Source organism: Paenibacillus sp. VTT E-133291, from assembly GCF_002264395.1.
Taxonomy (GTDB): Bacteria; Bacillota; Bacilli; order Paenibacillales; family Paenibacillaceae; genus Paenibacillus_AQ; species Paenibacillus_AQ nitricinens.
Genome location: NZ_NFVA01000062.1, coordinates 1 through 42,517, shown reverse-complemented (window position 1 = coordinate 42,517; position 42,517 = coordinate 1). Strand labels below are relative to the sequence as shown.

General features: G+C 45.0%; 39 protein-coding genes and 1 riboswitch. Of the genes, 29 read left to right on the top strand and 10 right to left on the bottom strand.

What is annotated here, in order from left to right; all coding sequences use genetic code 11:
* Positions 1-295: 295 nt before the first annotated feature.
* From CA598_RS21750 to CA598_RS21730, 5 genes are all read left to right on the top strand, one after another.
* Complete coding sequence (locus tag CA598_RS21750) at positions 296-1,231, top strand: ABC transporter permease (RefSeq protein WP_256989940.1); 936 nt, start codon at positions 296-298, stop codon at positions 1,229-1,231.
* A gap of 64 nt (positions 1,232-1,295) precedes the next feature.
* Entirely contained in the window at positions 1,296-2,201 is a 906-nt protein-coding gene (locus CA598_RS21745) for a carbohydrate ABC transporter permease (protein WP_094872458.1), read from the top strand.
* Positions 2,202-2,346: 145 nt separating this feature from the next.
* Entirely contained in the window at positions 2,347-4,104 is a 1,758-nt protein-coding gene (locus CA598_RS21740) for an ABC transporter substrate-binding protein (protein ID WP_094872456.1), read from the top strand.
* Positions 4,105-4,219: 115 nt separating this feature from the next.
* Complete coding sequence (locus tag CA598_RS21735) at positions 4,220-6,592, top strand: glycoside hydrolase family 95 protein (protein WP_256990586.1); 2,373 nt, start codon at positions 4,220-4,222, stop codon at positions 6,590-6,592.
* A gap of 140 nt (positions 6,593-6,732) precedes the next feature.
* Entirely contained in the window at positions 6,733-7,872 is a 1,140-nt protein-coding gene (locus CA598_RS21730) for a transglutaminase domain-containing protein (protein WP_094877869.1), read from the top strand.
* A 409-nt stretch (positions 7,873-8,281) separates the two neighbouring features.
* On the opposite strand, the gene CA598_RS21725 is transcribed toward CA598_RS21730, so the two are convergent.
* Together CA598_RS21725 and CA598_RS21720 are read right to left on the bottom strand one after the other, a co-directional pair.
* Positions 8,282-9,760 (bottom strand): amino acid permease, encoded by a 1,479-nt coding sequence (locus tag CA598_RS21725; protein ID WP_094877868.1) that lies wholly within the window; start codon positions 9,758-9,760, stop codon positions 8,282-8,284.
* A gap of 180 nt (positions 9,761-9,940) precedes the next feature.
* Positions 9,941-10,146, bottom strand: a riboswitch (Lysine riboswitch).
* A 103-nt stretch (positions 10,147-10,249) separates the two neighbouring features.
* Complete coding sequence (locus CA598_RS21720) at positions 10,250-11,386, bottom strand: virulence factor (protein WP_094877867.1); 1,137 nt, start codon at positions 11,384-11,386, stop codon at positions 10,250-10,252.
* Positions 11,387-11,629: 243 nt separating this feature from the next.
* On the opposite strand from CA598_RS21720, the gene CA598_RS21715 reads away from it, so the two are divergent.
* The 3 genes from CA598_RS21715 (at position 11,630) to CA598_RS21705 (ending at position 15,000) form a co-directional block, all read left to right on the top strand.
* Positions 11,630-12,595: an MBL fold metallo-hydrolase gene (locus tag CA598_RS21715; RefSeq protein ID WP_094877866.1), complete on the top strand. Its 966-nt coding sequence runs from the start codon at positions 11,630-11,632 to the stop codon at positions 12,593-12,595.
* Between the two features lie 156 nt (positions 12,596-12,751).
* Entirely contained in the window at positions 12,752-14,377 is a 1,626-nt protein-coding gene (locus CA598_RS21710; RefSeq protein WP_094872450.1) for an ABC-F family ATP-binding cassette domain-containing protein, read from the top strand.
* Between the two features lie 146 nt (positions 14,378-14,523).
* On the top strand, positions 14,524-15,000 hold the full coding sequence (locus tag CA598_RS21705; RefSeq protein ID WP_256990585.1) for a histidine phosphatase family protein: 477 nt from the start codon (positions 14,524-14,526) through the stop codon (positions 14,998-15,000).
* Between the two features lie 82 nt (positions 15,001-15,082).
* On the opposite strand, the gene CA598_RS21700 is transcribed toward CA598_RS21705, so the two are convergent.
* Positions 15,083-15,268 (bottom strand): hypothetical protein, encoded by a 186-nt coding sequence (locus tag CA598_RS21700; RefSeq protein ID WP_094872449.1) that lies wholly within the window; start codon positions 15,266-15,268, stop codon positions 15,083-15,085.
* A gap of 124 nt (positions 15,269-15,392) precedes the next feature.
* Here CA598_RS21700 and CA598_RS21695 point away from each other — a divergent pair, with 124 nt between their 5' ends.
* Both CA598_RS21695 and CA598_RS21690 read left to right on the top strand, forming a co-directional pair.
* Complete coding sequence (locus CA598_RS21695; protein WP_042191865.1) at positions 15,393-16,262, top strand: cation diffusion facilitator family transporter; 870 nt, start codon at positions 15,393-15,395, stop codon at positions 16,260-16,262.
* A 200-nt stretch (positions 16,263-16,462) separates the two neighbouring features.
* Positions 16,463-17,539 carry a C40 family peptidase gene (locus CA598_RS21690; RefSeq protein WP_094877865.1) on the top strand — a complete coding sequence of 359 codons (1,077 nt, stop codon included), beginning with the start codon at positions 16,463-16,465 and terminating at the stop codon, positions 17,537-17,539.
* Positions 17,540-17,775: 236 nt separating this feature from the next.
* Here the strand turns inward: CA598_RS21690 and CA598_RS21685 are convergent, their stop codons facing one another.
* Both CA598_RS21685 and CA598_RS21680 read right to left on the bottom strand, forming a co-directional pair.
* Positions 17,776-18,150: a hypothetical protein gene (locus CA598_RS21685; RefSeq protein ID WP_094877864.1), complete on the bottom strand. Its 375-nt coding sequence runs from the start codon at positions 18,148-18,150 to the stop codon at positions 17,776-17,778.
* Between the two features lie 126 nt (positions 18,151-18,276).
* Positions 18,277-18,444: a DUF1328 family protein gene (locus CA598_RS21680; RefSeq protein WP_042131050.1), complete on the bottom strand. Its 168-nt coding sequence runs from the start codon at positions 18,442-18,444 to the stop codon at positions 18,277-18,279.
* Between the two features lie 188 nt (positions 18,445-18,632).
* Here CA598_RS21680 and CA598_RS21675 point away from each other — a divergent pair, with 188 nt between their 5' ends.
* The 9 genes from CA598_RS21675 to CA598_RS21635 all read left to right on the top strand — a co-directional run bounded on the left by CA598_RS21675 (position 18,633) and on the right by CA598_RS21635 (position 29,119).
* Entirely contained in the window at positions 18,633-19,139 is a 507-nt protein-coding gene (locus CA598_RS21675; RefSeq protein ID WP_094872444.1) for a DUF948 domain-containing protein, read from the top strand.
* Positions 19,140-19,199: 60 nt separating this feature from the next.
* Entirely contained in the window at positions 19,200-19,724 is a 525-nt protein-coding gene (locus tag CA598_RS21670; protein WP_094872443.1) for a hypothetical protein, read from the top strand.
* Positions 19,725-19,959: 235 nt separating this feature from the next.
* The gene (locus CA598_RS21665) at positions 19,960-21,132 is read left to right on the top strand and encodes a SpoIIE family protein phosphatase (RefSeq protein WP_094877863.1); all 1,173 of its coding nucleotides are present in this window, start codon (positions 19,960-19,962) and stop codon (positions 21,130-21,132) included.
* Positions 21,129-24,797: a response regulator gene (locus CA598_RS21660; RefSeq protein WP_094877862.1), complete on the top strand. Its 3,669-nt coding sequence runs from the start codon at positions 21,129-21,131 to the stop codon at positions 24,795-24,797. The genes CA598_RS21665 and CA598_RS21660 overlap by 4 nt, the downstream gene beginning before the upstream one ends.
* A gap of 87 nt (positions 24,798-24,884) precedes the next feature.
* Positions 24,885-25,751, top strand: a complete 867-nt coding sequence (locus tag CA598_RS21655) for a CheR family methyltransferase (protein ID WP_094877861.1) — start codon at positions 24,885-24,887, stop codon at positions 25,749-25,751.
* Positions 25,752-25,772: 21 nt separating this feature from the next.
* Positions 25,773-27,443: a response regulator gene (locus CA598_RS21650; RefSeq protein ID WP_094877860.1), complete on the top strand. Its 1,671-nt coding sequence runs from the start codon at positions 25,773-25,775 to the stop codon at positions 27,441-27,443.
* Between the two features lie 99 nt (positions 27,444-27,542).
* Complete coding sequence (locus tag CA598_RS21645) at positions 27,543-27,881, top strand: STAS domain-containing protein (RefSeq protein ID WP_042131044.1); 339 nt, start codon at positions 27,543-27,545, stop codon at positions 27,879-27,881.
* An 18-nt stretch (positions 27,882-27,899) separates the two neighbouring features.
* Positions 27,900-28,352 (top strand): anti-sigma B factor RsbW, encoded by a 453-nt coding sequence (rsbW, locus tag CA598_RS21640; RefSeq protein WP_094877859.1) that lies wholly within the window; start codon positions 27,900-27,902, stop codon positions 28,350-28,352.
* On the top strand, positions 28,349-29,119 hold the full coding sequence (locus CA598_RS21635; protein WP_042131042.1) for a sigma-70 family RNA polymerase sigma factor: 771 nt from the start codon (positions 28,349-28,351) through the stop codon (positions 29,117-29,119). The genes rsbW and CA598_RS21635 overlap by 4 nt, the downstream gene beginning before the upstream one ends.
* A gap of 207 nt (positions 29,120-29,326) precedes the next feature.
* On the opposite strand, the gene CA598_RS21630 is transcribed toward CA598_RS21635, so the two are convergent.
* The gene (locus tag CA598_RS21630) at positions 29,327-29,659 is read right to left on the bottom strand and encodes a DUF5665 domain-containing protein (protein ID WP_042191847.1); all 333 of its coding nucleotides are present in this window, start codon (positions 29,657-29,659) and stop codon (positions 29,327-29,329) included.
* Positions 29,660-29,807: 148 nt separating this feature from the next.
* Complete coding sequence (locus tag CA598_RS21625) at positions 29,808-30,317, bottom strand: YtxH domain-containing protein (RefSeq protein ID WP_076285477.1); 510 nt, start codon at positions 30,315-30,317, stop codon at positions 29,808-29,810.
* A gap of 440 nt (positions 30,318-30,757) precedes the next feature.
* Between CA598_RS21625 and CA598_RS21620 the strand changes: the two genes are divergently transcribed.
* Positions 30,758-31,762 carry an asparaginase gene (locus CA598_RS21620; RefSeq protein WP_094877858.1) on the top strand — a complete coding sequence of 335 codons (1,005 nt, stop codon included), beginning with the start codon at positions 30,758-30,760 and terminating at the stop codon, positions 31,760-31,762.
* 76 nt (positions 31,763-31,838) lie between these two features.
* Here the strand turns inward: CA598_RS21620 and CA598_RS21615 are convergent, their stop codons facing one another.
* The gene (locus CA598_RS21615; protein WP_042131036.1) at positions 31,839-32,063 is read right to left on the bottom strand and encodes a DUF1128 domain-containing protein; all 225 of its coding nucleotides are present in this window, start codon (positions 32,061-32,063) and stop codon (positions 31,839-31,841) included.
* A gap of 144 nt (positions 32,064-32,207) precedes the next feature.
* Here CA598_RS21615 and yyaC point away from each other — a divergent pair, with 144 nt between their 5' ends.
* From yyaC to CA598_RS21585, 6 genes are all read left to right on the top strand, one after another.
* A complete protein-coding gene (gene yyaC / locus CA598_RS21610) occupies positions 32,208-32,735 on the top strand; it encodes a spore protease YyaC (RefSeq protein ID WP_256990584.1) in 528 nt (175 codons plus the stop codon).
* 90 nt (positions 32,736-32,825) lie between these two features.
* Entirely contained in the window at positions 32,826-33,632 is an 807-nt protein-coding gene (locus tag CA598_RS21605; protein ID WP_094872433.1) for an alpha/beta fold hydrolase, read from the top strand.
* Between the two features lie 229 nt (positions 33,633-33,861).
* The gene (locus tag CA598_RS21600) at positions 33,862-34,533 is read left to right on the top strand and encodes a DUF6483 family protein (protein ID WP_094872432.1); all 672 of its coding nucleotides are present in this window, start codon (positions 33,862-33,864) and stop codon (positions 34,531-34,533) included.
* Positions 34,533-35,339: a PhzF family phenazine biosynthesis protein gene (locus CA598_RS21595; RefSeq protein WP_094877857.1), complete on the top strand. Its 807-nt coding sequence runs from the start codon at positions 34,533-34,535 to the stop codon at positions 35,337-35,339. The genes CA598_RS21600 and CA598_RS21595 overlap by 1 nt, the downstream gene beginning before the upstream one ends.
* An 85-nt stretch (positions 35,340-35,424) precedes the next feature.
* Positions 35,425-36,615, top strand: a complete 1,191-nt coding sequence (locus CA598_RS21590; protein WP_094877856.1) for a class I SAM-dependent methyltransferase — start codon at positions 35,425-35,427, stop codon at positions 36,613-36,615.
* A 346-nt stretch (positions 36,616-36,961) separates the two neighbouring features.
* Complete coding sequence (locus CA598_RS21585; RefSeq protein ID WP_256990583.1) at positions 36,962-39,313, top strand: O-antigen ligase family protein; 2,352 nt, start codon at positions 36,962-36,964, stop codon at positions 39,311-39,313.
* Here CA598_RS21585 and CA598_RS21580 read toward each other — a convergent pair.
* Together CA598_RS21580 and CA598_RS21575 are read right to left on the bottom strand one after the other, a co-directional pair.
* On the bottom strand, positions 39,302-39,955 hold the full coding sequence (locus CA598_RS21580) for an SdpI family protein (protein WP_094877855.1): 654 nt from the start codon (positions 39,953-39,955) through the stop codon (positions 39,302-39,304). The genes CA598_RS21585 and CA598_RS21580 overlap by 12 nt on opposite strands.
* A gap of 2 nt (positions 39,956-39,957) precedes the next feature.
* Positions 39,958-40,296 carry an autorepressor SdpR family transcription factor gene (locus CA598_RS21575; protein WP_094877854.1) on the bottom strand — a complete coding sequence of 113 codons (339 nt, stop codon included), beginning with the start codon at positions 40,294-40,296 and terminating at the stop codon, positions 39,958-39,960.
* Positions 40,297-40,672: 376 nt separating this feature from the next.
* On the opposite strand from CA598_RS21575, the gene uptA reads away from it, so the two are divergent.
* The 3 genes from uptA to CA598_RS21560 are packed head-to-tail and all read left to right on the top strand — an operon-like array spanning position 40,673 to position 42,485.
* Complete coding sequence (gene uptA, locus CA598_RS21570; protein ID WP_094872424.1) at positions 40,673-41,287, top strand: undecaprenyl phosphate transporter UptA; 615 nt, start codon at positions 40,673-40,675, stop codon at positions 41,285-41,287.
* Positions 41,284-41,850, top strand: a complete 567-nt coding sequence (locus CA598_RS21565; RefSeq protein WP_094877853.1) for a thioredoxin family protein — start codon at positions 41,284-41,286, stop codon at positions 41,848-41,850. The genes uptA and CA598_RS21565 overlap by 4 nt, the downstream gene beginning before the upstream one ends.
* Before the next feature lie 5 nt (positions 41,851-41,855).
* Complete coding sequence (locus tag CA598_RS21560; RefSeq protein WP_094877852.1) at positions 41,856-42,485, top strand: MBL fold metallo-hydrolase; 630 nt, start codon at positions 41,856-41,858, stop codon at positions 42,483-42,485.
* Positions 42,486-42,517: the final 32 nt, after the last annotated feature.

The following is a 42,517-nucleotide window of genomic DNA, read 5'->3' as shown; positions in this document are numbered from 1 at the left end:
TCTGAGGATAACAGCGATCGGAAGTCCAAATATTCCGCGTAGCGACTTACATCCAGGTGAGTGTTTCCAGAAGTCCAATCCAAAGAATAATGCAGACGCCAGCAGCATTAGCCCCCCTGTGTCGATGAGCCGAAATGAGAATTCACCCCGGACAAAAATCTCTAATTTTCACCTGATTTTAAGTCGAATTTATAGGGTACTGCAATCGCTTACAAAGTTTTAGAATTATGACATAGAGAGGAGGGGCTTTATGAAAGCGGACACAGTAACTGCTCAAATCCCGCCGGACACCCGAATGCGCAACAAAAAGCCTGCTTCAGGAGGACGGTTTTGGAGAAGCTTTAAGAATCAAAAGTATTTGTGGATGATGTCGATACCTTTTGTCATCTGGGCATTCGTTTTCAGTTATCTCCCCTTATGGGGCTGGACGATGGCTTTTCAAAAGTACAAGCCCGCACGTGGCTTTTTTGAACAAGAATGGGTAGGTTTTGAACACTTTAAGACACTGTTCAGTGACTCGCAATTCCTTCTGGCGCTGCGTAATACGCTGGCGATGAGTGGAATGGGTCTCATCGCAGGCTTTATCTTTCCGATAACGTTTGCAATATTGCTAAACGAAGTTCGCCTCGGATTTTTTAAACGATTTGCTCAGACGGTCTCGTATTTGCCCCACTTTGTATCTTGGGTGGTTGCAGCGGGGATTGTAACTAAAATGTTATCTAGTGAAAATGGTCTTGTAAACGATCTCTTGTTAACAATTGGATTTATAGACTCACCTATTCAGTTCATGGCTCAGGGCCATCTCTTCTGGGGAATCGTTACTTTATCAGATGTGTGGAAAGAAACCGGGTGGAATGCGATTATCTACCTTGCAGCTATCTCGGGTATCGGACCTGAACTGTACGAAGCGGCCCGGGTAGACGGAGCCAGCAGGCTTCGCCAAGTATGGCATATTACCCTTCCAGGTATCCGGCCGACTATTACAGTGCTACTCATTATGTCGATTGGTAATTTGCTGAATATCGGCTTTGAGAAGCAATTCTTGCTTGGAAACAACCTCGTTACCGATTATTCTCAGGTGCTGGATCTGTACTCTCTGAAATACGGACTAGGCATGGCGAGATATTCCTACGGTACCGCGATCAATATATTCAACTCAGTGATCAGTGTAATCCTGCTGTTTACGATTAATGGAATCTTCAAGCGTACAACTAAAGAGAGCCTTCTGTAACACAGAAGACCTTCTACCAATCGTGGCTGCAATATTGCCCTTTTCATGAAAGGAGAGCGTTACAGTGGGGAACACAGCTATTACCGGAAAGTCGTGGTCAGACCGGATCTTTGACTTCATAGTGTACTTCGTAGTACTGTTCGTGGTTGTAATCACGATCTATCCGTTTCTGAATGTGCTTGCGATCTCGCTGAATGATTCAGTGGATAGTGTGCGCGGCGGTATCACCATTTATCCCCGGGAATTTACCTGGGACAATTACTTGAAAATCTTCAGTTTCGCAGGGCTGATGACCGGGTTCAAAATATCCGCTTTGCGGACAGTCATCGGTACTTTGTTCGGACTGATCAGTGCCTCGATGCTAGCATTTACGATCAGTCGTCCTGACTTTGCAGGCCGCAAGTTCGTCTCCACATTCTTGGCGATGACCATGTATATCTCTGGAGGGATGATTCCAATATACATGCTGATCAAGGATCTGCACATGATGAACAGCTTTGCAGTCTACGTATTGCCTGGATTAGTTAGTGCTTTTAATGTCTTCGTTATCCGCTCCTTTATTGACGGTCTGCCGTATGCACTGCAGGAATCGGCGAAACTGGATGGAGCGAATGATTTTACCATTTACTGGCGTGTCATCCTGCCGCTGATGAAGCCGGCTCTAGCAACAATCGCGCTGTTCCTGGCGGTAGGTCAATGGAATGCATGGTTTGATACGTATTTGTATAATGGTTCAAGCCCTCAACTGACGACATTGCAATATGAACTGATGAAGGTTCTGCAGAGTACAACCAGTGGTAATGGTGGCGATTACCGCTCCAACATTGCTTCTCTAGCTTCGAATCAGGTCTCGCCAGAGTCTATCAAGATGGCGATTACGATTGTCGTAACCGTACCAATTTTGTTGGTGTATCCGTTCATTCAGAAGTACTTTGTTCAAGGTATGACACTTGGCGCTGTGAAGAGCTAATCACAGCTACAGGGGAGCTTAGTCTCCCCTGCACTTTAATTGTGTTTTGTATCCGTTTTCTTTTTCTGTGGGAAGTTTTGGGATAAGTATTAACAGGATTTATCTGTGATACGATAGATAAACAATTTTAAGGAGGGTTTATGTAATGGGGAATAATAGAAAAATAAAAGCTAAAGCAACTGCACTTACACTCACTTCTATTATGATGCTCGGCATGCTCGCAGGTTGTGGTGGAAATAACGGCAATAACGCAGCTGGAGATGCAGCTAAAAATGCAACAAATAAGGGTAATGCGGCTAATTCGGCCAATGCGGTTGAGGATACTTCTCCGCTCACGATGACTTTCTTCAGTGCTGACCCTAACCCGAACTGGACAGGCATGCAAGACGAAGTTGGTAAAGTGATTACAGAAAAAACAGGAGTTACCTTGAATGCTGAATACGCGGTTGGTGACCCTGCTCAAAAAGTAGCGTTGATCGCAGCGAGCGGTGATTATCCGGATCTGATCAGTGCCAAGACCGACGTAAGCAAGCTGGTGGATGCAGGCGCAATGCTTGATCTGACAGATCTGATTGAAAAATATGCTCCGAACATCAAAAAAGTATTAGGCGAAGAAGGCATGAAACGCTCACGCTACAGTGATGATGACCACGCGATTTATGCTATTCCTACGTATGCAGGTGTGGATAACAAATACTTTGATGCTGGTGGCGGATTTGAACTACAGCATCGTGCTGTTAAAGAAGCGGGATATCCTGTAATTAAAACGGTCCAAGATTATGAGAACGTAATCAAGGCTTACCTGGAAAAACATCCCACCGATGAAAATGGTAACAAAAACATCGGTCTGACCCTAAATGCAGATGATTGGTACATGTACATTACAGTAACTAACCCAGCATTCACTACTACAGGCTCTCCTGATGATGGTGAATATGCAATCGATATCGACACACAAGAGGTAACTTATCACTTCCGTCGTCCTGCTGAGAAAGAATATTTCCGCTGGCTCAACCATATGAATGATATCGGATTGCTTGACCCGGAAAGCTTCGTTCAAAAGTATGATCAGTACAAAGCTAAAATCGCTACCGGCCGTGTTATTGGTTTGATTGACCAAGACTGGGGTTATGGCGATGGAGAAAGAGCATTGAAAGCTGAAGGTAAGCTAGATCAAGGATACGGGCACTATCCAGTAACCCTGTCTGAAGAGTACAAAGAAACTTCCTTCTGGCCTACAGGCTTTATGGGTGGTAACGGTATTGGGATCAGTGTAGATGCTAAAGATCCAGTACGTGCCATTAAATTCTTGGACTACTTAGCTTCCGATGAAGGTCAAGTATTGGTTAACTGGGGTATTGAAGGTAAGCATTATAACGTAGTTGACGGCAAACGTGTCATTCCTGAAGATGTGAACAACCGCAAATATAATGACACTACCAATTTCCAAAAAGAAACAGGACTTGGCAATGTCGGATCAAACTATGCTCTGCTTAGCGCTCACTATGGTGACGGCGTATTGGACCCAACTGGAAATTACTATACAACTCGTTTCCCTGAGCAAGTAACTGTAGGCTACAATGCAGTTGAAAAAGAAACACTTGCTGCTTATAAAGCAACAACTTGGAAAGACCTCTTCCCAAATGAAGATGAATTCAAAGTTAAACCTTGGGGCGCGGCATGGAACATCACGATTCCTGGGGATAGTGAAATTGTCGTTCTCGACAACAAGCTGAAGGATATCAGTTGGAAACGGATTCCTGAAGCCATCTTGTCCAAACCAGCTGATTTCGACAAAGTTTGGGATGCTTATATGGCTGAACTGGATAAAGCTGACGTGACGAAAGCTGAAGATTTACGTGAAGAGCTGGTTAAACAACGCGTGAAACTTTGGAATGAGTAATTACTGAATCGCGGCTAATAAAATAAAAGCATGAAGATGGCGGGAAGTCCGAACGAAAGTCCGGGCTTCCCGCCGATTTCTTTTCATCTGTAATTACAGGATAGGAGGAATATACGTGGGAGAAGGTAAGAACACTGGGCGGCATGATCTCTGGTATAAGCAGCCGGCGGCTGTATGGGAAGAGGCAATGCCAGTCGGTAACGGCCGTCTGGGCGGCATGGTCTTTGGCGGAACGGAAGAAGAACTGATTCAACTAAATGAAGACACCTTATGGTCGGGCTTTCCACGGGATACAGCTAATTATGAGGCGCTGCGTCATTTGGCTCCGGCCAAACATTTAGTGGCAGAGGGGGAATACAAGAAAGCGGAAGCACTGGTAGATTCCAAGATGTTAGGCAGACGGACTGAATCCTATCAACCGCTCGGAGACTTGCGAATGAAGTTCAATCTTGGTAGTCCTATAGAGGATTATCAGAGAGAGCTTGATTTGAATCAAGCGCTTGCTACGGTATCCTATACTGCTGGGGATGTAAGGATTGTGCGCGAAGTTTTGGCCAGCAGACCAGATGAACTTATAGTCATTCATATCCATGCAGAGGGGAGAAAGGGTGTGGGCATTCTACCGGATTTCTCGGTGGCTCTGACTTCGCCGCATCCTTCTCGAACAGAGATTACTCCTGACGGTATGCTGATAATGACCGGTCGTGCCCCGTCGCATGTTGCTGATAATTATGTAGGAGATCATCCGCGTGCTGTATTATACGAAGAGGGTCTCGGCATAAGTTTTGCCGCTGCAATGGAGATCCGTACAGATGGCGGTAATTGTAGAGCTGAGAACGGTATATTGTCGGTTTCAGGTGCGCGCTCCATTACGATCCGTCTAGCTGCAGCAACCGATTTTGCCGGGTATGACCGGATGCCAGGAAGCGGCGGTAAGCTACCTTCGGAGTTGTGCCTAGAGCAATTGGCTTTATCTTCTACTGGATATGCGAAACTGAAGCAGCGCCATCTAGAGGATCATCAGTCCTTGTTCCGCCGCGTGGAGTTGACGCTTGCATCTTCGTCCTCCCGGATAGAGCTTCCCACGGATAAGCGACTAAAACGGTACCAGGAGGGGCAGGCAGATTCTGCGCTAGAAGCGCTGCTGTTCCAGTATGGCCGGTACCTGATGATTGCTGGCTCACGGCCGGGTACACAAGCTCTGAATCTGCAAGGGATCTGGAATCCCTATCTCCAGCCGCCATGGAACAGTAATTATACGACCAATATAAACACTGAAATGAATTATTGGCCAGCCGAGTTATGCGGGTTGGGTGAATGCGATGAACCTTTAATCGATTTTATTACTGAACTTAGTGTGGCTGGCAGTCGTACAGCAAATATTCATTATGGCGCACGTGGCTGGACGGTGCATCATAATACAGATTTGTGGCGTATGACATCTCCGTCAGACGGCAAGGCGATGTGGGCATTTTGGCCAATGGGAGGCGTTTGGCTCTCTCGCCATTTATGGGAACGTTACGCTTTCCGTCCAGACGAGGAATATTTGCGCAACACAGCTTTTCCTTTGTTAAAGGGAGCCGCATTATTTTGTCTGGATTGGCTGGTAGAGCTGCCTGATGGAAGATGGACAACGGGTCTGTCTACGTCACCGGAGAATGTATTCTTGACTGCTGATGGCAAGCCATGCAGTGTTTCAGCTGGCTCAGCTATGGATTTATCGCTGATCGATGAGCTGTTCAAGCATTGCATTCGGGCTGCTGAGATTTTGAATACCGATGCCCAGCTGAGGCAGGAGCTGAGTCAGAAACAGGAACGACTCGCTCATCCTGGGATTGCACCGGACGGACGTATTCGTGAATGGAGTGAGGATTTTGCTGAACAAGAGCCTGGGCACCGCCATGTCTCTCATTTGTATGATTTATATCCCGGAAATGTAATTAGTCCTTCCTCCACACCAGAGCTAGCGGAGGCAGCAGCGTTAACGCTTAAGAAGCGCTTGGAAGGCGGGGGTGGACACACGGGCTGGAGTGCAGCCTGGCTGCTTAATCTATATGCACGTTTGAAGGATGGAGGGAGTGCGTATAGCTGTTTACGTCGTATTTTGCAAGATTCAAGTCTGCCGAATTTATTCGGTAATCACCCTCCATTTCAGATTGACGGTAACTTCGGAACTACGGCCGGAATTGCTGAAATGCTCTTGCAGAGTCATCAGGAAGGGCTTGAATTATTACCGGCTCTTCCAGAAGAATGGTCTGAAGGTAGTGTGAAAGGCTTAGTAGCACGTGGCGGCTTTATCACAAATATAGAATGGCGTGAAGGACGCTTAATGAAGGCGGAGCTGACCTCGACTCATGGTCAAATCTGCAGAATTTATAGTCACCAGCCTTTGCTCATTCAAAGTTCTGATGGTTCACGAATAGGTCTAGAGATGGAATTTGAAACCGTAATAGGAGAGACCTATATCATTACACCACAAAGCGAATAAAACACATCGTTCTAGCATATAGGCTGTTCTCAGAGTAGAATTATTCTACAGGGAGCAGTCTTTTTTTGCCTAAACGCTCATTATCTATTAAATGGTAGGGTTCGTTATAAGACTATAGGAGCCGGAGGAACGGAATATATATGTGGAAAAAACGCTTTACATTAGTAAAGATCATTCTGGGAGGAGTGATTATATTCGCTGCTATTCCACCGATGATTTATTGGGGCTGGGGTCATGCTTATGCGGCTTCGAGTTCACCCACCCTTCGTTCTGTAAATGAAGTAGCGCAGAAGCTAACGGGTGCAATGAACAACCGAAGGGAGACCATTACTTTTACTTATGAGAGCAAAGGTTCAAATTTGAAAACGAAAATACAAGCGGCCCTGGATCAAGCGATGGCTAGTGATCCTTATTTGTATTACATTATAGACAGCTACGGATATACTTATCGAGGAAGCGCAAGCTCTGTAAAAGTTACGGTGGAAGTGAAATATTTGGAGACGCTGGAGCAGACGGCTTTTGTGAACAAAGAAGTGAAGGCTGCGCTGAAGAAGATCATAACGCCGGGCATGAACAATCATCAGAAGGTGAAGGCGATCCATGATTGGGTTGTGCTTCATCTGAAATATGATACTTCGTATCGTAAATATACGGCTTATGAAGGATTGAAGAGTGGCAGCGCCGTTTGCCAAGGGTATTCGCTGTTGACCTATAAGCTGTTAAAGGAAGCTGGATTCACGAATAAAATCGTGGAGGGTACAGCAAAGCAGCCGGGAGGACGTAGTCAGTTGCATGCCTGGAATCTAGTGTTATTAGATGGACGGTGGTATCATCTCGACACGACTTGGGATGACCCGACACCGGATAAGGCTGGCGTTATTAGTACGGCGTACTACATGAGGACAGATGCACAGATGCGTCAGGATCATAGCTGGACGAAATCCTATCCGGCCGCGTCGGTAGGTTATCATAAGACCTTGTCTGCACTTGTGGAGCGTGGAGGACAGAGTGCAGCTGTGTATAAAAAGCTTCAGAAGGATCTCAATTATGAGCTATATGCCGAGGAGCTAATTGTACGTTCGGTAGGAGATCTGACTCGGCTAGCGAATAAGGCAATGGCCTCCGGTGAGGTGTCTATATTATTCCGCTATCATGGGAGTGGAGCACAGCTTAAGAATGACCTGCAGGAGCTATATAAGCTTGGACTAGAGGATGTATCTTACTCCAGTTCTGCTTTTGACAATACGGGCGACCTCAAAGTGTTTGTGACTTGGGAATAGAAGGATATAAGAAAGGGACATCCCATAAGCCTGAATGGCTGCGGGAGATCCCTTTTTGTTTTTTTTACGGGTTCTTATTCGCGAATCTCTTTGTGTATTACTTCAATGATGCCTATAATCTGAAGCGCTGATTAACAATTAGGGAAAATCTCCCTGAAATTCACCTGATTTGTTGGTAAATATAGAACTCAACCCAATTATTAGGGAGAAATCCCCTAATTCCATTCAATTTAAGAGCTTTCTATCTATCTTTAGGGCGATTTTCCCTAATTACTTTCACATAGCTTAGCTGCAGTGAACGCCAAAAATGAAGGAGCTAAGCGTTGAGAGACTGCTAGGCTCCTTCATTTGCATTCTAACAATGTTTTACTACTCAGATTGCTCAAAACAGCCACTTTTTCAAGTCATTTTATTCTGGGTGAGTACTAAGATCGCATTTATCCAAAGGAATAATACTGCTCTTTCGGAACCAGCGATAGCCGACCCAGATTAAGAGAAACAGCGGTAAGCTGATATAAGAAACGGCGATACCATACCAGTCGATCGTTCCACCTGTGAAGGCGCCCATATTCTGACCGAGTATAGCTACAATACAAAGTGCTAAGGCAAAAATAGGTCCGAATGGGAACCATCTGGCCCGGTAAGGTAGTTCATCTAGGGAATGGCCTTGTGCTATAAAGGCACGTCTGAAGCGGTAGTGGCAGACTGCAATGCCTAGCCAGTTAATAAATCCGCACATCCCAGAGGCGTTCAGTAGCCAGTTATATACGGCACCATCACCAAAGAATGAAGCAAGAAAGGCGAGCATTCCGACAGCCGTAGTTACTAGCAAAGCGCCAACAGGGACACCACGGCGATTAAGCTTGCCCAGTGCGCGTGGAGCCATTCCATCCTTAGCCATTGCATACAGGACACGGGTGGAAGCATACATTCCAGAGTTCCCTGCCGACAGTACAGAGCTGAGAATGACGGCATTCATTACGGATGCAGCAATGGCAAGCCCGGCTTTATTGAACACGATCGTAAACGGACTGACTCCGATGTCATCGATGCCACCACGCAGCAGATCTGGATTCGTATAAGGAATCAACATTCCGATTACAAATATAGCAAGGATATAAAAGATTAATATACGCCAGAATACTTGGCGGATCGCAATGGGGACGTTGCGGCGTGGATTCTCGCTCTCACCCGCAGCAACGCCGATTAGCTCGGTACCCTGGAAGGAGAATCCGGCTGCCATAAATACCCCGACGAAGGCAAAGAAGCCACCGTTGAAGGAACTGCCCCCCATTTGGAAGTTACTGAAGCCTACAGCTTTTCCACCCATAATGCCGAATATCATGAGCACCCCGACAATAAGGAAGGCGATAACGGTAATGATTTTGATAATAGCAAACCAATATTCTGATTCCCCATAGCCACGAGCAGATAGGAAATTCAGACCGAACATCAGTAGAAGGAACACCAGACTCCAGAGGAAGGAAGGACTGTCCGGGAACCAATATTTGATGATGAGGGTAGCCGCTGATAGCTCTGCTGCAATCGTAACCGCCCAGTTATACCAGAAGTTCCAACCGATGGCGAAACCAAAGCCGGGGCTGACGAAACGAGTGCCGTAGGTACTGAAGGACCCGGAGTCCGGTAAATAGGTGGCGAGCTCTCCAAGACTAGTCATGAGAAAATAAACCATTACCCCCACAGCGGTATAAGCCAGAAGGGCTCCACCAGGTCCTGCTGAAGCGATCGCGCCGCCACTGGCTAGAAACAGACCCGTCCCAATAGATCCGCCTAGTGCGATCATGGTCAAATGTCTTGCTTTGAACGATTTTTTAAGCGCAGGCTGATTTATGTTGCCTTGCGCTGGGTTGTGCTGATTGCCCTGCATGAATATGACACTCCTTATGATCTAATCTTACTGTTCATGAACGGGGAGCGCTGAGCTGCTTACTCCCGCAAGGCGGGAGGTATACTTCGATGATGTACGAAACATACAAATTCTGTAAACGCAAAGAAGCCGCAAACTATGTCTGCGGCTTCCATCTATACAGCTCCGCATCATACTCCCTGTGAAGATAGCGCAACACACTGCAGTCTGCTACTTACGCAGGCTGTACAATGTGACAGTTCCGTGCCTTTCGGCAACGGCCCCAGCCTGCACCGCTGTAAGAGCTACAGCGCAAGCTTCGGCGGATATTCCTTTCGGCGTGATTCATAGACGGCTCTAACGTCTCCACACGCGTACTCTTTATATCCGCGACCTCTACCTCATCTTAGTATGACGAGGCTATCTTTACTTCATTCATTTATAAACAACAGGAATTAGTATAAAGCAAGTTTACTTCTCAAAGCAATGACAAAATCAGGTACTTCCGTGTTAATTACGACGGCGTTCTGACATCTGCTGCCATACGGTGCCTGCTGCTGCTTCACCTGAGGCGATACGCTCCAAAGCCATCTTGGCCTGAAGGCCAACCTCGAACTCTGGATCATCTGCTGCAAGTGTGAGCGCATCTTGAGCTTCGGATGTGCCAACTTCATAAAGAAAACGAGCTGCGCGCCAGCGGACAAGCTTGCTCTTATCTGTTAGTGCCGCCGTCATCACTGGCGTGGCGGCAGGATCGCCGATGTCGGATAGCGTATCGCCAGCCGTACGTCTTACGGCTGGGGCGCTGTCAGCCATCGCCTCATAGAGCAGCTCCATCGCCTCAGGTGTGCGAAGGTCGCCTAGATACACGACAGCAAGCCTGCGAATATGCAGCTTGGGATCGTGTAGCGCTGCCTTAAGCTCCGGCAGGAGCTCCGCCGTCGGCGTAAGATCCTCGAGCGCGGCGTAGCGCACGCGCCAATCCTCATGCTTCAGGTCTCGCAGCAGCTCATCCTGCGTGCGAGTTCGTCTCTGCTCGACGAACTCACCTTCGGCTCCGTGCGCAATAGCTTGCTGCACGAGGGAGTCGAGGCGTTCCTGCGGATACGCTGCCTCGATTTCTTGCTCGACCTCGCGCGCAATGTCCGCGGGCTCGCCATAACGCACGCCGTAATCGGTGAGCTTGCGCTCTTTGATCATTACGGCGCTAGCCACATCCATAACCGCTTTAGTAAAGCGGTTAGCTAAGGATATGCGCTCTTCATTCGCGCCTGTTTTTACGCGGATTTGCATCGGAATTCCGCGGAACAATTGGACGAAGACTTGCGCTTCCCCAAAATGCGCACCGGCATTCTCGTCAGCCAGACTCCAATCTCCAGTTAATCCTTCGTTGCTCCCGAAGCGGCTTTGAACTTCCCTTAGAATGGCCGCCCAATCGGCGTTGCCTTTGCGCTCAAGTGCTGCAAAGTCAGCGGCATGATAAATGCTAGTAACGCCCGGTATCGTTAACATTTCACGTGCCCAAGCAGGTGCGGAACGCTCACTTTCTGGCGTATAGGTCTTGCGAATTCCGGGTTCTAAACTTTCGTCCAAATGTAGCTTCATCGTATTTGGACTTGGAGTCGGTTCAATAAAAGTAATCTTCATACGTAGCTCCCCCTTGAACGGTATATGCACCGCCATACTTTATACACATATTATCTCATTTCTGGCGTGAAACCAAAAGAACTCTTCTATTATTTCGCTAAAGTCTGCCATTGTGAGGAATAAAAGGGCGAACCTTTATCATGCTATTTGTATATTTTGCAAAATACGCTGCTGTTCAATATAGTTGTAGTATATTCGCAAAAGCTAGGATTGCCCGGTAAACTTCTGAAGAAGAGGTGTTGTATGCCTAAAACTCGTTACCATAACGTCGATAATGTAAGTACCGATAAATCATTAAAGGAATTTCGCCAGTGGCGTGAGGAGCGTCGTCGCAAGAAGAAGGACTATTCTTATGTTGTACCGAATACGCCGCCCAAAGTATCTTATCTGTCTGAGAATCGATTGGAGAATACCATTACGTGGATTGGGCATTCAACATTTTTCCTTCAATATGAAGGGATGAATATCATTACAGATCCCATCTGGGCGAGAAGGCTAGGCTTTGAAAAAAGACTGGGACAACCGGGGATTCCACTTAGCGAAGTGCCACCGATTGACCTGATTCTGATTTCGCACTCTCATTATGACCATTTGCATATCGCCTCTATCCGTAAATTATATCGGGCAGGGACAACGCTTGTAGTTCCTGTTGGTCTGAAGCGTAAAATGCTTCGCAAAGGGTTCCACAACTGTGTGGAAATGGAATGGTGGCAGGAGATTAAGCTAGGTAAGATCAAGCTTAGTTTTGTTCCTACTCAGCACTGGACGCGGAGAACGCCATGGGATACGAATACTTCTCATTGGGGTGGGTACATCTTGGAGCCCGCTGACTCCGGAAATCAGAAGTCTTCTCCAAATCTTTATTTCGCTGGGGACAGCGGTTATTTCCCAGGCTTTAAGGAGATCGGAAACCGTTATAAGATCGATATCGCGCTTATGCCGATTGGGGCCTATGAACCGGAATGGTTCATGACCTCTCAGCATGTAAATCCTGAGGAAGCCATACAAGCTTTCCTAGATGTAGGGGCGGAGACCATGATTCCGATGCATTACGGTACCTTCAGACTTGCTGATGATACCGCCCGGGAAGCGCTGGATCGCATGGAGAACGCCCGAGTTAAACACGCGATTTCGGAGGAAAGAATTCGTATACTCGGTTATGGAGAAACACTGGTCGTACAAAAGGAGAATCGCACATCTGGGGAATAATTGAAAAAATTCCTCCTTAAAAGTTGTCGCTGTAAAACAGCTGGAATAAGTTTCGCAGGAGAGAGATCAGCTTAAATGCCTATTTCACGGGATTTTTGCACTGATTTTATGCTATAATGAGCCGAAACCCTAAAGTGAAAAGGATGGTAATGCGTAATGATTAGCACAAGCGGCGTAACACTCCGCTACGGAAAACGCGCTCTCTTCGAAGATGTAAACATAAAATTCACCCCTGGTAACTGCTATGGTTTGATTGGTGCCAATGGTGCTGGTAAATCAACCTTTCTGAAAATTCTGTCTGGGGAGATTGAAGCGAACACGGGTGATGTTCATATAACACCAGGTGAACGCCTTGCAGTTCTGAAGCAGAATCATTTCGAGTACGATGAATTCCCGGTACTTGAAACAGTAATTATGGGTCACACTCGTCTTTATGAAATCATGAAAGAAAAGGACGCGCTTTATGCGAAGTCAGATTTCACGGAAGCAGATGGCCTACGTGCCGGTGAGCTTGAAGGCGAATTTGCAGAACTTAATGGCTGGGATGCAGAGCCGGATGCGGCAGCTATGCTGATCGGTCTTGGTATTATGCGTGAACTGCATGATAAGAAAATGGCCGAACTGAGCGGCAATGAGAAGGTACGGGTACTCTTGGCACAAGCCTTGTTTGGCCGTCCAAATAACCTCCTGCTCGATGAGCCTACCAACCACTTGGATCTAGAATCGATTGGCTGGTTAGAGAACTTTCTCATGGATTATGAAGGTACTGTTATCGTCGTATCCCATGACCGTCACTTCTTGAACAAAGTATGTACGCATATTGCGGATATTGATTTTGGCAAAATCCAGATGTACGTTGGTAACTACGACTTCTGGTATGAGTCCAGTCAGCTTGCTCAAGCTTTGCAGCGTGATTCGAACAAGAAGAAGGAAGACAAGATCAAGGAACTGCAAGCCTTTATTCAGCGTTTCTCGGCCAATGCTTCCAAGTCTAAGCAGGCGACTTCTCGTAAGAAACAACTCGAGAAAATTACGTTGGATGACATTCGTCCATCTAACCGTAAATATCCGTTCCTCAACTTCAAACCTGAACGTGAAGCAGGTAAGCAGCTTCTGACAATCAGTGGATTGACCAAATCGGTTGAAGGTGAGAAGGTTCTTGATGAAATCAGCTTTGTAGTTAACAAAGGTGATAAGATTGCTTTCGTGGGTCCTTACTCCCAGCCTAAATCACTGCTGTTTGATGTGATCATGGGTGAGCAGGAAGCGGATGCAGGTGAATATGCATGGGGAGTCACTACAACTCAAGCTTATTTCCCGAAAGACAACTCCAGCTATTTCGATGGCGTGGACATGAATCTCGTAGAATGGCTGCGTCAGTATTCTAAAGATCAAGATGAGACGTTCCTACGTGGATTCCTTGGACGGATGCTGTTCGCCGGAGAAGAAGCACTGAAGAAAGCAAGCGTATTGTCCGGGGGCGAGAAGGTTCGCTGTATGCTGGCGAAGATGATGCTGAACGGTGCGAACGTGCTTGTATTCGATGAACCTACCAATCACTTGGATTTGGAATCCATTACGGCACTGAATAACGGACTGATCGATTTCGACGGGACTATTCTTTTCACTTCCCATGACCATCAGTTCATCCAAACGATTGCTAACCGTATCATTGAGATCACACCTACAGGTGTAATTGATCGCACGATGACATACGATGAGTATTTAGAGAATCCAGAAATTAAGGAAATGCGCCAACGCATGTATCCTGTAGAAGTATAATATTTACTTTCCGCCGTTATGCGGAAGGAACCCGTTAAGCAGCTACTCTAATCCTAATAGGATTGGAGTAGCTGTCTTTATAATTTCTATTTTGAAAAGATAACGGCAGGTGATGCTTGTGGACAGAACTATTTTTATTATGAGGCATGGGGAGACCGAATTTAACCTCCGAATGGAAGGTGATTTCAAGTCCACTTGGGAGAGCGCTGCAAAGCACACAAATTTTGTGTGATATCTTAGGTTATGATTTCAATAAAGTAGAAACGGATTCTAGGTTAAGTGAGGTTTCCGTTGGTTCTTGGTCAGGGTTAACGCTTAAGGAAATTGAGCAGGGCTGGCCGAATAGTCTTGAAGATACGACTATGTATGATTGGTATTTTCGTTCACCAGATGGAGAGAGCTATGAAGCGGTTCAGGAGCGTGTCACAGACTGGCTTGATAGCTTGTCCTCCACTCCGCGGGTCATTGCGGTTACACATGGATTAACAAGTAGAATTCTACGGGGAGTATACGCGGGGCTTGCAAGACAGGACGCCTTATCACTTGAGGTTTCCCAAAGCGCATGTTTTCAGTTGGCTAATTATACAATAAAGAGAATCAGTTATGAATTTGATGAGTTCTAGCCCATCCATTAAGGCAGACGAACGCATAAAAGGCTGCGTTGTCCCTGAGGGATACGCAGCCTTTTATGTTTATAAAATAGTGCTAGGATCCGCCGGTACGACGGCGTTGGTTGCTAGGCTTTTTGTTATTCTGACTTTTTAGGGGTTTAGCGGATCCGGCCTGGAAAGTTGATCCAGGTTTAGAGGAAGATTGTTGTTTCTTCTGCTCCAGCTTTTGCCGGATAGCTTCAGCTAAATTGATTTTTCCTTTTTCATTGTTTTCGCTCATTATGATAACCTCCTTTGAAGCAAGTCCTTCACTTTATTCTAATTGTTTTTAAATGCTGCTACAAGGGCAAGAATAATTGAAAGAATTCTTTTCTAACAAAACAGAAAACGAGGAGACAGCCCAAATGGTTGATATTTACGAAGATATACGTAAAGGCGAGCGTGGCGCTTGGGTTAGTATAGCCGCTTACCTCATTTTATCGACATTCAAGCTGGTTAGCGGTTATCTATTCGCCTCTAGTGCATTGGTCGCGGACGGTGTCAATAATTTAACTGACATCGTAGCATCTGCAGCCGTGTTGGTTGGTCTAAAGATTTCGCGGAAGCCGCCTGACTCTGACCATGCTTATGGACATTTTCGGGCAGAGACAGTAGCTGCATTGTTGGCTTCATTTATTATGGCGGTAGTAGGTATTCAAGTGATTGTGGAGGCGGTGCGGTCCTTTTTCGATCGTGCAAAGGAAACCCCGCAGCTATGGTCTGCTGGTGTGGCCCTAGTGTGTGCAGTAGCAATGATGGGAGTATACATATACAACAAAAGGCTGGCTAAGCAGATAAATAGTAGTGCACTCATGGCAGCGGCGAAAGATAATTTTTCGGATGCTATGGTTAGTATAGGTGCTGCTGTTGGGATTGTAGGTGCGCAGTTCGGACTGCCGTGGATTGATTCTGCGGCGGCAGTAGTTGTCGGACTAATTATCTCTAAGACGGCATGGGATATTTTTCGTGACTCGACCTACCGGCTTACGGATGGCTTTGATGAAGATAGATTGATGGATCTACGTAGTACGATTGCTCGAACACCGGGAGTAGAAGGGATTAAAGATGTGAAGGCACGGGTGCACGGGAACCATGTACACGTGGATGTTGTAGTGGAGGTAGACGCGAATATTACAGTGGTGGAAGGTCATAGGATTAGTGATTCCATTGAAGAGAGAATGAGCAAGCTACACAATATTATGAATGTACAGGTGCATGTGGAACCTAAAGATTAAATTGAAAAATTCTATTTTAAGGAAAAAACAAACATATTCAAGGAGGATTCAAGACTTTAGTCCTGTGTTTTACCATAAAGTGGCATGATTATATGTGCAATTTGGAGCATGTTCCAAATCCCGGGCAAGCCTATAATGAGGGCATAAAGGAATGTAGTACACACCTTTGTTGAAATCTCATCATGGTATTGGGGGAACGTATGATTAAATCACATAAGCAATTAACAGCATCCTTATTGGTTTCAGCTGCAATTGTTGCAGGTTTAGGAGTATCTGCTCCTGGAAATGCAGCAGCAGCCTCAAGTCCATCAAATTCAGTTATGGCAGCAGCAGCCGGTCAAACAGCGGTCATCGAGGCAAGTGTTCGCCTTCGCAGTACACCTTCTACAAGTGGAGAAGTAGTGAAGTATTTGCAAAAGGGAGATCAAGTGCAGATTGTGGCACAACCGAATAGCTATTGGTATCAGGTGAAAGCAGCGGATGGATCCGTAGGCTATACAAGTGCAGATGATAAGTATATCAGCGTAAATTCATCATCAGTAGGTACACCAACAACACCATCAGCACAAACGGGAACCATAAAGTACGGAGTGAATCTTCGAACTACACCTTCTACAAGCGGAAAAGTACTGAGACTTCTGAAGAAGGGGGAACAAGTACAGCTTCTGGCACAGCCGAACAGCTCCTGGTATCAAATTCAAACCTCTGATGGTAGCATTGGATATATAAGTTCAAGTGATCAATATACTTCGTTCGCTAATAATGGGGGGACTGGGACGGTAACGCCGACACCAACGCCGCCAGCACCAGTACCACCTATTTCTACACCTGGGGCTTCTGCCCAAATCGAGAGTGTAATCTCAGCAGGTATGGGCTATCTTGGGACACCTTATGAGTTTGGTTCCAGCAGATATGATACAAGTACCTTCGATTGTTCTGATTTTATCCGGCAAATTTTCATGGATGGTGTGAATCTGAAACTGCCTGCTGATTCCCGTCAACAGGGAGATTGGGTGAAATCGAATAGTACGGTAGTTACGTCTACTTCCGGTTTGAAACGCGGCGATCTAATGTTCTTTATGGATTATAAAGGGAACTCCGCTTCAGCGTATGAAGGGGTCGACAAATCTAAGGCAAGAATATCGCATGTTGCTATGTATCTAGGAGATGGACAAGTTCTCCATACGTATTCCGTAGCTTCAGGCGGGGTGAAAGTAGATAAATTAAGCGCTTCTTGGACGAATCGTTTCCTCTTCGGGGGATCGGTCATCCGATAATTATATAGGTATACAGAAGCGGCAGCATCGCATGTTTGTGACGGGTGAACAAAGGCGGCGTAAGCGCAAAAGCTACCCCCTCAGTAGAATGATCTACTGAGGGGGTAGCTTTTTGTATATATAAGAGTTTATATGTTCCGTTCTATAAATTATCCTTATATTTCTCGCTTAAACACTTGCCGTCCTTATAGGGACGCCGAAGGCATTTATGCTTGTTATCATCTTTTTTGTACTAATTACATAATTACATTGGCAGCAACAGGAACCTTTACCCACGCTTTTCCTAGCCAAGTGTAGATTTCTCTCCATTCATTGCCCCAAGTATCCGTGATCACTTCACCTGTGGTATCAAGCGTTTGAGCGCTAAGCCAGCCTGCGGGAATCATACTGCCAACTGAAAAGTGGAAAGCTGTTTTTTCGGTTAGAACAATTTGTGGTGTGGCTGGAGTAATATCCGATGGGGTAATGATCGTTTCAAAAGATGTTGTGTAAGTGCTTCGATCTGCGGTCGTAGAATCTGTAGTTGTCCCTGTTACCTCTGCGGCTGATGCTGTAGCTGCTATTGAAGCCATAAGTCCCAAGGCAACTGTTATGCTGGCGAATTTTTTCATGTTAAGTTCCTCCTCATTATGATCTAATTTCAAAACTTTTTCTTATTTTCTCAAGTGACATCTGTGTGGGAATGACCTATACTTTCTGCATGATGAATAAGATATATGGATAGTTATGGGAGGAGGCTACATCGATCTACCTCTGCGTCCCGTGAAGAGGGAAACAACAAACAGAACCAAGAATACGAAGAATAGTATCTTTGCAAGACCAGCAGCGGCTGCTACAAGATTGAAGAAACCAAAGATACCAGCGATTACAGCTACAACTAGCAGAATTGCGGACCATTTTAACATTACATATCACCTATCCTTTTTTTGATTTGTAGTCATTGTATAAACGGGGACTTTGATTCTGAAACAAAGGGGAGCAGGGAGTTTTGACAACGCTCGACAGATTGTTTCGGCATATGGTAGTAGGGGTAACTATGCAGTATACAAGGCTGATTAGCCACTATTTATGAGATTTGGAAGGGGTTATGAATATGATCATTGAACTTAGTGTAGCTCTCGTTGCCATCGCATTCGCAATACTTGTTTTCTTTCTAATTAAGACTTTGCAGTCAGCGAAGCAATCTCTTGACAAAGTAAGCCAGACCTTGGTGGAAGTGCAGAAGACGATGGATGAACTGACTTATGAAGTGAAGACTACAGTCAGACATGCAAATGAAATTACCGCTGATGTACAGAATAAAATTCAGAAGATTGATCCTGTCATAGATTCTGTGAAGAATTTGGGAGAAGTTATGAATGAGTTGACCTTAACCGTTAAGCAAGTTTCAGTAACTGTGATTGAAAGATATCGTAAATCACATGAATTGAGGGAGAAGCGTAAGGGGGTATCCTTAAAAGAAGCTCCGCTGACTCCAGCTGAGGAACGTACGGTAAACTCTTATGATGCTGTTAATAACGAGAAAGCACCGGGGAAAATAGCTACTGTGTTAAAAAGTGTGGATGTAGCTGCAACTCTTTGGAAAAAATTCCGTCATTAAAGTTAAGGCAGCAAGTCCTCTGTAAATGGCGGCTGCAGATAAGAAAGGTGGGATAACAACATGAACATTATCATTCTTTTGTTTAGTCTACTTTCCCCATACTTTGATGCGTCTCCACAGTTGACGCCTATCTCAACTTTTAGTGATCAGCCTAAGACAGTTCTCACATTTGAATATTCCTCAGAAACGAGCCCTTCTATAAACCGTTTTGATTCACTGCAAGGTGTTGCTTTATATGCTACGAAGGAAGAATTGCTTCTGGCCAAGGGTGATCCGCTTGCGGTAACAAATGATCCATTGCAAGGGACAGAGGAGTACCAATATGCAGATGTGACAGTGGGTGTTGGTGAGGGGTTTGTGCTGTATGTGCATGTCTCACCATCTCAAGCACAGCAGTTTGGTCTACAGGTAAATGGGGTGGGAATTGATCCCATGAAGGATAATGTGCAATCTACCTTGGGTAAACCGTATTTTATAGCCGAAGATGGAGATGTGTATATGAGAGGAAATAATGCGCTCAAAATATATCGAAATTTAGCAGGTGAATTTGAAGGTATTGATTTATTTGATAGTATTTCTTCTTAATATGTTTCACTTTTGATCATTTTGGTTAATAAATAGGGGCTGTCTTTACCATAGAGTAACCTCCCGAACCACTACATGTAGTGGCTCGGGAGGTTACTTTGCTGAAGGCGTAAATGAACCTATTACTATATTTACATATATTAAAAATAGAAATAACACATTTAAATAGCGTATGATATAGGTAATGAGTCGCAGAATTTTTCGTTCGTAATACTATTCGTGTGAGGTGAAGATGATGAGAATCTTAATCGTAGATGACAATCCGACTAATGTTATCATTATCCGTGAAATCCTGAAAAAAGAAGATTACCGAAATTTCGTAACCGCATCCTCAGCAAAAGAGATGCTTACGCGGTTGGGTATCGGTTCTGTGAGTGAAGATGGACGTCCTCGGATGTCCGATATCGATCTGATTTTACTGGATATGATGATGCCGGAAATGGATGGAATCGAGGCATGTCGTGTTGTGCAGCAATACGAACACCTGAAGGATATTCCAATAATAATGGTTACAGCTGTTGGAGATTCCAAGAAGCTGGCAGAAGCACTGGATGCAGGTGCAGTAGATTATGTTACAAAACCCATTAACAAAGTGGAGCTGATGGCCCGAATTAGGCTCGCGCTGCGGTTGAAGCGAGAGAAAGATTGGCATAAGGAACGAGATCAGCGGATTCAAGAAGAATTGAGACTGGCCGCACTTGTTCAGAATGCTGTGTTGAGCTCGCCTCTTCAGGAAGAAAATTTTGAGGTCAATGCCATCTATCAGCCATCCTCTGAGCTTGCCGGTGATTTATACGCGTGGTACCCCCTTGGTGATGGCCGATATGGCGTGATCCTGCTGGACATTATGGGACACGGAATATCGTCCTCTCTTTTTTGTATGTTTCTTGCTTCTGTATTAAAGGACACGGTAACTACGTATGTAGAGCCGGAAAAGGTAATTCAGGAGCTCAATCGAAGGTTTAATCAGCTCTATATTGAGAAAAAGTTGATCCAATACTACTTTACGACCATTTATCTTGTGATAGATACCCGTATGAAACGTATTGACTACGTTAACGCCGGGCATCCACCAGCGCTGTTTTTTGAAGGCGAGGCTAAGACTCCAATCATGCTGGAGAGTAACTGTCACCCAGTAGGTCTGTTTGAACGGATCGATATTCAGCCACAGAGCTTAACCTATGAAGATGAAGGGCATTTAGTTCTTTATACAGATGGTCTATTGGAACTGGTTGAGGGTGAACAAGAAGAGCAGCTTAAATTTATGATTCAACATTTAAATGTTGAACATAAGTGGAACGAAGAAGCTATTCGGGCTGCATTTTTCAATGTAGAGGTTCCTAAAGAGCGTGATGATGATAAATGTATTGTGTGGATCTCACTGAAGAAGGGAACAGATAGAGAATGAAGATAAAGGCTAAACTCTTAATTGGCTTCAGTGCCATGTTAGCGATTATGCTTGCACTTACGATGATAGGATACGACCGCTTAAATTATATGAATGACCAACTGGAAGGTTATCAGGATAGATATATGAAGGGGCGGTCTTCTTCGGGGATGCGTGGAGAAGTCAATGATATGGCGCGAATATTGACCACGACCATGCTAAGTGCAGATGCATCATCGGTAGAATCTCAAAAGAATGAGATTGATAAAAAGATTACTAAAGCGAATGAGTACTACGAGAAAATAAAAGCGTCGATGACCAGCGCTGAAGAGATGCAAATGGTTAGTCAAATAGATGATGCGTACACCTCTTATATAAATTATCAGGAAAAGGTATTGAAACTGCTATCGGCTGGTTATTTTCAAAATGCCAGCACATATTCCAACACAGAGGGACAAGCGATTCAGAATGCCGTGTTAAACGCTCTGAACAGTCTCTCTGATTATAATGCTTTTATTATGAACGAAGAGAGTACGAAGGCCAACGAAGCTTATAAAAGTTCGACTCAGATGGTAGTTCTTATGATGATTCTGGGCTTACTTCTCGGACTTGGAGTAGTTCTATGGATCATCCCAAGCATCACACGGGGGCTTAATGTCGTTTCAATGATGATTACCAGCTTTGGCAACGGTAGAGTGAGAGCCATACGGCGTATAAAGGTTACTACTAAAGATGAAATTGGTGAGGTTGCTCTCGTCTTTAAGAAGATGGCTTTAGATCTTGAACAGAAGCAGCAAATGGAACAGGCCTATGCGCAAGCGCAGAATGACCAATCCTGGCTGAATGCGAATGTTGCTCAGGTGACGGAACTATTGCGAGGTGTTAGCTCCTTGGATCAGGTCTCACAGACCTTCATCAATGAGTTTACCCCTGTGCTGGGAGCACAGTTCGGAGCTGTTTATTTAAAAGATGCCAATCGTCCTGATTTTTTACGAAGCAGTGGATATTATGCAGTAGATAATGATAAGAAACCTAAGGACGGGTTTATGATTGGAGAAGGGCTAGTAGGACAAAGTGCGCTCGATATGCATCCAATCAGACTGGAGAAGGCTCCTGAAGACTATTCATCCGTTAAGTCCGGATTCGTGGATGCGCAACCTGGATATATTTCTATTCATCCGCTTATTTTTGAAGATGAACTGCTGGGCGTAGTAGAATTTGCTTCATTCCAACCTTTTAGCAGTTTGAAAAATGATTTGCTGCAGCAACTTGCGAATAATTTAAGTATTATTTTTAATAATATTAGCCGTCGTTTGATCGTGGAGAAGTTGTTGCGTGATTCACAAGCTCTTACGGAAGAGCTGCAGTGCCAGTCGGAGGAATTACAGACTCAGCAAGAGGAATTGCGTCGCTCCAATGAGAATTTGGAGGAGCAGACGGATGCACTTAAACGGTCGGAAGAACTGCTTCAGCGTCAGCAGGAAGAACTGGAGCATTATAATACGGAACTTATTGCTAAGACTCGTGCTTTAGAGGAACAAGTGCAGGAGGTCGAGGAGAAGAAGGATGAAATTGAGCATGCTAAGATTCAGTTAGAGAAACAAGCGATGCAATTATCTGTGACAAGTAAATATAAATCGGAATTTATGGCGAACATGTCCCATGAATTGCGGACACCGCTCAACAGTCTTTTGATCTTGTCTCAACTGCTTACAGAGAATAAGGATGGTAATTTAACAGAGAAGCAGGTTGAATTTGCACATACGATTTACATGTCAGGAGCAGACCTGCTTAAGATGATTGATGAAATTCTGGATCTTTCCAAGGTTGATGCAGGAAAAATGGAACTGAATCATGAAGAAATTAAACTGACTGAGCTGAAGAGCTTTGTGAAGCAGAATTTCGCTCCGCAGGCACTCAAAAAAGGACTCTCCTTACGGATTACCTTTAACGAGCCGTTGCCAGATAGCTTAATTGCCGATAGTCATCGCTTGAAGCAGATCTTAAGAAATTTACTCTCGAATGCCTTTAAATTTACAACCGAAGGTTTCATTGAATTTTCAGTTAGCCCAGCAGATAACAATCTATTGCCACTAAACTTGCCAAGTGATAAAGAGTATATTGCTATCGCTGTGAAGGACAGTGGAATTGGTATTCCGGCTGACAAAACAGATATTGTATTTGAAGCCTTTCAACAAGTAGACGGAACAACCAGTCGTAAATATGGAGGCACAGGTCTGGGATTGTCGATCAGCCGTGAATTGGTTCGTATAATGGGGGGAGCTATTGCATTGGAATCCCGTGAGGGACAAGGCAGTACCTTTACTTTGTATTTGCCAGTGAAGGCGAATTACATTAAACAGCCTGCAGCAACAGAAGCTGCTGTAACCAAAGAAGATTCAACGTTTAATGAATATATTGGAGATATGCTTCCAACCCTTAAACCAACGCCAGTCCATGAACCTATTCCACAATTGATGATCGATGATGACCGTGATCATTTGACTGCAAATGATAAGGTTCTGCTTATTATTGAAGACGATGAGAGCTTTGCGAAAATATTACTGGATATGGCTCATGGCCGCAATTTCAAAGGGCTTGTAGCCCTTCAAGGCGATACTGGACTGCAGATGGCGAAGACTTATCTACCTGATGCAATTATTCTAGACATTCAGCTGCCTGTAATGGACGGTTGGACCATCCTTAGAGAGTTAAAAAGCGCATCTCAGACCCGCCACATTCCTGTCCATGTCATCTCTGTAAATGATGAAGTGAAGCAGGGGCTTATGATGGGGGCTATGGCTTATTTAAGAAAACCATCTTCTAGAGAAGCTCTAGAGCGGGCGTTCTCGCAAATCGAGAACTACACCTCCAGTACGTTGAAATACTTGCTGATTGTTGAGGATGATGAGATTCAGCGTCGTTCTATCATGGAATTGATCGGTCACGACGATGTGGCTATAACCGCAGTTTCAACTGGCGGGGAGGCACTGAGTGAGCTACGGAAGCAGAGATATGATTGTATGGTTCTGGATCTGATGCTTGAGGATATGACAGGTTTCGATCTGCTGGATCAAATTCGTGATGATGAGGAATTAAATGATCTACCTATTATTATTTATACGGGTAAGGATTTGGATAGCAAAGAAGAGACACAGCTACGCAAATATGCGGAATCAATTATTATCAAGGATGTACGTTCTCCAGAACGGTTATTAGATGAGACTACGCTGTTCTTGCACCGGGTAGAAGCCAATCTTCCGGAAGATAAACGTAAGATACTGCAGAAGCTTCATAATAAAGAAGAATTGTTCGAAGGAAAGAAAATACTGCTCGTTGATGATGATATTCGCAATGTGTTTGCGCTCTCCAGCGTACTCGAAGAGTATCATATGGAAGTGAAGTTTGCGGAGAATGGACGCGAGGCGCTGGAAATGCTGGTAGAACAAGAAGATTTCGATCTTGTACTAATGGATATGATGATGCCGGAGATGGACGGATATGAGGCTATGCGCCGGATTCGCGAGATGCCGCAGTATAAGAAACTGCCTATTATTGCGCTTACTGCCAAAGCTATGAAAGAGGATCGTGCCAAATGTATTGAAGCGGGGGCTTCTGACTATATGAAGAAGCCAATCGCAACAGGTCAACTTCTATCTTTAATGCGAGTATGGCTGTATTCGTAACCTCAATATTGGGGTAATACTTTAAAAGAACTAACAAAAAGCCATTCTTCAAAAGTACGGCGTGTTGATAAGGGAGTCGGGATAACAATGAAAGCAATAGAACACGGATATGAAGAGCAACCCGTTCTGGCGGGAAGTGACGAACTGGAGCAAATTGAGATTGAGCTGCTTCTTGATGGGGTACACCGTTTATATGGCTATGATTTCCGGAATTATGCGTTGCCTTCATTAAGACGACGCATCTGGCATCATGTCCATGCGGAGAATGTACTCACCATATCCGCGCTGCAAGAGAAGGTTCTGCATGATCGGGCTTGTTTTGAACGATTTGTCTACAGTCTCTCTATTCCTGTGACTGAAATGTTCAGGGATCCGGGATTATTTCTAACTTTTCGCCAGAAGGTAGTTCCATTGTTAAGAACCTATCCCTATATTCGTATCTGGCATGCTGGATGTTCCACTGGGGAGGAAGTTTATTCCATGGCCATCCTGCTTCATGAAGAAGGGCTTTATGATAAGGCTCGAATTTATGCCACAGATATGAATGAGCGTTCTTTACAGCAGGCTAAGGAAGGCGTTTATGATATTAGCAGAATGAAGCAATATACTAAGAATTATTTGGAGGCAGGAGGTACTCGGGCATTCTCCGAATACTATACTGCAAAGTATAACTCGGTTATTCTACAGCCTTATTTACGCAAAAATATCATTTTTGCTGAGCATAATTTAGCTACTGACACTTCATTTAATGAATTTAATGTTATTTTCTGCCGAAATGTAATGATCTATTTCAATGATGAGCTTCGTGATCATGTTCACGGGTTGTTTCATGAAAGTCTAAGTCGCTTTGGAATCCTTGTTCTGGGCTCTAAGGAGTCCATTCACTTTACGAAATATAGCGATTGCTATGAATCTTTAGACAGAGTGGAGAAAATATACCGTAACATAAAATAACGCATGTGGGAGGGTGGTCCTATGGGGTTTCAAGAACCAATTCATATACTACTAGTAGACGACCGTCCTGAAAATTTGCTGGCGCTGGAGGCAGTGCTTGAGAGCCAGCATTACGAGCTAATTAAAGCTACCTCCGGTGAAGAAGCGTTGCGCTGTTTGTTAAGGTATGATTTTGCTGTCATTGTACTAGATGTACAGATGCCGGGTATGGATGGAATTGAAACTGCAAAATTGATCAAGGCCAGAGAGAAAACGAAGGAAATTCCGATTATTTTTATCTCTGCCAATAGCAAAGAAGCGGAGCATTTATTCGCTGGCTATTCGGCAGGGGCTATTGATTATATGGTCAAACCTTTCATTCCACAAATTTTGAACTCTAAGATACAAGGCTTTGTCGAAATGTACATCACGAGCAAGAAGCATCAGACTCAAACCATGCTGCTGCAGCAAAAGACGAAAGAACTGGAAATCATTAATAGTGAGCTTATCAAGGCAAAAGAAGAGGCGGAGATCGCCTCGAAAGCAAAGTCGGAATTTCTAGCCATGATGAGTCATGAAATTCGTACACCTATGAACGGCGTAGTTGGTATGATCGATCTATTAATGGAGACGGATCTTACTTCTGAGCAAAAGGAATATTCGGAGATCATTCGGAAAAGTGCGGACACGTTGATTACGGTAATTAACGACATTCTTGACTTTACTAAAATGGAATCCGGAAAAATGGAAGTTGAAGAGCACTTATTTGAACTTCGAAATTGTATTCAAGAGGTGTTCAGCCTCTTCTCGATAGAAGCGGGAAAGAAGAACCTGGAGCTCGCTTATTTTATTGATCAGAAATTGCCTCGGCTTTTATATGGGGATATGGCTCGTTTACGCCAAGTTCTAATTAACCTGATCGCTAATGCAGTTAAATTTACAAATCAAGGTGGGGTCTATCTAGTCGCCTCGATCAAGAGCGTTGCGGATCATAAGATGGAAGTTGAATTCACAATTATGGATACGGGGATTGGTATTTCTCCGGAGAAATGTGACCGATTATTTGAGCCCTTTTCGCAGCTTGATTCTTCCATGACACGGAAATATGGGGGAACAGGTCTGGGATTAGCTATATGTAAATCTCTTGTCGGAATGATGGGCGGAGAAATTCGGGTAGAATCGATGGAGCAAAAAGGAGCTACTTTTATCTTTACGATTCAGGCATCCATGCCAGGAGAAGATTTGATAGGCGGATATCAAGAAGAGGAATCCACGCATCTTGTTCCCAATCAAGAGGGGAGAAGTAGAATCCTTGTTGTGGATGACCATCCGATTAATCAGCGTCTAATGGTCAGCATGCTGGATAAGCTAGGCTATGCGGCCGATATGGCTGAAGATGGTCAACAGGCTGTGGAGATGGCGATTAAACGTCCTTATGATTTTATCTTTATGGACCTTCAAATGCCAGTGATGGATGGCTTGGAGGCAACCGCTCAAATTCGTCGAGAGGGCGGTCCTGCTGCCGAGAAGACCGTTATCATTGCAATGACGGCGAACGTCATGGAAGGGATTCAGAATCGCTGTAAGGCCTCTGGAATGGATGATTACATCAGCAAACCGCTGAAGATGAGTAGTATAAAACAAATTATTTCTCGATATTCTAGCAACGACAATGTATTAGTAGAACCTGATATATCTATTTTCCAAGCGTAATCTAGTATTTACCAATTCGATTTTTTAACGTTTTCTGATTCAAAGGTATATCATTAAGGTTATTAATATAGAAAATATTTGTTCAGGAGAGATCGTCTAATGAATACGCATAAAAGTAACAAGTTCCATGCTAAGACAGAAACCAAAGGGAATGTATGCACAGTTTTCCTGAGTGGTGAACTTGATTTATCAGTGGCTTCCGATTTCCGCCTGGTTATGGAGCCACTTGTGGGAGATACCAAACTAGATTTAGTTATTAATCTAAAAGAATTAAAATACATCGATAGCACAGGGATTGGTATTCTACTTTCGATCCTGAAATCAAGACAAGGAATGGACGTTAAGTTTATGGTTGAGGATGTTCCTCCACAAATTCAGAAGCTGTTTGACATGACTGGTATTTCCAAGTTTTTTGCCTCCCAAGAGAATTCCCACTAGGAAAGGATAGAACAAAGAATGAGTGATGATGTGCAAAAAGTAATTCTTCAGTTGCCTGCTAGCGCAGAGTATGTGGATATTGTTAGGTTGAATTTATACGGCATTGCCTCGAAAATGGGTTTCACCTATGAGGATATAGAAGACATGAAAGTGGCAGTGTCAGAGGCGTGTAACAATTCAGTATTATATGCTTATGGCCAAAAAGACGGAATAGTAGATGTTATTTTTGAGGTAGAGGAAAGCTCCTTATCCATTACAGTCAAAGACGAAGGGGAGAGCTTTGACGGCTTGGACAAGTCTAATGAACGTATGACACTGCACGATAAGGAGTTAAGTGACGTTCAGGTTGGCGGGTTAGGGTTCTACTTAATGCAAGCGTTGATGGATGACGTTAGTGTCGTAAGTGAAGCCGGAAAAGGGACGGTGGTAACTTTGAAGAAGCACCTTAATTTTAGCGAGGAGAAAGTATGAGTGACAAAGTGACTCCCCCCGAGTCCATGAATGAAGCAGTCACCCAAATTTGGGAGTATCAGCAGACCAAGGATAACGATCAGGCGACGTTGCTGATACAGAAATATGAGCCTATGGTAAAAATGGCTGCTGGGAAAATTTCCCGTAATCGCCCCGACTTGTATGAGGATTTATATCAGGTCGGGCAAATGGCGCTCATCCGGTTACTGCAGCAATATGATATCAGTCTCGGAATCCCTTTTGAGCCCTATGCGATGAAAAGCATGATTGGACATATGAAGAATTATTTGCGTGATAAATCTTGGTACATACAGGTTCCTAGACGGATTAAAGAAAAAGGAGCGCTTGTTCAACACGCGATTGATGAACTTACAGTGAAGCTTGAGCGTTCTCCTGCGGTCGATGAGATCGCTCATTATCTTGATCTGTCTGTTGAAGAAACTGTAGAAGTACTGGCAGGCAGAGAATGTTACCATTACGTATCTCTGGATTCACCGCTTTCCCAAGAGGAGACTGGAGCTACGCTAGGGGAGCTTATCAGCTCTGATGCGAACGATTACGAGACTGTAGAGAAACGAATGGATCTGCAGCAAGCACTAGGACAATTGAAGGAGCAAGAGCAGCAGGTGTTATTGCTAGCCTTCCAAGATGGTCAATCCCAGCGGGCAATCGCTCAGAAGCTGGGGGTTTCACAGATGAGCGTTTCACGGATACAGAAGCGGGCCACTGAGAAGTTAAAGCAGATTATGGCCAACTCATCCTATTGAGCTCCTTTATGTGTAATATACATTACCTGGATTTGAATTTTACTGTTCGACGATAAGGACATGCCTCTCTCCGTGCCTGGAGAATAGCATGTCCTTTATTTGTGTTCTACAAAGCCCTTACCCCGCTTGTCCGGCTAACCTTGAAGGATTAGACGGACAAGCGGGGTAAGGGGAGCGGTGATAGATGGGTGATAGATAGCCCAGTTGTTAGCTGTTCGCATCGATGTATTTTTTGATCTCACCAAGGTACTCACCGATCACGGGAACATCAAGAAATAGGCTGAGAATGTAACCCAGAACACCAAGGACTACGAACGTTCCGAGAGATAATCCCAGACCTCGGGATATACCGGCCATTAAGTTTGTGATAATTCTTTTTTTTGGATCTGAGTAGTTATCGAGGATGTCCTTAAATTCTGATTTTTCTAGGGAGTCAGCAATCTTATCCAGGCGATTGTTTAAACGTTTGACCTCATGGCGTAATTCGAAAGGATGTTCATCAATTTCATATGCTTTGGTTTGGCTATTTGATTCTCCCATGGAGCACCCTGCTTTCTGTAGCCCGAACGGGCATTTATTAAGGATCTATTCAGTCAGATGAATCTTTATAGAGGGTATAACTAAACAACAGCCAGCTGCGGACAGCTGGCTGTTGTCGGATGAAATGATAGCTGTATTATGCCGCAGATTAGTAACTGGATTTATAGGAGGATTTAACATCCTCTTTTGCATCTTTAGCCTCATCGGCGACTTCTTTAGAGGATGCTTTGGCTTCGTCAGCCACTTCTTTAGAAGCGTCTTTCACATCAGAGGCTACATTATTTGAGGCTTCACTTACAGTGTCACCAATTTTGCTGCCTGCGTCTTGAAGGGTAGCGGCAATTTGCTGCTTGCTGTCACTGACAGTTGTGTAGATATCAGAGGCTTTGACTGAAACCGTACTAGCCAGATCGGTTGCTTTTTCACCTACCGTTGTGGCAATGGCTTTGGTTTTGTCAGTTACGACGCCAGCCACTTCTTTGGTTTTGTCAGTAGCAAGCGTAAGTTTATCAGACAGATCACTACGCATTTCACGGCCAGGCTTTGGTGCAAATAACAGGGCTGCGGCAGCACCTATTAAGCTACCAATAAAGATGCCTTTGAAAAAGTTGCTTCCGTTTTCTACTTCATGCTCTACTTTATGTTCTACGTTACTCATCACCAATCACTCCTTATAAGTTATCTTACTTCGTATTTAAACTTTGGCGTATAGGCTGAAACAATTGATGAATAAGGGGACGATGGCGAGAGTCACTTGTTCTAGACTATTTATTAACAGCTTGGAATACCACATAGAACGAATTCGGGCAGATTGAGATGTAGTAATTTTTCAGAAAAGCAAGAATCTGAGGAGGCGTCACTCTGGATTTATTGCTGATGGAATTGTTTTTGTGTGGTTTCTAAAATCTTCTTGGTGTGGAGAGGATTGAAGAATGATGAAAATAGGAGTAGAATTCCTCATGGAACTAACACTTAAGGGAGTTTGTGATGTACAAAAAATCCCCGGAGCACGGGGTTATTTTCTAGCATTTATTAAATGTAGAATTCTAATAAATCCTTGTGGGTTATAGAGCAGCAAGAGAAAAGAGGAGAGTTACCATGGAAACAGTATTAGTACGAGAATACCGGTCGGATTTGCTGGAATGTGTTCATAGTGGACATATTGCTATCGTAGGAGAAAATGGGAACGTAAAGGGCTATGCAGGTGATCCTGAATTTGTATCCTTTACCCGTTCTGCAGCCAAGCCGCTTCAGGCTATCCCGGGCATTCGTGGAGGAATCGTGGAGCATTATGGTTTTACACCTGCTGAGGTTGCTCTAATGACTGCTTCACACCGAGGAGAAAGCTATCATGTTGCCGCGTTAGAGAGTATTTCCTCCAAGATTGGCATCGATGAGCAGCAAATGATATGTGCCACTAGCTATCCACTGGATTATACGAGTAGAGAGAATGCCATTCGCGGCGCGGGCAAAAGAAAGTTCTATCATAACTGTGCGGGCAAGCATATGGGGATTTTATCGTATAGTAAGCTCAAAGGACTGCCACTTGAAGAATACGCCCAGCCGGAGCAAACGGTTCAGCGTGAGATTATAGATACGATTGCTTATATGGCTGGTGTGGCTCCAGACAGTATTGGCCTAGGTACGGACGGATGCGGTCTGCCGGTATTTGCCATGCCTTTGACCGCCTTGGCGACTGCATATTTGAAATTAGCGAATCCTGATTTAATTGCTGACGAGACAACTCGCAAAGCGGTCACTACGATCACTGCGGCCATGAATGCTCATCCGGAGATGGTTTCTGGGTCTGGACGCCTTGATTCAATCCTTTTGGAAGATGAAAATATTATTGCTAAGGGTGGATTTAAGGGTGTATATTGCTTCGGGTTGCGCCGCGAGCGACTGGGCATCGCCTTCAAGATTCTGGATGGATCAGAAGAAGAGTGGGGACTTATTGTACAGGGGATTTTAAATCAGATTGGATACAGTCAGAAAAATACTTTGGAAAAGCTGCGTAATGCATTTTCAGGTGTGATCTACAATGATGGTGGTACACGGGTAGGTCATGCAGATACTGATTTCCAGCTTCATTTCATGAAATAGGAACTTACAAAAGAGCCCCTCGCTGCGCATCCATCTCGGATACGCAGTGAGGGGCTCTTTTGTAAACGAAGAACAATTATTTCTGACGCAGACGGCCGAGTTCGGAGACGAGCGCTTCCACCTGAGAAATACTGAGTCTATCGCTGCTCATAGCTACCTCATAAACATCGAAGATATCTTCATATTTATCTACTGAAAAAGCGGAGGCTTGCATTGCAGCAGCACTTGCCATCTTCAGTTTGTTCTTGATGGCCTCGATCATATATTCAACATTTTCCTGACTAGGTTGTGTTAAATCCATAGGGTTATTAACATCCTCTCTGTATACTGATTCATGTATTTTACCATGATTGTGAGCTTGATCACCATTTTTTTGTCGGACTCACAGAAATCATGTTAAATTAAAGGCATGAAATCAAGAATATCATCGGAGGGAGGAAAGGTATTGGCAATTAGAGAACAGGGAAGCGGTAAACGAAGCAAAAGGGACGAAGTAGGATTGGTGTCCTTTTTTATGGAAATTGCAGCGCTGCATGCAGCGAAGAAAGTCACGTTTCTGTGTATCGGAACGGATCGATCTACAGGTGACGCTCTCGGTCCACTAACAGGCAGTAAACTTCTGGAATATGGTTTTCCGCACGTAATCGGGACGTTGCCATCTCCTTGCGATGCGGATAATTTGGTGGCCAGAGTCGCTGAGATTCCATCTGAGCATACCATTATTGCTGTGGATGCTTGCCTAGGACCTCCAATAGCTCTTGGATGTTACTTTGTTTCGAATGAGCCGCTTCAGCCAGCACAATCGGTGGGGGTATGCCTTCCAGCAGTGGGGCACTATAGCTTGGCGGCGATTGTAGATATCAACGGTCCAAAGCCCTATCGGACGCTGCAGACGACTCCACTACATAGAGTTATGGTTATGGCTGAACAAATTGCCGCCGCAGCAGCAAAAGGGTTTGGAATTGGGCGTTAAGAATCGGATGCCGGTTTCAAGGAGAGCTGTTTTGCTTAATAATAGATATTAGTTAATATATCTTAGTATTTTGGAAAGAGGGAAGCAGCCATGGAAAGAGTACGTTGTGACGGAAGCAATATTTGCTACAGTGATCAGGGGAAAGGCGAGGTTATTGTATTATTGCATGGCTTTTGTGGAAGTGCTGAATACTGGGAACAAGTCATTCCCATCTTAAGCAGCGACTACCGAGTGATTGCTCCCGATTTACGTGGTCATGGAGCTTCAGAGGCTCCACTAGGCCCCTATACGATTGAACAAATGGCAGACGATGTTCTGGGCTTGTTAGATATACTAGAAATTTCTGAATGCACCATGCTGGGACATTCACTTGGCGGATATATTACACTTTCGTTCGCGCAGCGGTATGCCTCTCGATTGAAGGGCTTCGGATTAATCCATTCTACTGCATATCCGGATAGTGAAGAAGCACGGGAGAATCGATTGAAAAGTGTCAGCAGAATTCAAAATGAAGGCATTACTCCTTTTGTGGACAGCTTCGTCCCAGGAATTTTTGCTAAAGCAACTGCTTCTGCATCACCGCATCTGCTGGAGCGAGCCAAAGAAATTGGTTACAAAACTCCTCCACAAGGAGCAGCGGGAGCTGCACTGGCGATGCGCGAGCGTCCGGATCGACGTGATGTGATCACAGCTACCACGTTGCCGGTACTACTTGTGGCTGGCGAGCAGGATGGACTGATTCCTGCGGAACGCACCTTTACTTCGGATAAACCAAATATAACGCAAGCTATGATTTCTGGAGCGGGCCACATGAGCCTCTTTGAAGCTCCTGAACGGTTAGCTGAGGTTATCAGGGAATTCACCCAAGCTACGGTTAATATTAACAGTCATTCATGATCGCTGAAAAATAATTCAAAAAGAGGCAGCTCCGCGTCAAAGTAACTGGCGTGGGCTGCCTCTTTTACATGGAGACTACTGAAATTTGCAGATGGATGGAACAATCTTCTTTCTCTACAAGCTCATAAGTGGCATAGCGAAGTGCAATGGTTTAAGATAAATGAATAGCACACATGAAATAGCTAGATACAAAAGATTTACAGTTCCAGAATGGAAAAGGGGGAAGTTCATGTTCCGAAGAGACTATATTGTCCGAATGATCGAAGATATGACGGCGATGGTTGCCAAGGTTCTAACGCTAAAGCAAGAGCGGAAGACAACGGAAGCCTTATGGGAAATTGATGAGCTATTGAACCGTCATTTTCCGCTGAACTCACGTCTTTTAAATTCACTATCAGTAGAAGATATTATAGATATGTTCCGGTTTAACGGTGTATTGGAGTCAGATAAGCTTCAAGGTGTAGCCAAGCTGCTTAAGGAAGAGGGCAGCATTTATGCTGCAAATGGCGATCATGACGCGGCACTATTTAGAAGTATGAGAGCACTGCACTTATATTTGTACGCAGATTTGCACGGAGCTGATCGAGAAATACTGCAGATGACAGAGGATATTGATGAACTTTTGGAGGAAGTCAAAGCGTATCGTCTTCCAGCCAAGACGGAACGGCTGCTTCTAGTTTATATGGAGTCTATCGGACATTATAGTAAAGCGGAGGACGGTCTTTACCGACTATGGGAGCAGGGGGAAGATGTCTCACTGGAGGGTGATGAACTGTACAGACGGCTGCTGCTTAAATCACCGGAAGAATTGGAACAAGGCTTGCTCCCTATCCATGAAGTGGAACAAGGATGGAAAGAGTGGCACCGGATCACAGAAGTTCGGAGGGAGTCGGAAGCCTAATGAATACCCCTTTATTTATTATCGATGCCTTTGCAGGAAAAGCATATTCAGGAAACGCGGCAGCAGTATGCTTGCTGAGGCATCCAGTCGACGAGGCATTTATGCTGAAGACAGCAGCAGAAATGAACTTGTCAGAGACGGCATTTCTCTGGCCGGAGACTGATGGATATCGCCTGCGCTGGTTCACGCCCAAGGTTGAGGTTGATTTATGTGGCCATGCTACTCTAGCAAGTGCACATATATTATGGGAGTTGGGATTGCTGGATCCAGATGTGGAAGCTAGATTTTATACACGCAGTGGGTTGCTTAGAGCTTCTCGTGCGGATGATCTGATCTCACTGTACTTCCCGCCTTATGAGCTTAAGTCTTCTCCTACAATTCCGGCTCTTATAGAAGCACTTGGTATTTCAGAAGCAAATGTGGTAGAAACTATGCTATATGCTGACAATGTACTTGTACGGCTCGATCAGGAATCCCTAGTTCGCGAACTTAGCCCAGACTTCGGGGCTTTATCCCGGCTTGAAGAGAGAGCCTTTGCGGTTACTGCAGAAAGCTCCACCGAAGGCATAGATTGTGTGTCACGGTTTTTTGCACCGAAGATGGGGGTAAATGAGGATCCGGTCACGGGCTCAGCGCATACTGCGCTAGCACCTTTCTGGGCTAGTCGACTTAACCGTACGCAGTTGACTGCTTATCAAGCTTCCGAACGAGGAGGCTTGCTTCAACTTGAGGTAAGCAAAGATCAGATTAAGATGTCTGGCCGAGCAATAACTATTGTTAGTGGAGAGCTGCAGGTGAAGCCCTGATAGGATAACTCTTATAGAGCCGTGATATAATGGAACGATGTTGGTTAGGAGACATAGAATCTCCATTTTTAATCCCGAAAGTGAGATGTGCGTTGTGGAATCTTTAAAAGCTCTTATTGAACAACTGATTAATGACCGTACCTTGATTATGGCTACCTTAAGCCAAGTGCGTAACAAAGGGGAGACCTGTACGAAGGTACAGATTAAACCTGTCGAACTAAAAGGTAAGTTGCATTATCAGTTTGCGTCCTATATTGGTACAAAGGTTGAACATCGCAATGTACCGGCAGAATTAGCAGCGGAGGAAATGACCCTTTTATTTAGAGAATCATATCGCCAAGGCTTGTTATGCACGGTGGAAGCGGATTATCAGGTACTGATTAGCAAGAAATTCAAAGTATCTATCCTTACCAAGTCTCCAAGTAAAAAAGAAGAGCCGGATCTAGCACACAACCGGCGCAAGCGCTATGTGCTGGAGGATGGAGAACCTGTGCCATTTCTTGTGGAGCTTGGCATAATGAACAGAGAAGGAAAAGTGCTGGCCAAGCGATACGATAAGTTCCGGCAGATCAACCGTTTCTTGGAGATGGTTGAGGATGTGCTTGCCGATCTGCCAACTGGACGGCCATTAACGATTGTTGATTTTGGCTGTGGTAAATCGTATTTGACCTTTGCTCTTTATCACTACCTGACCGTCCGCAAGAAGCGGGAGCTTAATATTATTGGACTTGATTTGAAAGCAGATGTAATTGAGCATTGTAATGAGCTTGCTACGAAAATCGGTTATGATCACCTGAAGTTCCTTGTGGGTGACATTGCCGAGTACGATGAGCTGGATCAGGTAGATATGGTTATAACGCTTCATGCTTGTGACACAGCTACAGATGCTGCACTCGAAAAAGCAGTACGTTGGGGCGCCTCCGTCATTTTGTCTGTGCCTTGCTGTCAGCATGAATTGTTCGCTCAGATTGAGAATGAAGTAATGAGTCCGTTGCTTTCACATGGGATACTTAAGGAGCGTTTCTCTGCCTTGGCTACGGATGCTATCCGTGCCAAATTGCTCGATATGATGGGTTATAGCAGCCAGCTGCTGGAATTCATCGACCTGGAGAATACACCGAAGAATATTTTAATCCGTGCCGTTAAAAGCTCGGGTGGTGATAACTCCGTCAAATGGCGTGAATACACCGCCTTCCGTGATTTTATAGGGGCGAAACCTTACCTTGAGCGCGTATGTGCGGACCTGCTTCCGAGTGGAAGTTCGGTGGAGGGGTAGCGCGACGTTTGAGGAGCGGTACATTGGTTTAGTTGTATTTTGTGCAGCTAAATATGCTCTGAAGTTGCTTTACTGTGAATTAGTTGCACTCTGTACAATTAATAACGATCAATTCTCTCCATCTGGCGGGATTTTCGAAAAATAGTTGTATATTATGCAATTACATTAGGACGCAGTAGCGAAGATCAGAGGTTAGTTGTACTTTTTGCAACTATAAATCTTTTTTGATGAGAATTGGGACGGTACAGCTCCTTCGTGGAGAGGTATCGTCCTTTTTGCATTCTAGTTTTGCGAAGGGGAAATGTGGAAAGGATAGAGATAACTTAACGAATATAGGGGTATCTAAATGGGGAGCGTTAACAGAGAGCGGAATCCGGATTCAATAATCGTATATTTTAGTGCAGCCTTAGTCATCGCAGCCGGAGTAGGAGCTTGTTTGCTGCGTGGATTTTTTTTTACAGAGGAGATGTACCTCTTTCTGACCCTATGGTTTGTGATGTGTTCTGCTGTTTTGCTTTATTTGTACATTGGCGTAAGCAATAGGAGAAGCAGCTTAGGGGGAGCAAGTGGAGTAAGTAGAGCTTTGAAAATAATGTTGGCTGCACCCTTAATAGTTCTATCACTCTATCTGATTCATTCGCTAAGAGAACCCCTTTCGGCACAGGGAACAATGAATGAAATATTACGGTGGGGCTTGTATGCTAGCTTTGCATTTTTGGTTTGTTTTTGTGCGTTGAATCGGGTGGGGCGTCAGCTTATCATTGCCGCATGGACTATATTGGGCATGTTCTTAAGCATAAGTGCTTTGCTGGCAGTGTGCGGGGTACTAGAGTTACCTTTCGCTGTAGCCTACAGCAATTCACCGGAAGTAAGCATCACTGGTGCCAGATTAGCAGGAGTGATGGAATATCCTAATGCTTTTGGTGCTCTGATGGCTGTTTTTCTATTGGAGCGGTTGTTTGCTGTCGCTGCTTATTATGAAAGACCTCAGAAGAGTGTGAGGATGTCGCCAGCAGGAGGTTGCGGTGTTGGGCGAGAGTCTGAAAAGACAGGGATAGAGTATACCGGGTTGGGATATGGGAGTGAGTGCGTAGAAGAGGAGCGTGGGAGTGAAAAGGTAAGCGTAAATGTAGGAGTGGAGCGGCGAGAAGCGGGAAGCACGGCCGCCGCGCTGCTGCGCTTGCTGCCGCTGTTCCCGTACGCCGCCGCGCTGCTCCTCAGCGAGTCGCGCGGCGCGTGGCTGACGGCGGCTTGTGCCTGCACCGCCGTCTTGCTCTGGAAGCGGCAGCTCATCGCGCCGCTTCTTACCGCTGGCGCCGCGTCCGTGGTCGCCGCGGCGCTGCTCTACCGCCAACTTGCCCGTGCCGGGTTGGCGGTAGAGCCTCTGCCCGGCCTGCTGTGGCTGGCCGGGCTTTGGGCCGGCGCGTGTCTAGCCGGCCTATGGCTGTGCCGCAGCCAGCGCAGCGCGGCGGGCAGTGCCCGAGCCGCCATGCTGGCATTGGCGGCGGCAGGTTGGACGGCGGCGGGCACCGCCGTCCTCCTGCACGTGCGCGAGCGGATCACCGGACCGTCAACGACGGTATCCGCGCGTGGTCTGTTCTACCGCGACGCCTGGCGGCTGGCGGTAGAGGCACCTTGGCTGGGGCGCGGGGGCGAGACTTGGCGGAGTTCATATCTCGCCGCCCAATCCCGCCCTTATGTTGGCAGCCAAGTGCATAGCGGTTATCTCGACATCCTGTTGAACCTAGGATTTGTCGGCCTCGCAGCCATACTGTTAATGCTGCTGGCAGCAGGCTGGTTGCTGGCTAAGAGATCGCTGCGTCTCTTGCCGCCATTTTTGGTTATCGTTTTGCATAGCGCAGTCGATTTTGACTGGAGCTACGGATTAATCTGGCTGCTGCTTTTTTGGCTGCCAGCACTTGCCCTGTCTGAATATGAGCAGAAACATCAATCTGTGAATACCCGCTTTACGTCCATAAGTTTGTTCACCACTCATTTCGGACCCGTGACTCCACCGCCAACTCAATCGACGTCCGCGAGCCCACAGTCAACTCACCTCGAGTCCGCGACCTCGCCTAAACTCGCCCATCCATATCCCCGCCGACTATTCATCACTGCCGCCTGCTCCCTTTATCTCATGCTATCTGTATTGTCCCTTCATGCCGCACAAGGAGAGAGGTACTACAGGCAAGCAGTTCAGACGGTTGATTCCTCGGTGAAGATAGATATGCTACAGCAATCGCTAACGTGGAATCCCCGGTCTCCTAGAACAGCGGTAGAATTATCCAGGCTGCTTACGGGTGAACAAAGCGTGAGTATACTCCAGCAGAGTTTGCAATATTCTCCGGAGAATGCAAGTTTAAACTGGGAAATGGCTGGGCGATGGATGTACAGTGATGATCCGGGAGCTGCATTATATTGGATACGTCGAAGTATTCAGCTTGATAAATACAACTCTGTGAAGTGGGTCAAAGGGATTGAAGGCATGCTTATGATGGGCCGAAAAAAGTTAGCGGAAGGGAATCGAGTGGAGGCTATAAACTGTTTTGCCTCAGGAAATGAGCTTTTGCGGCAGTATAGAGTGTTGGCAGACTACGAGGCTGGAAAAGGTGAGCAGCATAATGATCGAAAGTTCCAAATGACAGAACAAGCCGACGACCTGAGTCGGCGGCTTAGGGGATTAGCTTCACGATTTTAACTGACGCGAAATGATCCAAGAGTACAGAACGGGAACGATAATAGCAAGCACAAGTGCCGTAATAATAAGGACCTGAGACAAGATTCCGCTCCAAAAGGCTCCTCCAAAAATGAGCAACCCACCGATCATCCACATTCTTCCCGAGAGACGATGTGTTTTTCGCCACACCTCTGGGCTGGAAAGTGTCCATGCTGTACGAACACCGAACAAATAATTATCTTTTATCTGTGGCATGAAGTTGCCGAGCGCAATAAACATCACTCCGACGGCTCCTATAGCAATTTTGCCCACGTTAATATCTTTTCCCAATCCGTAAGCAACTGTGAGCACAAGCATGAGATTAAAAAGCACCCCAATAGTGAGTCTGCTCATGGCATAAGCATTTTCGAACTTCTTGTAATTTTCTCGCTTAGGGTCGATGCTGCGTGTGAACTGCAATATCAGGGGGAGCACAATGCCCAGAATACCCCACATGGGAATAGCTATGTTTTTATCCCAATAGCGGTTGACCTTGCCGGTAATTCCGAACTGGGCAGGCAACTCTTGCGGCAGCTTACCGTAATTGATTAAAGCATAAGCTAGTGAAGCTAAACCTAATATTACAATTAGTGTATCTTGCCATCTCCATTTAAAATCCTTCATCGTCAATCAGCCTCCTTCTCAGAATCAATATTCTGACGGCTTTGCTTTCCGTCCAAAGCTTTAATTTCCGTCTCCGTTTGCTTTCCTGTACCTGTTAGCTCGAGCAGCCAGCCAAGAACCTCTTCCAGAACCGTCGTATTTAAGGAATACACAATGAATTGACCTTTTCGTTCATCCTGTACGAGATCGGCATGCTTCAGAGCATTCAGATGGTGAGAAATACTTGGTTTAGACATGTTGAAGAAATCGGCGATTTCACCTGCGGTGCGGTCTTTTTCCCTTAGTAACCGAATGATTTGGCGACGGGTAGGGTCAGCTAGTGCTTTGAAAGACTCATTCATATGCCACCAGCCTTTCGATATTTAGGTAATTATCTAAATATATAATAATCCTTCGTATTCTTATCTGTCAATGTGTACCTTCCTCATTTTGGGGTTAATCAGATGGTTCCAACTCTTTTTAAGAGAGGATCGAAATAGGGTGACGGCCTTGTTCCTGTAAGTAGAAGTGATAAGGTTGCTTGTGCTAGAATAGGCTAAGAGAAACTGGAAAAAAAGCAGAGCGGCAAAGCTTCTATAAATATAAGAAAATAAAAGTTTAGTATCTATACTTTATTTCTTATATTTCTCGCTTAAACGTCTAGCGTCTTTATAGTCGTCAAAGATGTTTATGTTTGATACATAGCCATATTCTGCAGAAAATGGAGGAGGAGCACGGTTGCATATTATTTCTGATCTGATCTCAACATTGTTTGAATGGATTCAAAGTCTTGGTTATTTTGGGATTATGATCGGACTTATGATTGAAGTCATCCCGAGTGAAATCGTACTGGCTTTCGGTGGCTTTTTAGTATGGAATGGAGATATTAATTTTTTTGGTGCCGTATTATTCGGTACGATCGGCGGAGTCATTGCACAGATTTTTGTATATTGGATTGGTCGTTACGGTGGCAGACCTTTTCTCGAGAAATACGGCAAATATATTTTTATTCAAAAGAAGCATATTGACCATTCGGAAGAGTGGTTCAATAAATACGGGACGGGCGTAATCTTTACAGCACGTTTTATTCCCATTGTTCGCCATGCCATTTCTGTTCCAGCGGGTATTTCTCGTATGCCTTTAGGTAAGTTTACTTTGTTGACTACGCTTGCTGTTATTCCATGGAGTGCATTGTTTGTATATCTGGGGATGACCTTGGGGAATAAATGGGAAGATATTGACCAAGTAGCCGCTAAGTATACCAACGAAATTATTCTTGTAGCGATCGCTCTGATCATCATTTACTTTGTGTTTAAATGGTACAAATCCAAGAAAAAGGGGACTACAAAATGAAGCAGAATGTAGCTCAAAAGTTTGGAAAAGGCCTAACACCGCGCCAATTCGTAGAAAGTATGACGAAGAACCAACAGGCCTTTGAATCCTGGTATGAGAAGTTTACTTGGGAAGATGAGAACGATAAGGAATATTTCGAAAGTCTGAACCACCGAGACGATTTGCGGGTACTAATCCTGGCAGCGGATTGGTGTGGAGACGTAGTACGCAACATTCCTGCTGTATTCCGTATTCTGGAGACGGCGGGTATGAAGACAGAGGTATTCATTTTGGAAGAGAATCTGGATCTTATGGATAATTTCTTGACCATGGGTGGAAGATCTGTACCCGTCGTGATTTTTGCGGACACTGGCGGATATGTGCTCGGACATTGGGGTCCTAGACCAGAGCATGTGCAGAGTATAATGAGAGAGTTCAAACGTGAGAATCCTGATCGTGAGGCCGCTGATTACGACAGCAAAATCGCAGAAGCACGTACAGCAATGGGGCAAGCTTATGGGGAAGGAACGGAATATCAGACAGTGATTGCCAAAGAACTGCGTAGTCTGATTTCCGGATTCTAGGGCAGATGCTAAATATTCGTTCATTTAATCTGGGTCCGCTTCAGACGAATGCCTACTTACTGACAGGTGCGGATCCTGCGAAGGGTATCATCATAGATCCCGGTATGAATCCTGCTGCGTTAGTGCGGAGTATCGAAGGAATGGAAATCGAAGCTATTTTGTTAACACATGCACATTTTGATCATATGGGCGGTGTGGATGAAATTCGTAAAGCTAAGAAATGTCCTGTTTATTTACATCCACTTGAAAGTGAATGGCTAAGCAGCCCCAAGCTGAACGGTTCACTAATGTGGTCGGAGGTGTCACCTCCTCTAGCTACAGATCCTGCGGAATATGATCTGGCAGAAGGGCAAGTTCTGCAGTTCATTGGACACACTTTCCGTGTATACCATACACCTGGTCACTCTCCAGGCAGTGTAAGTTTCCTTTGTGGAAATGATCTATTCTCCGGAGATGTACTCTTTAAAATGGGAGTTGGACGTACAGATTTGCCTGGTGGTAGGGAACGAGATCTGTTTGATTCTATTCGTGGCAAGCTATACAAAATGGATGATGAAGTGAAGGTTTATCCAGGACATGGTCCACGGACAACTATTGGATTTGAAAAGATTCGCAACCCTTATGTTCAAATATAAGGAAGTATAAGTTTTGCACCTATACTTTATGT

What these genes read in the sequence shown, in the direction of transcription:
- CA598_RS21750 (WP_256989940.1), top strand. Translation starts at nt 296, where the DNA reads ATGCGCAACAAAAAGCCTGCTTCAGGAGGACGGTTTTGGAGAAGCTTT.
- CA598_RS21740 (WP_094872456.1), top strand. Translation starts at nt 2,347, where the DNA reads ATGGGGAATAATAGAAAAATAAAAGCTAAAGCAACTGCACTTACACTC.
- CA598_RS21730 (WP_094877869.1), top strand. Translation starts at nt 6,733, where the DNA reads ATGTGGAAAAAACGCTTTACATTAGTAAAGATCATTCTGGGAGGAGTG.
- CA598_RS21725 (WP_094877868.1), bottom strand. Translation starts at nt 9,760, where the DNA reads ATGCAGGGCAATCAGCACAACCCAGCGCAAGGCAACATAAATCAGCCT.
- CA598_RS21720 (WP_094877867.1), bottom strand. Translation starts at nt 11,386, where the DNA reads ATGAAGATTACTTTTATTGAACCGACTCCAAGTCCAAATACGATGAAG.
- CA598_RS21715 (WP_094877866.1), top strand. Translation starts at nt 11,630, where the DNA reads ATGCCTAAAACTCGTTACCATAACGTCGATAATGTAAGTACCGATAAA.
- CA598_RS21710 (WP_094872450.1), top strand. Translation starts at nt 12,752, where the DNA reads ATGATTAGCACAAGCGGCGTAACACTCCGCTACGGAAAACGCGCTCTC.
- CA598_RS21705 (WP_256990585.1), top strand. Translation starts at nt 14,524, where the DNA reads ATGGGGAGACCGAATTTAACCTCCGAATGGAAGGTGATTTCAAGTCCA.
- CA598_RS21700 (WP_094872449.1), bottom strand. Translation starts at nt 15,268, where the DNA reads ATGAGCGAAAACAATGAAAAAGGAAAAATCAATTTAGCTGAAGCTATC.
- CA598_RS21695 (WP_042191865.1), top strand. Translation starts at nt 15,393, where the DNA reads ATGGTTGATATTTACGAAGATATACGTAAAGGCGAGCGTGGCGCTTGG.
- CA598_RS21690 (WP_094877865.1), top strand. Translation starts at nt 16,463, where the DNA reads ATGATTAAATCACATAAGCAATTAACAGCATCCTTATTGGTTTCAGCT.
- CA598_RS21685 (WP_094877864.1), bottom strand. Translation starts at nt 18,150, where the DNA reads ATGAAAAAATTCGCCAGCATAACAGTTGCCTTGGGACTTATGGCTTCA.
- CA598_RS21680 (WP_042131050.1), bottom strand. Translation starts at nt 18,444, where the DNA reads ATGTTAAAATGGTCCGCAATTCTGCTAGTTGTAGCTGTAATCGCTGGT.
- CA598_RS21675 (WP_094872444.1), top strand. Translation starts at nt 18,633, where the DNA reads ATGATCATTGAACTTAGTGTAGCTCTCGTTGCCATCGCATTCGCAATA.
- CA598_RS21670 (WP_094872443.1), top strand. Translation starts at nt 19,200, where the DNA reads ATGAACATTATCATTCTTTTGTTTAGTCTACTTTCCCCATACTTTGAT.
- CA598_RS21665 (WP_094877863.1), top strand. Translation starts at nt 19,960, where the DNA reads ATGAGAATCTTAATCGTAGATGACAATCCGACTAATGTTATCATTATC.
- CA598_RS21660 (WP_094877862.1), top strand. Translation starts at nt 21,129, where the DNA reads ATGAAGATAAAGGCTAAACTCTTAATTGGCTTCAGTGCCATGTTAGCG.
- CA598_RS21655 (WP_094877861.1), top strand. Translation starts at nt 24,885, where the DNA reads ATGAAAGCAATAGAACACGGATATGAAGAGCAACCCGTTCTGGCGGGA.
- CA598_RS21650 (WP_094877860.1), top strand. Translation starts at nt 25,773, where the DNA reads ATGGGGTTTCAAGAACCAATTCATATACTACTAGTAGACGACCGTCCT.
- CA598_RS21645 (WP_042131044.1), top strand. Translation starts at nt 27,543, where the DNA reads ATGAATACGCATAAAAGTAACAAGTTCCATGCTAAGACAGAAACCAAA.
- rsbW (WP_094877859.1), top strand. Translation starts at nt 27,900, where the DNA reads ATGAGTGATGATGTGCAAAAAGTAATTCTTCAGTTGCCTGCTAGCGCA.
- CA598_RS21635 (WP_042131042.1), top strand. Translation starts at nt 28,349, where the DNA reads ATGAGTGACAAAGTGACTCCCCCCGAGTCCATGAATGAAGCAGTCACC.
- CA598_RS21630 (WP_042191847.1), bottom strand. Translation starts at nt 29,659, where the DNA reads ATGGGAGAATCAAATAGCCAAACCAAAGCATATGAAATTGATGAACAT.
- CA598_RS21625 (WP_076285477.1), bottom strand. Translation starts at nt 30,317, where the DNA reads ATGAGTAACGTAGAACATAAAGTAGAGCATGAAGTAGAAAACGGAAGC.
- CA598_RS21620 (WP_094877858.1), top strand. Translation starts at nt 30,758, where the DNA reads ATGGAAACAGTATTAGTACGAGAATACCGGTCGGATTTGCTGGAATGT.
- CA598_RS21615 (WP_042131036.1), bottom strand. Translation starts at nt 32,063, where the DNA reads ATGGATTTAACACAACCTAGTCAGGAAAATGTTGAATATATGATCGAG.
- CA598_RS21605 (WP_094872433.1), top strand. Translation starts at nt 32,826, where the DNA reads ATGGAAAGAGTACGTTGTGACGGAAGCAATATTTGCTACAGTGATCAG.
- CA598_RS21600 (WP_094872432.1), top strand. Translation starts at nt 33,862, where the DNA reads ATGTTCCGAAGAGACTATATTGTCCGAATGATCGAAGATATGACGGCG.
- CA598_RS21595 (WP_094877857.1), top strand. Translation starts at nt 34,533, where the DNA reads ATGAATACCCCTTTATTTATTATCGATGCCTTTGCAGGAAAAGCATAT.
- CA598_RS21590 (WP_094877856.1), top strand. Translation starts at nt 35,425, where the DNA reads ATGTGCGTTGTGGAATCTTTAAAAGCTCTTATTGAACAACTGATTAAT.
- CA598_RS21585 (WP_256990583.1), top strand. Translation starts at nt 36,962, where the DNA reads ATGGGGAGCGTTAACAGAGAGCGGAATCCGGATTCAATAATCGTATAT.
- CA598_RS21580 (WP_094877855.1), bottom strand. Translation starts at nt 39,955, where the DNA reads ATGAAGGATTTTAAATGGAGATGGCAAGATACACTAATTGTAATATTA.
- CA598_RS21575 (WP_094877854.1), bottom strand. Translation starts at nt 40,296, where the DNA reads ATGAATGAGTCTTTCAAAGCACTAGCTGACCCTACCCGTCGCCAAATC.
- CA598_RS21565 (WP_094877853.1), top strand. Translation starts at nt 41,284, where the DNA reads ATGAAGCAGAATGTAGCTCAAAAGTTTGGAAAAGGCCTAACACCGCGC.
- CA598_RS21560 (WP_094877852.1), top strand. Translation starts at nt 41,856, where the DNA reads ATGCTAAATATTCGTTCATTTAATCTGGGTCCGCTTCAGACGAATGCC.